A 56751-nucleotide genomic window follows, 5' to 3' on the forward strand; every position below is an offset into this window, starting at 1 on the left:
GCCCTCGCTCGTGCTTTCGGGCAGGCGGTGTTCGAAACTGGCCATGTTGGCAGCCAGGGTCGCCTTGCCCTTGCTGCCGACATAGACTTGGCTTGCCGGATCGTCGCCCACGAGCACGACGGCGAGGCCCGCCTTGCGGCCGGCCTTCGCCGCAAAGTCCGCCGCCAGCGCGCCGACTTTCTCGCGCAGTTGCGCCGCGAACGCTTTCCCGTCGATGATCTCGGCCGCCATTACTGGCCGTATGTCGCGTAAAGCAGAACCCGCATCAGGATCTGCAGGCCGATGATCAGGACCAGCGGCGAAAAGTCGATCGCCCCGGTCCGCGGAAGAATGCGCCGGATCGGCGCGAGCACCGGTTCGAGCAGCGAATTGATCGAATTGTATATCTGCCAGAGGAATTCGTTGCGCTGGTTGATTACATTGAACGCAAACAGCAGGCCGATGATGAACTGGATGATGACCAGCATCACCACGACATTGATCAGCATGCCGACGATATCGATGATGAGACCCACGAATTGTCCTTTCCTGACGCAGGGCGGGTGAGGCGCCTTCCTACGCGCTTCCGCCCCGCTGTATCAACCGCGCAATACGCCCCGCGTCGCTATCCCGCCCGGATCAAAGTGCCCGCGCCGCGGGCGGTGAAGAATTCGAGCAGCATGGCGTGCGGCACGCGCCCGTCGAGCACGACCGCCGCCTCGCACCCCGCCTCGACCGCGTGGACGCAGGTCTCCAGCTTGGGGATCATCCCGCCGCCGATCGTGCCGTCCTGGCGCAGCCGCTCGATATCGGCGGGGACGAGATCGCTCAGCAGCTTGCCCTGCTTGTCGAGAACCCCGGCCACGTCGGTCAGCAGGAACAGGCGCGCGGCGCCCAGCGCGGCGGCGATCGCGCCGGCCATCGTATCGGCGTTGATGTTGTAAGTGTGCCCGTCGGCACCCGCGCCGATCGGGGCGACGATCGGGATCATCCCCGCCGCCACCGCGGTATCGATGATTGTGGTGTCGACCGCGCACGGTTCCCCCACGAAGCCCAGGTCGATCGCCTGTTCGATATTGCTGCCCGGGTCCTTGGCCGTGCGCCGGACCTTGCTCGCCGTCACCAGCCCGCCGTCCTTGCCCGAGATGCCGATCGCCTTGCCGCCGGCCTGGCTGATCCAGCCGACCAGTTCCTTGTTGATCGCGCCCGACAGGACCATTTCGGCGATCTGCGCGGTTTCCTTGTCGGTCACGCGCAGCCCGTCGACGAACGTGCTTTCGACGCCCAGCTTTTTCAGCATCGCACCGATCTGCGGGCCGCCGCCGTGGACCACGACCGGGTTGATCCCCACGGCCTTGAGCAAGACGATATCTTCGGCAAAGTCGCGCGCCGCGGCCGGATCGCCCATGGCGTGGCCGCCGTACTTCACCACGAACGTGCGGCCGGCATAGCGCTGGAAATAGGGCAGCGCCTCGATCAGGACCTGGGCCTTGGCGATGGTCGCCGCTTCGTTGCTGCCGCTCATCGTGTCGAAACCTCCTGCGTCTGGCCGCGCCGGGGCGCTTAGCGGCTGCGGCTTCCCGTGGGAAGCGCCATCGGCTCGCCCGCCCCGCTAAATAAACCGCCGATTAACCGCTTCGGCCCGGCGACGGCAGGGGGCAGGATGCCGCATATCCGGGAGCCTTTGAGACGGCGGCGAGTCCCAGTTGTCCCGATCCAGCAACGAAGGATGGATGGACCATGAAGAAGATGCTTTCGCTTTCTCTCGCCCTTGCGATGGGCGCCACCAGCGCTTTCGCCCATGCCCAGGTCGTGGGTGAAACCACCGGCGCGGTCGGCGGGGCTGTCGGCCCGGTAACGGGCAACGTTGATGTCGATGCCGGCGCCGCTGTCGAACCCGTGGACGGCGCGATCACGCCCACCGCGGACCGGGTGCGCGATACGGTCGATCGGGCCCGCGACACGGCGCAGGACACCGTGGATGACGCTTACGACCGCGTCGACGAAGCGAGCGATGTCGAAACGGCAGCGGACGTCGGCGCAGAGGCCCATGCCGAAGCCGCCGACACCGCGGTTTCGGCCGAGGCGGATGCGGATACCGAAGTGGACACCGATCCCGAGGCCTGATCTCCCCGGCCTTGCCATGGCGGAAGGGCGGTGCTTCGGCATCGCCCTTTCGCTTGTGCCGGCGAGTGCGGGAACGGGCAGCGCCTGCCCTATCGGGTCGCGCTGGCTTCCACGATTTGCCGGCCATCCTCTGCGAAGGCGGCAAGCTCGATGCCCCCTTCGGCCTGCCGCATCGTCAGATGGAGCGGCTCGCCCGCGATGGCCGGGCTTGCCGCGCGAAAAGCGAAAGTTGCCAGTGCGTTGTCGCCCATCTCGCGCGCGGCGAGTTGCAGCAGGAGGCTGGCCATGAGCGGCCCGTGAACGACCAGCCCGCGATAGCGTTCGACCTCGCGGGCATAGGGCTCGTCGTAATGGATGCGGTGGGTGTTGAAGGTCAGCGCCGAATACCGGAACAGCAACCGCGGATCGGGCTGGACGGTTTGGTGCGCGTCCCAGGCGGCGGGATCGAAGACGCCGTCCCCCGGCGGCGGCGGCGAAAGCGGAGCGTCGGACGGCGCGGCTGCGCGATAGACCAGCGTCTGGCTCTCGCGCACCGCGCTGCGCCCGTCGGCCATTGTTTCGTGTTCGATTTCGACGAACGTCATCGGCCCGCTGCGGCCCTGCTTGGGCGCGATCGAGACGATCCGCGAAACGCGCTCCACCGCGGCGCCGACCATGATCGGGGCATGAAACGCGATCCTGCTTGCCGCCCACATTCGGCGCGGCAGTGGGATCGGGGGGAGGAAGCTGGCCGGGCTGTCGTCGCGCTGCGGGTGCCCGTCCTCGCCCAGGCGGGAGGTGGCCGCTTCGGGCGTGCAGAGGCAGAAATGGATGCCCTGCGGCATCGGCTGGCCTGCGGCCGGCAGGGGCAAGTCGAACGTCGCGCACCAGCGCGCGGCGTGCGCTCGGCCCAGGCGGTCCGCGCTGCGCTGCTCGCGCCCGATCCAGGCGTCCCAATCGCCCATCAGGCCGCGCGTTCGAACACCGCCGCCATGCCTTGCCCGCCGCCGATGCACATCGTTTCGAGCCCGTAGCGCACTTCGCGCCGATGCATTTCGTGCGCCATGTCGGCCAGGATGCGACCGCCGGTCGCGCCGATCGGGTGCCCCAGCGAAATGCCCGATCCGTTGACGTTCAGGATCTCGTGCCGCGAATCGTCGTCGCTCCACCCCCAGCCCCTGAGCACGGCGAGCACTTGCGGCGCGAACGCTTCGTTGAGTTCCACCAGCCCGATATCGTCCCACCCTATGCCGGTGCGGGCGAACAGCCGCTCCACCGCGGGGACCGGGCCGAAGCCCATCCGGCTGGGATCGCACCCGGCCGCTGCATAGCCCCCGAACCACAGCATCGGTTCCAGTCCCAGTTCGGACAGCTTGTCTTCGGCCACGACCAGGCAGGCGGCGGCGGCATCGTTCTGCTGGCTGGCATTGCCTGCTGTCACCACTCCGCCTTCCAACGGGCGCAGGCCGGCGAGCGTTTCCATGCTGGCATCGGCGCGAAAGCCTTCGTCGCGGGCGAACGTGATCGGATCGCCGCGCCGCTGGGGCACTTCCAGCGGGACGAGCTGCGCGTCGAACCGGCCCGCGTCCCACGCGGCGGCGGCGTTGCGGTGGCTGCGCACGGCAAACGCGTCGGCTTCCTCGCGGGTGATGCCGTAATCCTTCGCCAGGTTTTCCGCCGTTTCGATCATCCCGGTGATGACGCCAAAGCGCTCGACCGGCTGGCTCATCAATCGGCCGCGGGTCAGTCGGTCCCACAGCTCGACATTGCCCGCCTTTACGCCGCCGCGCAGCGCGGTGGTGTAATGTTCGACGTTCGACATCGACTCGCAGCCGCCGGCGACGACCACGTCGGCGTGCCCGGCCTCGATCATCATCGCCGCGCTCACCACCGCTTGAAGGCCCGATCCGCAGCGCCGGTCGAGCTGGTAGCCGGGCACTTCCATCGGAAGGCCGGCCGCAAGCCAGCTCCAGTGGCCGATCGCAGGCGCTTCCCCGTTGCCGTATCCCTGGCTGAACACCACGTCGTCGACCCGTGCGGGATCGATCCCGCTGCGTTCGATCAGCGCCTTGATAATCGCCGCGCCGAGTTCGCCCGCAGTGAGTGGTGCCAGCGTGCCGAGGAAGCGTCCCACAGGGGTCCGCAGGGGGCTGACGATAGCGGCGCGACGTTTGGTCATGGCGGGATCCTTCAGGCGGTGACGTTCCTCTCGACGCCGCCGCGGGCGGCATCGGAGCCAGCTTGTCAGGTGTTGGCGGCGAAGTCGCGCAACATGTGCTTGGCAATCTGCAACTGCAGGATCTGCGTGGTGCCTTCGTAAATGCGATAGATGCGCGCATCGCGGAAGAAGCGCTCGGCATCGTATTCGGCCAGATAGCCGGCCCCGCCGTATATCTGGACCACGCGGTCGACCACGCGCCCGCACATTTCGGAAGCGAAGACCTTGAACGCCGCGGCCTTGCGCAGGACGTTCTCGCCCGCATCGGCGCGCGCGGTGACATCGGCCATCATCGCTTCGGCGGCGTAGATCTCGGTCTCGCTTTCGGCCAGCATCTGCTGGATCAGCTGGAAGTTGGCGATCGGTTCGCCGAACGCCTTGCGCTCGGTGGCATAGCGCAGCGCCGAATCGAGCGCACGGCGGGCATAGCCGGTCGCCGCCGCGCCGACCGAAATGCGGCCGTTGTCGAGGCTCTTCATCGCGAAGACGAAACCCTTGCCGGTTTCGCCGCCCAGCAGCGCATCGTCGGGGACGTGCACGTCTTCCAGGATAATGTCGGCGATCTGCGCACCGGCCTGCCCCATTTTTTTGTCCGCGCTGCCAACCGAGACGCCCGGCGTATCCATCGGCACGATGAACGCGGAGACATGGGCGTTCTTGGGCAGGTTTTCCTTCTCGGTGCGGGCCATGATCAGGCCGACTTGCGCCTGCGGGGCATTGGTGATGTAGCGCTTGGTGCCGTTCAGTATCCACCCGGAGCCGGAGGGATCGCGCCGCGCGGTCGTCTGCATTGCCGCGCTGTCGCTGCCCGATCCCGGCTCGGTCAGGCCGAAACAGGCGATCTCCCCCGCCGCGATGCGCGGCCACCACTCGGCCTGCTGGGCCTCGGTCCCGCCGTTCTTGATCGCCGAATTGAACATGCCGACGTTGATCGAGAAGATCGAACGGAACGCCGGCGCGGCATAGGCCATCGTCCGCACGACCTGCGCATACTGGGCGGTATTGAGGCCGGCGCCGCCGAATTCTTCGGGCACGGTCAGGCCGAACAGGCCCATCTCGCGCATTTCCGACACGACGGGTTCCGGAATCGCATCGTTTTCGACGACTTCCCCCTCGGCCGGGATCAACCGCTCGCGCACGTAGCGTTCGAGCTGGTCGATGAACTGCTGGAAAAGTTCGGGGTCCATGCCGGATGCGGCCATCTTGTCTCGTCCTTTCGCTAAAGCGTGGCTAGTTCGCGGCCTGGGGAGGAGGCTGGATACTGGCGTCCTTCGGCGGTTCGGCGTTAGCGCCGGCCTCTTCGATGGAACGGCGGCGCTGTTCGAGCATTTCGGCCGCTTCGTCGAGGGCCTTGGCCTCGCCCACCGTCACCCCGCCGGGGCCGGGTTCGTTGTCGGCCGGTCCGCAGGACGCGAGCAGAAGGGGCGCTAGGAACAGGGCGAACCGTCTCATCGGCGGGCACCATAGCGAAGCGCGGGCAAAGGAAAAGCGGGCGAATCGCATCGCACGATTCGCCCGCCTTGCCCATGGCCCGGCCTGCCGGCGAACCGGCAGGCGCCGGGGGTTACTGCGCGGATTCCGAAGCCGCCGCGGCTTCGGCCGCGACGTCCGCCGCGGCAGCGGCTGCCGCTTCGGCCGCCTGATCGGCATCGGCAGCCGCCGCGTCGGCCGCTGCATCCGTCTCTTGCGCGACAGGTTCGGCGACCGGGGCGTCGACCGGTTCTTCGGTCACCGGTTCCAGCGCTTCGTCGGCCGGCATTTCGACAGTGTCGGCCTCGGCATCGGCCGATGCGTCTTCGGTGCTGCCGCAAGCGGCGAGCGCGAAAACGGCGGGAACGAAGGCAAGAGCGAATTTCTTCATCGATACTCTCCGTGGTACGGCGCCGGACGGCGCGGATCGTCCCACTCCTACCCCCGCCACATTTCAACCGCAATCTGCAAAAGTGGCGGCCGCGCCGTTCACGTCGCGGCCCGGCTATGCCATGGCGGTGCGCGATGGCTACGGCATGGCAGGGCGAACGGGGACTCGAACGCGCACGGGCGGAACTGCGCCGGCTGTTCGGTTTCGACGATTTTCGCGGGGTGCAGCCGCAGGTGCTGGCGCGTGTGCTGGCCGGGGAATCGACCCTGGCCGTGATGCCCACCGGCGCGGGAAAGTCGCTGACCTACCGGCTGCCGGCGACAATGCTGCCGGGCACATGCGTGGTCGTCAGCCCGCTGATCGCATTGATGCACGATCAGCTTCGCGCGGCGCGCGCCAACGGGATCGAGGCGGCGACGCTGACCAGCGTCGATTCGGACTGGCGCGAGACGATCGATCGCTTTCGCGCGGGCGCGCTGGACCTGCTCTACGTCGCGCCCGAACGCGCCAGCCAGCCGGGCTTCCGCGAACTGCTCGCGTCCGCCCCGCTGGCGCTGTTCGCGGTGGACGAGGCGCATTGCGTCTCCGAATGGGGGCACGATTTCCGTCCCGACTATCGCCAGTTGCGACCATTGATGGATGCGTTCCCGCAAGTGCCGCGCCTCGCGCTTACCGCGACCGCCGACGCCCATACCCGAACCGACATTCTCGACCAGCTCGGCATTCCGCCCGATGGACTGGTGCTCGCCGGTTTCGACCGGCCCAATATCCGCTATGCCATGCGCCATCGCGACAACCCGGTGCGACAGCTCGCCGCGCTGATGGCGGAAGAGGCGGGGCCGGGGATCGTCTACGCCCCCACGCGCCGCAAGGTGGAGGATCTGGCGGAAAAGCTCGCCGCCGCGACCGGGCGCCCGGTGCGGGCCTATCACGCGGGCCTCGACCCGGCGACCCGCGCGGAAAACCAGGCGGCCTTCGTGGCCAGCGAGGACATGGTGATCGTCGCCACGGTCGCGTTCGGGATGGGGATCGACAAGCCCGACGTGCGCTTCGTGGCCCACGCCGGCATCCCCAAGTCGATCGAAGGCTATTACCAGGAAACCGGCCGTGCCGGGCGTGACGGCGATCCGGCGCGCGCGGTCATGCTGTGGGGGGCCGGCGACTTCGCCACCGCGCGCCAGCGGCTGGCCGAGGTGGAGGAGAGGCGCCGCGCCGGCGAGCGTGCGCGGCTCGACGCCCTTGCCGGGCTGGTCGAAACCGCCGGATGCCGCCGCGCCGTCCTGCTCCGCCATTTCGGCGAGAACCCGCCGCCGTCGTGCGGAAATTGCGACAACTGCCTGTCTCCCCCGAAAGTGACCGACGCGACGGAGGCGGCGCGCAAGCTGCTCTCGGCCGTCTATCGCACCGGGCAGACATTCGGCTTCGGGCACCTGCAGAAAGTGCTCACCGGCGTCGAGGACGAACGGGTGCGCCAGCGCGGGCACGACAGGCTCAGCGTATTCGGCATTGTCGAGGGGGAGGAGGCGCGCCTGCTCCAGCCGCTGGCCCGCGCGCTGCAGGCGCGCGGGGCGCTGGTGGCGACCGAACACGGCGGGCTTGCGCTGGGCGGCGATGCCCGCGCGATCCTGAAAGGGGAGCAGGCGGTGGCCATCGTCGTCCCCCCGCGCGCGGAACGCCGCCGGCGGCGCGATGCCAGCCCCAACCCGGTCGGCGACCCGCTGTTCGACGCCTTGCGCGAGTTGCGCCGCGAACTTGCGCTGGAGGCGCAGGTGCCACCCTATGTCGTGTTCCACGACGCCACCTTGCGCGAGATGGCCGCGCGCAGGCCCGCGACGCTCTCCGAACTCGGCGAAATCGGCGGGGTGGGGGCGAAGAAGCTGGAAGCCTATGGCGCGCGCTTCCTCGATACGATCCGGCGACATTGACGCGTTCCCCGTTTCGATATAAATATGATATCATAATAATATCGATAAGGAGTCCGCCATGTCCGATCTTCTCAAGAAAATGAACATCAGCCGCGAAAGCGAGGCGCATTCGCATAGCGGCTATCTCATGCTGCTCGTCTTGCTGGCGCTGGCTGCGCTGGCGGCCTGGGCGATCGTCGCTGCGGCGCCGGGCTACGGCGCGGACCGGGCGGACAAGCTGCTGTTCGTCGGAACGATGGCGGGGTCGGCGATCCTGCTGCTGTTCGTCCTGGGCGGCTTCTTCATGATCCAGCCCAACCAGGCCGCGGTGATCACGCTGTTCGGCGAATATCGCGGGACCGAGCGGCGCGAGGGGTTGCGCTGGGTCTGGCCGTGGATGATGCGGCGCAAGATTTCCGTCCGGGCGCGCAATATCCATTCGGAACGGGTCAAGATCAACGACCTGCGCGGCAATCCGATCGAGATCGCCTGCAACGTCGTCTGGCGCGTCGCCGACACGGCGCAGGCCAGCTTCGACGTCGACGATTACAAGGAATTCGTGAACATCCAGATCGAAGCTGGGCTGCGCACGGTCGGTTCGCGCCATCCCTACGACGATTTCGAGGACGAGGAAGTGACGCTGCGTGGCAGCGCGGATGTGGTCAATCGCGAGCTGCTGGAAGAACTCAACGAACGATTGAGAGTTGCCGGCATTCTCGTCGACGAGGCCGGATTGACCCATCTCGCCTATGCTTCGGAAATCGCCAGCGCCATGCTGCGCCGCCAGCAGGCGGAGGCGGTGATCGCCGCGCGCGCGAAACTGGTGATGGGCGCGGTCGGCATGGTGGAGGATGCGCTGACCAAGCTCAGCGAGGACAATATCGTGAACCTCGACGACGAGCGCCGCGCGGCAATGGTTTCCAACCTCATGGTCGTGCTCTGCGGCGACCGAGAGGCGCATCCCGTTGTCAACGCGGGCTCGCTCTACCAGTAAAGCTGTTTCGGCCCGATCGATGCCTGCCAGAAAAGCCTTTGCCCTCCGTCTCGATCCCGCGGTTCACGCCGCGGTCGAGCGGCTGGCTGCCACCGAACTGCGCAGCGCCAATGCGCAGATCGAGGTGCTGCTGCGCGAGGCGTTGAAGGAACGCGGGATCGAGGTGCGCCCCACTGCCCCGCCACGCCGGGGCAGGCCGCCCGCCGATACGGCCGGCGACTGAACCGTGCGCGGCGTCGCGGGGTTTAGCCGGGCGTTAACCCCTTGCGCTTAACCCGGACGCCATGGATACCTGTGTCCGCACCATGCCCGCCCGCCACTCCGTCGCGCTTGCCGCTGCCATCGGCGCTCTGGCCGTTGCCGCGATTCCCGCTGCTGCGCTGTTTGCCCAACCCGGCCCGGCGCCGTTTACCGTGGTGGAGACCGGGGCTGGCTACGCCTCGCTTCAGCAGGCGGTCGACGCGATCGGAAACGGCGACGGCACGATTGCGATCGCCAGTGGAACCTATCGCCAGTGCGCGGTTCAGGAAGGCGGATCGATCGCCTATCTCGCCGCCGAACCGGGCAAGGCCATGTTCGAAGGGAAGACTTGCGAAGGCAAGGCCGCGCTCGTGCTGCGCGGGCGCGCGGCGGAAGTTTCCGGCCTCGTGTTCCGCCGCATGGCCGTGCCCGATCATAACGGGGCCGGCATCCGGCTGGAGCGGGGGAATCTCACCGTCGCGCAGTCGTGGTTCGCCGACAGCCAGCAGGGTATCCTGACGGCGGACGATCCTTCGGGCCGGATCGTGATCGACAAATCGACCTTTTCCGGTCTCGGCACCTGCGAAGGTTCGGGCGGTTGCGCCCATTCGATCTATGTGGGCGACTATGGCCACCTGCGCGTCACCCGCAGCCGCTTCGAACGGGGCACCGGGGGGCACTATGTCAAGGCGCGCGCGGGCCGGGTCGAGATTGCCGCTTCCAGTTTCGACGATTCGGCCGGGCGCGGGACCAATTACATGATCGACCTTCCCGCAGGCGCCACCGGCCAGATCACCAACAACTGGTTCGTCCAGGGCCGGGACAAGGAGAACTACTCCGCCTTCATCGCCGTGGGGGCGGAAGACATCAACCACAGCTCGGACGGGTTGCAGATCGCCGGCAACGACGCGCGTTTCGTGCCCGCGCTGAAACGCAGCTCGACTTTCGTTGCCGACTGGACCGGCGCCCGGCTGGCGATCGGCGACAATGCGCTCGGCCCCGGCATCCGGCGGTTCGAGCGGCGTTGACCGGAACCGCCGGCGCGCCATACCGGTTGTAGGCGCGAAAGGACATATTCCGATGGCAGGTGGCTGGGCCCGCGACGGGGCCGTTCAGGACCAGATCGACGATACCGTGAGCGACGCGGTGCAGGCGGTACGCACCCGAATGCCGCGCGGCGAGAGCGCCGAGTTCTGCGACCTGTGCGGCGAGGAAATTCCCGAGAAACGCCGTGAGGCCCTCCCTGGCGTCCGCACCTGCGTCGCCTGCCAGTCCGAGCGGGACGCGGCGATCAGGTCCACCGGCATCAACCGGCGCGGCAGCAAGGACAGCCAGCTGCGTTAGAGTCGTCTTGTTCTAAGCTGAAGCGGCACCGGCCTGGCCGCGCCTCAATGAAAACGACTCCAGACCGGTCCGTTCAGCCGAAAGCGGGGGCGTAAGTCACGATGCCGCGCGGTGCGCCACCCCCGATGACGAGGCGCTGGAAATACTCGGGCGGCGGGCCCGGATAAGCGAGCGCCGGGTCGTGCGCGAAGCCGAAGCGGTTGTAATAGGCCGGATCGCCCAGGACCACGCAGCCTGCCGCTCCGCGCTCGTGCAGCATGGCGATGCCCCGTTCTATCAGGGCGGCCCCGATTCCGCGCCGCTGGCGCTCGGGCGCGACCGCGACCGGGCCGAGGCCGTACCAGCCCGCGCTGCCATCGGCGATCGAGACCGGCGAGAAGGCGGCGTGGCCCACGATGTCCAGCCCCTCCTGCGCCACCAGCGAGATCGCCAGATCGCCGTCGGCGCGCAGGGCATCGACGATGTCCGGCTCGCTGCCGTCGCTGTGCGGCGTGCCGGCAAAGGCCGCGCTCACGAGATTGCGGATCGCGCTCTGGTCGCCGGCGCGTTCGGGGCGGATTGTGACGCTCATGTCAGCAAGTGGCCCGACCGGTCGCGCTTGGTCGCGAGATAGCGCGCGTTGTGCGGATTGTCCGGCAACTGATGCGGGATACGTTCGGCCACCGCGATGCCGCTGGCGGCGAGAGCGTCGACTTTGGCCGGGTTGTTGGTCATCAGCCGGATCTCGGGAACGCCCAGCAGCTCCAGCATTCGCGCCGCGACCGGGAAATCGCGCGCCTCGTCCGGCAGACCCAGCCGGCGATTGGCATCGACCGTATCGAAACCCTGGTCCTGCAGGCGATAGGCGCGCAGCTTGTTCACCAGGCCGATCCCTCGGCCTTCCTGCCGCAGATAGAGTAGGACGCCCCAGCCGCCGCGCTCCGCCTCGTGCGCCATCGCGTGGAGCGCGGCGTCGAGCTGCGGCCCGCAATCGCATTTGAGGCTGCCGAGGATATCGCCGGTCAGGCATTCGGAATGCAACCGCACCAGCGGCGCCGTGTCGGAGCGCTGCGTGCCGATAATCAGTGCGACGTGCTCGCGCATATCGTCGGCGCTGCGGAAGACGACGATCTCGGCATCTTCGCTCGCCGAAACCGGCAGCCGGGCGCGGGTCGATATCGTCAGCGCCGAGGCGTCGGCCCAGGCGGCGAGGTCGGATGGCGCGACCGGCTGCGCTTCGCCCGCCTGTTCTGGATCGACCAGAAAGGCCGGGAGAATGCCGGCGATCCGCGCGAGTTCGAGCGCGGCAACGGCGTGCTCGGTCCAGGCGATCTCCTCCGCGCGGAAAGGGCCCTTGAGCGGCGAGCGCAAGTCGAGCGCCGGGTCCGCCACCGGCAGGGCCGCCGCCAGGTCGAACGGTTCCGCGCCGTGGATCAGCACGGGAGCATGCGGTTCGGCGGCCTCGCGCTGGTTGGCGAGCTTGAGCGTTTCGGCGCGCGCGGCGGAGATCAGCATGCGGTCGGCCCGCGCCTGCCGCGCGATGGCCGTTTCGACCGGCAGCAGCAGCGGCCCGCCGTCCATCGCCAGCGGCCAGCCGTGGCGCAGGGCGTCGATCGCCTGCGCCACCCGCCGCGCGGGCGAGGGGCCGGATGCGGGCGGCAGGCTCAGAGATCGAACTCCGTGATGAGCGGAACGTGGTCGCTCGGGCTGTCCCAGCGCCGCGTTTCCTCCACGAACCGGTGGCCGGTTGCCTGCTTCGCGAGGTCGGGGCTGGCCCACATGTGGTCGAGCCGCCGCCCCTGATCCTTCTGGCGCCAGAAACTGCGATAGGACCACCAGGAATAGTTGCGCTCGGGCGCGGGGATAAATGTCCGGCCGAGATCGACCCAGCCATGCGCGTCACGGAAGCGGCCGAGCGTTTCCACCTCGATCGGCGTATGGCTGACGACCTTGAGCAGGGCCTTGTGATCGTAGACGTCGCATTCCAGCGGGGCGATATTGAAATCGCCCACGATCAGCGTCGGCCGGTCGATCGCATCGGCCCAGCGCGTCATCCGTTCGAGGAAGTCGAGCTTCTGCCCGAACTTGGGGTTGACCTCGCGGTCGGCGACATCGCCGCCGGCGGGAATGTAGACATTCTCCAGCACCATGCCCTGTCCCGGGCCGAGCAGCTCGACGCCGACGTGGCGCGCCTCGCCGTTGTCCTGCCAGTCGTGGCGGGAAAACTCGCGCAAGGGCACCCGGCTGACCGTGGCCACGCCGTGATAGCCCTTCTGCCCATGGACCGCCTGATGGACATAGCCCATGTCGGCCAGCGCCTGCGCCGGGAACTGGCTTTCCTGGCACTTGATTTCCTGCAGGCAGAGAACGTCGGGCGCCTGTTCCTCGATGACGCGCTTGACCTGCCCGATACGCAGGCGGACCGAATTGATATTCCAGGTGGCGATAGACAGCATGGCCCGGCCTTAGGTGCCCGGGCCGCTAGCGGCAAGCCAGCGAAGCGCGGCATCGCACCCGGTTGCCGGCGGCGCGGCAACAAAAAACCCTCGTGCCGGGGGCATTGGCACGAGGGTTCCATGTTAGCGTTCGTCACGCTGTGACAAGACGGCTTTTCTCTTGCGAGATCAGGGCAACAGGGGGGAAACCCGTCTCGCGCCGTCTTGCGAAGGCCAAGATAGGCATCGGTGGCTTTCTAACCCATGAACGGGGGCCGGCATCTCGTCGCAAACGGCGAACGCCGCGACGCGAAGGCGTTCAGCGCGGGCGGCGGGTGGATCGGCGCGGATCGCGATAGGTGAACGCGCTGTCGGGCACCGAAATGCCGTAACGATGATTGCGCAAGCGCACGGTCGTGCGATTGTTCTGCACGTCGAGCGCGACCCAGTTGGTCAGTTCCAGCCCGCCGGGGGCGGAGGCATTGCGCGTGAAGATCAGGGTGATCACCCCGAACTGCGGCTTGTCGGGATCGCGGACTTCGACGCTGACAACATTCGGGTGAGAGGTCGGCACGAGCCTGCCGTAGCGCTTTACGTCGCGCGCCGGGTCGAGCAGCGCGCCGAGCGGCGAATCGGAGATCGGCCAGCGCTCGACCTGGTTCACCTCGTAATCGATCATCGTGAACGACTTGCCGTTGGATACCAGCAGCAGCGGCACGCCGTCTTCGTACTGGAAGCGGATCTTGCCCGGCCGCTTGAGCGTCATCACGCCGGAGACCGTGCGACCCTTGCGGTCGGTCTGGGTGAAGTCGGCCTTCATCGTCGAAATACCGCGCAGGGCGGCAACCGCACGATCGAGATCGCCCTCGGCCGCAGCAACCGGCGCGGCGGGCGCCATCAGCGCGGCAGGCACGGCCAGCGCCAGTGCGGCTGCGAGCGCGGAGACGCGCGGCAGACCGGCGGCCCGGAAGGAAGCTAAGCGGTGCGCCAGGCGGCGCAGCGGGTCTACCGTGATCTTGTGCACTGTCATGCTCCGTCGATTAGGGCTGGAGCATTGAACCGCCGCTGAATTCATCCGGTTCCGATGGTTCAGCTTACTTGATCTTCGCTTCCTTGAACTCGACGTGCTTGCGCGCGACGGGATCGTACTTGCGGAAGGTCATCTTCTCGGTGATGTTCCGGGGATTCTTTTTCGTCACGTAGTAGAAGCCCGTGTCGGCAGTCGAGACGAGCTTGATCTTGACGGTTGCGGGCTTCGCCATGGCGTGTTCCTAAAGATCGACAGGGGCAATCCGGTGTCGCCGGACCTGCCCGAAAAAATACAGGCGGCGCGCACGGCACCGCCCTTCCGGCGCGGCCATTGCGCGATTCACCGGCGAAAGTCAAGCGCGCGTGCCTACCAATCGACCTTGCCGCGCCCGGCCTTGACCGCGCCGCGCGCCTTCTTGGCCTTGAGCCGCTTGACCTTGCCGACGCGGTTCACGCGGCTCTTGGCTCGCTTGCGCGGCGGGGTGAGCGCGTCGCGGAGCAGTGCCGCGAGCCGTTCGCGCGCCGCTTCGCGGTTCTGTTCCTGCGTGCGATATTCGCGCGCGGTCAGCACGATCTCGCCGCCCTGGGTCAGGCGGCTGCCGGCGATTTCCTTCAGCCGCTCGAACGCTTCGGGCGGCATGCCCAGGGCGAAGACGTCGACTCTCAACTGCACCGCGGTCGCCACTTTGTTGACGTTCTGCCCGCCCGGGCCGCTTGCGGCGATGAACTTCTCCTCCGCGATCTCGAGCGCGCGATCGAGGATTCTACCCATCGGCAAAACCCAGTGCTGCGAAATCGGGCGGGAGGGGAGCCGCGGCCTCTATCGCCGGTTTCGCCGCGCGCTGGACGATCAGACTCGCGGCATGAAGCATCGTGCGCGCCGCGCCCTTGCCGGTGCCGTAGACCGGATCGCCCAGCAGCGGAATGCCGATACCGCTGGCGGCATGAACGCGGATCTGGTGCGTGCGGCCGGTTTCGGGAGTGAACTCCACCAGAGTGCGTCCGCCATTGCGGGCGATCGCGCGCCAGTGGGTCAGCGAAGGTTTGCCCTTGCGCGCCGGGATCATCCGCCAGCCTTTTTCCGCGCTGCTGATCTTGCTCAGCGCGAGTTCGACCGTTCCCGCGTCGTCGGCCGGCTCGCCGTCGAGAATGCCGAGATACCGCTTGGTCACCAGGCGTTCTTCGAAAGCCCGCGCGAATCGTTTCAGCGCCTTCGGATTGCGCGCCAGCAGCAGGCAGCCCGAAGTGTCGGTATCGAGCCGGTGCACCGCAACCGGCGCGCGCTGGAAGCCGAGCTTCAGCCTGTCGAGGTGGTCTTCCAGCGATGCGCCGCCCTTGCGCGGGCGTTCGATCGGCAGCCCGCCGGGCTTGTCGATCACCAGCGCCTCGCCGTCTTCGAAGAGAATGTCGATTGTCATACAAGCTCAGCCCGTAGCAGGCCGCGCAGGGCGTTGCCGACCAGAAATCCGCTTTCGAGATCGCGCAGCGTCAGTTCGCGCTCGCGCGCCCGTCCTGCGGCGATCAGGGCGCCGCGCCCGATACCGGGCAGCAGCCCAAGGCTGGCCGGCGGGGTGTCGAGCCTGTCGCCGCGGCTGCAGAAAACGTTGGTGAAGCTGCCTTCGGTCACCAGCCCGTCGTCGCGGACGAAAACCGCCTCCTGCGCCCCGGCCTCGCGCGCGACGGCCAGGGCTTCTTCGTAGAAACCGCGGTCGGTGGTCTTGTGCCGCAACCGCCAGTCGCCCGGATCGACCGGTAGCGGCAGGGCGATGCAGCGGATCGGGGTTTCGGGCGCGGGTGGCATGTCGCTCGCTTCCAGCGCAATCGCGCCGCTGCGCGATGCCAGCAGCCGCACGCGCGATTCGCGCTCCAGCTCGAAACACAGGGCCTGGATGCGATTGCGCGCCGCGTGGCGGTCGAAAGCGAAGCCGAGCGCGGCCGCGCTGGCTTTCATCCGTTCGAGGTGCCCCTCGATCAGCGCGATCCCGTCCTCGGGCGTGAAGCGCATCGTTTCGATCAGGTCGAAGCCGGGCGCGCGCCGGGTGGCGGAACTGCGCCGTGCGAAATCGCCTTTCAGCATCGCCTCGCGCCATTCGGTCATCGGCTCGCTGTCGGCCACGATCGCCGAACCGACGCCGAGCACGGCGCTGCCCTGTCCGTTCTCGACCGGGGTCAGCCGCAGGGTGCGAATCGCGACGTTGAACGCGGCGTCGCCCCCGGTTCCAGCCTGGGCCGGGCCGATCCGGCCGATCGCCCCGCAATAGGGCCCGCGCGCGTCCCGCTCGACTTCGGCGATCAGTTCCATGGCGCGGATCTTGGGCGCGCCGGTGATCGAACCGCAGGGAAACATCGCGCGCACCAAGTCCGCCGCGCCGCGCCCTTCGGCCATCGTCGCGCGCACCGTGGTCACCATCTGATGCACGGTGGGATAGCTTTCGACCGCGAACGGCGCGTCGACCCGGACGCTGCCCGGCTCCGCCACGCGGCTGAGATCGTTGCGCAGAAGGTCGACGATCATCAGGTTCTCGGCCCGGTCCTTCGCCGATCCGGCGAGGTCTTCGGCCAGCGCGCGATCGCGGGCCGGATCGTCCGCCCGCGGGCGCGTGCCTTTCATCGGCTTGGCCCTGGCCTCGCGCCCTTTCAGCGAGACGAACAGTTCGGGCGACAGGCTGAGCAACCAGTGCTGCCCGTCGAACACCGCCCCGCCATAGCCTGCCTGCGCGGCCGGGCGCAGCGCGGCGTAGAGCGCAAGCGGGTCCCCCCGATAGGACCCGGCGAGCGGCAGGGTGAGGTTTGCCTGGTAGATGTCGCCCGCGCGGATCGCCTCCTGCAACCGGTCGAACGCCGCCAGATAGGCGCCTGTCGATATCTGCGGATCGAGCGGGCCGAGCGACGCCTCCCCTGCCGCGCGCCCGGCGATCCACGCCTCGACCTCGGCCGCGGGGATGACCGTCTCCTGCGCGAACAGGCCCAGCCAAACGAGCGGCCCGGCCGCGCCGCTGCGCGCTTCGGCGAGCGGCATCAGCTTCGGTTCGAGCGCCAGCCCCGCCTCGTAGGCGATAAAGCCCGCCAGCCATCCGCCGCGTTCCGCGCGCGCGGTGTCGGCGGCCTCAAGCACGGCTTCGACCTCGCCGGGACGGCGCGCGACGAAGATCTCGGCCGGATCTTCGTATAGATGCGCATCGGCGGCATTTTCGCGGCGCGCATCGTCCAGCAATACAAAGGGAACCCGGTCCGGCATTCGGCCAGCCTTAGGGCCAGCGGGAAAATAGGCCAAGCCGGGAACTTGACCGCCCCCGACGGGGTGGGCCATGCCATGGCGGCATCGAGGCGGGAGGTTCGCGCAGTGGGTGAAATATTTCTCGGTCTGGCCGACAATGGAGAGAAGCAGTTTCTCGACCTCTCGCGCGCCAACCGGCACGGGCTGATCGCCGGGGCGACCGGCACTGGCAAGACGGTGACCCTGCAGGGCCTGGCCGAGAGCTTTTCCGCCAATGGCGTGCCGGTCTTCGTCGCCGACGTGAAAGGCGACCTGTCGGGTATTGCCATGGCCGGCTCGCCCGATTTCAAGCACGCCGACAAGCTCGAGGCGCGCGCGCAGGAACTGGGCATGGCCGACTATGCCTATTCCGACAATCCGGCGGTGTTCTGGGATCTTTACGGAGAGCAGGGCCATCCGATCCGCACGACGATATCGGAAATGGGCCCGCTCCTGCTCGCGCGCCTGCTCGATCTCAACGACACGCAGGAAGGCGTTCTGCAGATCGCGTTCCGCTATGCCGACGACAACGGCCTGCTCCTGCTCGACCTCGGCGACCTTCAGGCGATGCTGGCGCACTGCGCAGAGAACGCGAAGGAACTGAGCGCGAAATACGGCAATGTCAGCCGCGCCAGCGTCGGCGCGATCCAGCGCCAGTTGCTGAGCTTCGAAAGCCAGGGGGCCGATCGCTTCTTCGGCGAGCCGGCGCTGGAGATCGACGATTTCCTGAAGTGCGACGAGCAGGGGCGCGGCTATATCAACGTGCTCGCCGCCGACAAGCTGATGCGCAGCCCCAAGCTCTATGCCACGTTCCTGCTGTGGCTGCTCGCCGAACTGTTCGAAAGCCTGCCCGAAGTGGGCGACCCGGACAAGCCGAAGCTGGTGTTCTTCTTCGACGAGGCGCACCTGCTGTTCGACGATGCGCCCAGGGCGCTGGAGGAGAAGATCGAACAGGTCGTGCGCCTGATCCGGTCGAAAGGGGTGGGCGTGTTCTTCGTCACCCAGAACCCGATCGACATTCCCGAAGACGTGGCGGGCCAGTTGGGCAACCGGGTCCAGCACGCCCTGCGCGCCTTCACCCCGCGCGACCAGCGCGCGATTCGCGCCGCGGCCGAGACGTTCCGCATCAACCCGGACCTGGACGTCGAGCAAGCGATCACCGAGCTGAAAGTGGGCGAGGCGCTGGTCTCCACCCTGCTCGAAGACGGTGCGCCATCGGTGGTCCAGCGCACGCTGATCAAGCCGCCGCGCAGCCGGCTGGGGCCGGTGAGTGCGAAAGAGCGTGCCATCGTGCAATCGGTCAGCCCGTTCGCGGGGAAATACGACACCGCGATCGACCGCGAGAGTGCGGAGGAGGTTCTGGCACAGAAAGCCGCCGATGCCGCCGCCACGGCCGAGGAAGTGGAGGAAAAGGGCCGCGAAGAGGTCGAGAAACGCCCGCGCAGGAGCCCGTCGATCTGGAGCAAGGCGATGAAGCGCGCGATCGGCGCCGCCACCGGATCGGGCGCGGCGATCGCGGCCAGCACGATCACCGGCAAGCGGTCGCGGGCCAATCCGATCAAGACCGCCGCCACTTCGGGCCTGGGGTCGATTGCGACCGATCTTGCCGGGCCGCTCGCGGGCCGGTTCGTGCGCAATCTGATCGGCGGCCTGATGCGCTAGCGCCCCGGCTGCGTCAGCCTGCAGGCAGCCGGATTTCCGCGCGCAACCCGCCTTGCTCGCGGTTTGCCAGAACCAGTTCGCCGCCGTGCTGTTCGGCGATCGCCCGGGCGAGCGTGAGGCCGAGGCCGGCGCCGCCGGTCGCGCGGTTGCGCGAGGCTTCGCCGCGGGTGAACGGTTCCAGCATGTCGGCGATCCGGTCGGGCGGGATGCCGGGGCCGCGGTCCTCGACGCGCAGCACCACATGGCCGCCCTCGCGCAATAGCGACACTTCGGCCCCGCCGCCGTAGCGCACGGCGTTGGCGATCAGGTTGCGCAGCGCCCGGCGCAACCAGGTGATATGGACCGGCAGCGCGGCGCGCACCGTGGTCCCCAGCGCGACCGGATCGCCCATGTCCTCGAACTCCTCGACGACGGCGGCGGTCAGGGCGGCGAGATCGACCCGCTCGGGCGGATCGCTCGCGCGGCCGACGCGGGCGAGCGAGAGAATGTCGTCGAGCGAGCGGGTAATATCCTCGATCCCCGCGGCCATCTTCGCGCGCTCGCCTTCGTCTTCCACCGATTCGATGCGCACGCGCAGCGCGGCGAGCGGCGTCTTGAGATCGTGCCCGATCGCGCCGAGCATGACGTCCTTTTCATCGAGCAGCGCCGCGATGCGCGCTTCCATCGCGTTGTGCGCGGCGATCAGCCGGCGCACGTCGTGTGGGCCGCGCGGGGCGAGCTGGCCGTCGGCATTCTGCGTGCGGGCGAAGTTCTCCGTGCGCGCGGTGAGCGCCGCGAGCGGCCGGGTGATCCGCCGCAGCAGGAGGAAATGCAGCCCGACGAGCAGGATGTAGATCACCAGCGTCTGGACGACGATCGAGCTGAGCACCCCGCGCTGGGGCGAAGGGATGGGCACGCGCGCGACGATCCAGTCGCCCTCGTCCGGTTGCCGGAGGGCGGCGACGACCATTCGCCGGTCGGGCCCGTCCCGGCGCAGCAGCCGGGCGCGCAGGCGGGGACGGTCTTCGATGAACGGATCGCGCGCCAGCGGGCGTTCGACCACGATCAGGTCGCCCACCGCCATTCCGTGGCTTTCGATCAGCGAACGCAGCGTGGCGGTTCGATCGTCGTCGCGGACATCGCCCGGCAGGGGCGCAAACGCGGGCATCCGCTCGATCCGCAGCGCGCGGACGACCCGCCCGGAGGCATCGCGCCGGATCCTGCGCGGCTGCTCTGCGTCGCCTTCGGCGCGCGGCTGGCCGCGAACGACCAGCGAAAAGGCCGCGGCGTTCATCACCGCCGCCTCCCGCCGCGCCTCGGCCGCGCGCCACAGCAAGCCCGCCGAAATGGCCTGGGCGAGCAGCAGGACGGCGGCCACGGCCAGCAGCATCTGGCCCATCAGGCTGCGCGGCCACAGGCGCATGGCCTAGCCCCGATCCTGCGCGACGCGGCGCACGTCCGCCGCGAAGCGATAACCGCCCCCGCGCACGGTCAGGATAAAGTGAGGGTCGCGGCTGTCTTGCTCGATCTTGCGGCGCAGGCGGCTGACCTGGTTGTCGACCGCTCGGTCGAACAGATGCGCTTCCCGCCCCTGAACCATGTCGAGCAGCTTGTCGCGGTCCAGAACCGCCCGCGGGTGATCGAGGAACGCGCGCAGCAAGCGGAATTCGGCAGTGGAAATCGGCACCACCGCGCCTTCGGGATCGGTCAGCTTGCGCTTGAGCGGGTCGAGCCGCCAGTCTTCGAAGACGTAGTGCGCATCGTCGTCGGCCGGCGCGGCCGGCCGGCTTGCGCGGCGCAGGACCGAACGGATGCGGGCGACCAGCTCGCGCGGTTCGAACGGTTTGACGACATAGTCGTCAGCGCCAATTTCCAGCCCGACGATACGGTCGGTCGCTTCGCCCTTCGCGGTCAGGAATATGACCGGGATCTCGCGCGTTTCGACCAGGTGGCGGCACAGCGACAGTCCGTCTTCGCCCGGCATCATGATGTCGAGCAGGACAAGGTCGGGCGTTTCGGCCAGCATGGCGCTGCGCGCCGCGGCAGCGCCGGCTGCCTGCTGCACGGCGAACCCCTGGCGGGCAAGATAGTCCGCCAGGGGTTCGCGCAGGCTTGCCTCGTCGTCGACGAGCAGCAAGCGAATGGGGGCGGGGTCGCTCATCGCCGGGGCCTAGACCCGCGCCATGGTGTGGATCAAGCGCATGGCTTCAGCCCGGCTGGCGCGCTGCCCGATGCTGCTTCATCCGTTCGCGCATGGCGTCGCGCGCGGCCTTGCGCTCGGCCCGGGTGATCGCGCCATCGCCGTCGCTGTCGGCACGGGCGAAGCGCTGTTCGACCGCCGCGTCGAATTCGGCGCGGCTCACGGCCTTGTCGCCATCGGTGTCGGCCCGGCGCAGCATGGCCATGCCGGTCATCCTGCCGCCGTGGCGGCCCGCCTTGCGGCCGTGGCCGCGGCGCCCTTCGCGGGCCTTGTCGCCGCGCGCTTCGTGTGCGGCCTGCATCTCGGCCTGCGAGATCCCGCCGCTTCCGTCGGCATCGAGCCGCGCAAACCGTTCGGCGCGGCGCTCGGCCCGGCGCTCTTCGCGCGCTTCGCGGCGCTCGGCGCGCTTTTCGCGCCTTTCGGCCCGCGCCGCATCCATTTCGGCCCGGGTCACCTCGCCGTTACCGTCCGCGTCGAGCCGCGCGAAGCGTTGCGCCTGGCGCGCGGCGCGGTCGTCGGCATCGATTCTGCCGTCGGCGTTGGCATCGAGGCGGGCGAAGAACCGGTCGGCATGGGCGCGCATTTCGGCGCGGGTGATCGCGCCGTTGCCGTCGGCATCGGGGCCGCGCGGCGCGCTGTCGTTCCGAGCCATCAGGGCGGACCCGCCGGCCAGCGCGAGCGCGGCGGCGGCGGAAAGGGAAAGGGCGATCGTTCTCATGGTCAATGCTCCGCTCGGGAAGAAGAGGGTTGAGCTGCGAGGTCGCCGGAGGGGGAGGGAGGTCGACCCGGCGACGCTCGCAACTCAGAGTGCCTGTTCTAGCGGCGCAGTGTCGCACGATTATCCCGGATCGGGGCGATATTGTCGCGGATTGTCGCACCGCTGCCCGCGCGTTCACGCACGGGCAAGGCAGTCAGCGCGCCCGGTGCTCGGTGCCTTCGCCGGCGGTGATGAAGAGCGCCGTGGCCTCCGCCTCGACATCCGCGGTGTGCCAGGTGCCGGGGGGATTGATCGCATATTCGCCCGCACCCAGGGTCACGGTGTCGGCCGAACCGTCGGCATGTTCCTGATGCAGCGTCATCTCCCCTTCCAGGCACAGGACGACTTCGTCGCCCGCCGGGTGCATTTCCCAGGAATCCCAGGATTCGGCGAAATGGAACAGGCTCACCAGCCGCCCTTCCGCCCCGTCTTCGGCATGGCGTGCGACATAATCGCCATACCACGCCATGCCGGTGAATTCCGGCTGGGCGACGGCGGTGCCGCCCCGGCCCAGATGGATCGGAAAGCGGGCGATCGGCTGGCCCGCCATCAGGCTTGCACCATGCAGAAGGCGTTGAGCTTGTTGCCGTCGCGATCGCGGAAATAGGCGGCGTAGAATGTGCTTCCGTCGCCATCGGGTTCGCCCCGCGGACCCGGAGCGCCTTCGTCGCTGCCGCCGTTCGCCAGCGCGATTTCGTAAAGCCGCTTCACTTGCGCTTCGTCCTTCGCCTCCAGCGCGACCATCGTGCCGTTGCCGACGCTCGCCGCCTTCCCGTCGTACGGCTTCGTCAGGGCCACGCCCGCGCCGCCGCCGGGCCGGCCCCAGGCGATGTAGCTGTCGAAATCCATCATCCGCCCCACGCCCATCTCTTCCGCGATGGCATCGTAGAACGGCGCGTTGCCCTGCAGGTCGTTGGTGCCCAGCGTTACGTAACCGATCATCGTCCCTCTCCTCGACAGCGAATCGCCAGTGAGGAGAACATTAGCAGAACATCGGGGTATAGGAAATGCCTTTTTGCGGCGGTGGGCCGGACGGGGCTAGAGCGGCCGGCACGCCTCCTCCAGCCAGGCCAGCGCCTCGCCTTCGAGCTGCGGGGCGAGGATCGCGCGGGTCTTCGCGTGATAGTCGTTCCACCAGGCGATCTCGTCCTCGGTCAGCAGCGAACGGTCGACCAGGGTGCGGTCGATCGGCACGAACGTCAGCGGTTCGAAGCCGAGCCAGTCGCCCTCGGCCCCGTCGATCTCGCGCTTCACGGTCAGCACGAGGTTCTCGATCCGAATGCCGTATTCGCCGCCCTTGTAATAACCGGGCTCGTTCGAGAGGATCATCCCGGCGAACAGCTCCTGCCCCGTGCCGGCCTGGCCGCCGCTCGACTTGGCGATCCGCTGCGGCCCCTCGTGCACGCCGAGGTAGCTGCCGACGCCGTGGCCGGTGCCGTGGCCGTAGTCGACCCCGGCCTGCCACAGGAACTGACGGGCGAAGGCGTCGAGCTGGCTGCCGTTGGTGCCTTGCGGGAAGACCGCGCGGTCGATCGCGATATGGCCCTTGAGCACGCGGGTGAAGCGGTCCTTCTGCTCGGCCGAGGGTTCGCGCGAGCCGTCGGGCGCGGCGATCCACACGGTGCGGGTGATATCGGTCGTCCCGTCGAGATATTGCCCGCCCGAATCGCACAGGAAAATGCTGCCCGGCTCGATCGGCAGGTTCGATTCCTCGTCGACCCGGTAATGCGGGATCGCCGCGTGCGGCCCGGCGGCGGAAATCGTGTCGAAGCTGTTGTCCTTCAGCAGACCGGTTGCCTGGCGGAATTCCTGCAGCTTGGCGGCGGCCGACAGCTCGGTCTCGCCGCCCTCGGGCGCCGCGACCGACAGCCAGTGGAGGAAGCGCGCCACCGCCGCGCCGTCCCGCTCCTGCGCCTTGCGGTGCCCTTGCTGCTCGACCGGGTTTTTGATCGCCTTGGGCAGGATCGCCGGATCGCGCTCGGCCACAGGCGTCGCGCCGGCGCCTTCCAGCAGGCGGAAGATCGCGGCCACGCCGTAGTCGGGATCGACCGAAACGGTCTTGCCCTTCATCGCGCCGAGCGCGCCGTCGAAGGCATCGCGCGGGCGGATCGTCACCGCGTTGCCGAGATGCTGTTCCAGCTCGGGCGTCACTTTCTCGGGCGCGATGAACAGTTCGGCCGTGCCGTCGCTGTGCACGATGAGGTAGGAGAGCGCGACCGGCGTGCGCTCGACATCGGTGCCGCGGATGTTGAGCAGCCAGGCGATCGAATCGAGCGCCGAGATCACCGCCGCGTCGTAGCCTTCCTCCTTCAGCCAGTCGGCCACTTCGGCGCGCTTTTCCGCGCTCGGGCGGCCGGCGTGTTCGTCCGCGTGGACCAGCGCAGGGGCGGCCGAGGGGGCGGGCCGATCGTCCCACACGGCATCGACCGGATTGCTGTCGACCGCGACCAGTTCGCTGCCCTTCTTCGCCAGCGCCTGGCCCACCTGATCGGCCCAGCCCTTCGTATGGAGCCAGGGATCGAAACCGATCTTCGCCCCGGCGGGCGCATTGTCGGCGATCCACTTGCCCATCGAGACCTGCGGGACGAGGCAATAGTCGTAAAGCTTGCCGTCGACCTGTTCGCGCACCTGGATCGTGTAGCGTCCGTCGACGAACATCGCCGCCTTGTCCGCCAGCACGACCGCGCTCCCGGCCGAACCGCCGAAGCCGGTCAGCCAGGCGAGGCGCTGGGCATAGCCGCCGATGTACTCGCTCATGTGTTCGTCGGAGATCGGAACGACGAAACCGTCGAGCCCCCGTCGCTTCAGTTCCTCGCGCAGGGCGGTGAGACGGGCTTCGTGGGTTTGCATCAGCATGGTTGCGGTCCTTTCGTGGCCCACATAGAGGCGCGGGATGGATCATGCCACCGAACAATCCGTATCCGGGCCGCCGATCGCGGCAAAGCGGCCCGTGAAAGCAACGCATCACGGGCACGAGATTTCCGACGATTACGCCTGGCTGCGCGACCCCGGCTATCCGGTGGTGGACGACGCGGAGGTGATCGCCCACCTGGAGGCGGAGAACGCCTGGTTCGAAGCGCGGATGAAGCCCCACCGCCCGCTGGTCGACACGCTGTTCACGGAAATGCGCGCCCGGATCAAGGAGGCGGACAAGTCGGTCCCGCAGAAGGACGGCGACTGGCTCTACTGGATCGAGTTCGAGGAAGGCGCCGAATACAAGAAATGGTGGCGTCGCCCGGTCGGCGCGCCCGACGACGGCAGCGCGGATCAGCTGATTCTCGACGAGCCGGCGCTGGCCGAAGGAAAGCCCTATTTCCGCGTCGGCGCGCTGTCGGTCAGCCAGGATGGCAGCAAGCTGGCCTATTCGGTCGACGACAACGGGTCCGAACGATTCACCGTGCGAATCAAGGACCTCGCGACCGGCGCGCTGCTGCCCGACGAGATTCCCGGCACGCTCTCCGCACTGGTCTGGGTCGCGGGCGACACCGGGCTGGTCTACTCGCTCGCCAACGAACAGTGGCGGACCGACAACGCGCGGCTCCACTGGCTGGGCAAGCCTGTCGAAGAGGATGTCGAACTCTACCACGAGGACGACGAGGGCTTCCGCGTCGGCTCGACGCTTTCGGCGGACGAGAAATGGATCGTGATCGGCACCAGCGATCACGAAACGAGCGAGGTCAGACTGGCCCCCGCCGACGATCCGCTGGCCGAACCGCTGCTGGTCCGCCCGCGGCGCAAGGGCGTCGAGTACGACGTCGATACGAATGGTGAGACGCTGTTCGTCCACGCCAACGACACGCACGAGAACTTCCGCCTCGCGACCGCGCCGCTCGCCGATCCGTCCGACTGGACGACGGCGATCGAGGGGTCGGACGACTTCTACCTCACCGGCTTCGCGCTGTTCCGCGACTTCTACGTGGTCGAGGGGCGGCAGGCGGGCCTCGATACGATCGCGGTCCGCTATTACGGCGATCCCGGGCGGGTCGAACCGATCGCCTTCCCCGAAGAAAGCTACAGCGCCGGCCTCGCCAACAATCCCGAATTCGCGACCGACCGGCTGCGCCTCTCCTACGAAAGCATGGTCAGCCCCTCGACCGTCTACGACTATCACGTCGCCGAGCGGCGGCTCGAAACGCTGAAAGTGCAGGAGATCCCCACGGGCTACGACGCCTCGCTCTATCGTACGGAGCGGATCGCGGTCCCGGCGCGCGACGGCACGCCGGTTCCGGTGTCGATCCTCTATCGCGCCGACCGCGAAAGCCCCGGGCCGCTGCACCTTTACGGCTATGGCGCTTACGGAATCGCCGTTCCGCCCGGCTTTTCGACCACCCGGCTGAGCCTGGTCGATCGCGGGTTCGCCTATGCCATCGCCCATATCCGCGGCGGCGACGATCTGGGCCGCGCCTGGTACAAGGCGGGCAAGCTGGAGCGGCGCACCAATGCCTTCAACGATTTCGTCGACGTGGCGAAAGGCCTGATCGCGCGCGGCTATACCGAAGCGGGCAAAGTCACGATCTCGGGCGGGTCGGCCGGCGGCGAGCTGATGGGGGCAGTGGTCAATTCCGATCCCGCGCTGTGGGGCGCGGTCGTGGCGCATGTGCCGTTCGTCGACGTGCTCAACACGATGCTCGACGCCAGCCTGCCGCTGACGCCGGGCGAGTGGCCCGAATGGGGCAATCCGATCGAGGACAGGGCCGCGTTCGAGCTGATCCGCAGCTACAGCCCCTACGACAACGTCCGCGCGCAGGCCTATCCGCCGATGCTGGTGACCGCCGGATTGAACGATCCGCGCGTGACCTATTGGGAGCCGGCCAAGTGGGTCGCCCGGCTGCGCGCGTTGAAGACCGACAGCAACGAGCTGCTGCTCAAGACCAACATGGGCGCCGGGCACGGCGGCAAGTCGGGCCGGTTCGAAAGCCTGGAGGAAGCGGCCGAGGAATTCGCCTTCATCCTGTGGCAGATGGGGCTGGCGCCGCCGGCCGGTACCGGCGGCGAAAACCCCGGCGGCGCCCCGGAGGCCGGGGAATGAGTGGGCCGTTCCGCCTGACGTTTGCCGCGCGGCCCGGGCACATCGACGTGATGGGCCACGTCAACAACACCGTGTGGGTCCAGTGGGTGCAGGATATCGCGACTGCACACTGGGATGCAGCGGCGCAGCCCGGTCACGCGCAGGCCTATGTCTGGGTCGTGACCCGGCACGAGATCGATTATCGCGGCAATGTGGCCGAGGGCGAGCAGGTGGTCGGCGAGACCTGGATCGAAGGCGAACCGCGCGGCGCGACGTCGATGCGGCGGGTCGATTTCCGCAATGCGGCGGGCAAGGTCATCGTCTCGGCCGCGACCACCTGGGCCATGCTCGATCGCGAAACCGGCCGGCCGGTCCGCGTCCGCCCGGACGTACTGGCGCCGTTCCGCGCGGGGTGAGGTCGCCCCCGGGCGGCGCGGCCCGTCAGGCGGCCGCCGTGCCCGACGCCCGGCCGCCGCCGAACAGGATCAGCCGTTCGTGCATGGAGCGGTTGCGGCCGGCTTCCTTCGCCTCGTAAAGCAGCTTGTCCGCGCGGGCGTAGAGTTCGTCGAACCCGATCGCGGCGGACAGGCCCTCGGGAATTTCGATCATGCCCATGCTCGCGGTGACGACCCGGTCGATCTGCGTCACCTCGCGGGCGACGCGCAGGCTGATCGCGCGGCGGATGCGTTCGGCGCGCTCCGCCTGATTCGCGCCGCGCAGCAGCAGCAGGAATTCCTCCCCGCCCATTCGCACGGCGACCGAACGCCGCCGCTTCTCGCTCGCGAGCACTGCGGCGACGGTGCGCAGAACCTCGTCGCCGACGCAGTGGCCGAACGTGTCGTTGATTTCCTTGAATCGGTCGAGGTCGAGCAGGGCGAAAGTGGAGAATCCCTGGGCGCGCAAGCGGGCGAAACGCCCGTCGAGCCCGCGCCGGTTCATCAATCCGGTCAGGGGGTCGCGCTCGGCCAGGTTGCCCAGCGCCGCCGCTATCCTGCGCGCCTTGTCGCGTTCGCGCCGCAGCGTCAGGAAACGGTCGGTCACGCCCAGGGCGGTCACCGTCGCTTCGCAGACCAGGCCGAAATAGAACAAGTCGAGCGTGCGGACCGCCGGCACGCCGGGCACCAGTTCGCTGGCGAGGTCGGTCAGGAATACGATCGTGAGCGGAATCCAGCCCACGAGCTGGAACCTGACCGCCCGGCTGCTGCGCGCCAGCGCCCGGCCGACGATCCGAAACCACAGGATCAGCACCGGGATGAGCGCGATGCCGTGGAGCGGCAGGCCGGCGAGCATCATCCACTCCGGCTTCACAGTCTGCATCGCCGAGACGATCAGGGCCCATACGGCGGCCCATTCCATCGCCCGCGCCTGCCGCGCGCCCAGCTTGTCGTGTTCGATGAAATAGCGGGTGAAGAGCAGGCAAGCGGCGATCGCCGCGCCGAATGTCATGATCGTCGCCGCACGCCAGACGAGCGGATCGAGCACGACGATTTCGTTCGCGATCCCGCTTCGCAGGGCGACCAGCGGGATAAAGCACGCGACCATGATCGCGTGCCAGACGATGAAGCGATCGCGCAGCACGCGCCAGAACAGCGCGTCGAACACGATCGGCATTGCCAGCATTCCGATCAGCAGCGCGATCAGCACCAGCCGGCCGATATGACCGGCCCGCCGGTCGGGCCGCTCGGCCGCCAGGTGGAGGCTTTCGAGGCTGGCCTGGTGCGAAAGCCCTTCGATGCGCACCGCGACGCGCGCGGGCGGCGCACCGGCTTGCGGCAGGGGGACGGCGAGCGTCGGGCCGGCGCTGGTCCCGATCGCCTGCGCCATCGGCGTGGTCGCCTGCGCGCGGGAGCCGTCGCGCCCCTCGACCGCGATCGCCACCCGGTCGAACTTGCCCATGTCCATCAGCAGATATCGCGGCGGTGCGACCGCCGGGTCGGGTTCGAACTCCAGCGCGACCGCCGCCGCCGGAAGCCGGGGCGGGTCGACGGTGCAGGGCAGAACCGCGTCCTCGGGCAGATCGGCAAGGACGCCGGCGGTCGCGGGCGCCGGTGCGCAGGAATGCGCCGCCGCCGGAGCGCCCAGCGCCGCGATCGTTGCCAGGATCGCCAGGATGGCTGCCCGGAAGGTGGGTTGCCCGCCCATGCCGAAGGGTTAGGGCCATCCGGTTATCGCCGCGTTAAGCCGGCGGCATCATCCCAGAATGTCGGCGACCGGGCGATATTCGTATCCCAGTTCCTCCGCCACGGCGGCATAGGTCACTTGCCCCGCATGGACGTTCAGCCCTTCGGCAAGGTGCGGATCGCGGCGCATCGCCTCCTTCCATCCCAGGCCGGCGATTCGCAGGGCATGGGGCAGGGTGACGTTGTTGAGCGCATAGGTGCTCGTGCGCGCGACCGCGCCCGGCATGTTGGCAACGCAATAATGGACCACGTCGTCGATCACATATGTCGGGTCGTCGTGAGTCGTCGCGCGGCTCGTTTCGAAACAGCCGCCCTGGTCGATCGCGACGTCCACCAGGACCGCGCCCGGCTGCATGCATTTCAGCAGCTCGCGGCTCACCAGCTTGGGGGCCGCGGCGCCGGGGATCAGAACGGCGCCGATCACCAGATCGGCCTCGCACACCGCCTCTTCGAGATTGGCCTTGTTCGAAAACCGCGTCTTGGCCCGGCTTTCGAAATGGATTCCCACGCGTTCCAGCACCGCCGGATCGCGGTCGAGAATGGTCGTGTCGGCGCCCAGCCCGACCGCCATCTGCGCGGCGTTGAAGCCGACCACGCCGCCGCCGATCACCAGCACTTTGCCCGGCAGCACGCCCGGCACCCCGCCCAGCAGGACGCCGCGGCCGCCATGCGCCTTCTCCAGCGCGGTGGCGCCGGCCTGCACGCTCATGCGCCCGGCCACCTGGCTCATCGGCTTGAGCAGGGGCAGCGAGCCACCGGGACCGGTCACCGTTTCGTAAGCGATCGCGGTGACGCCGTTCCTGACCAGGTCCGCGGTCTGCGGGGCGTCCGGCGCGAGGTGGAGGTAAGTGTAGAGGATCTGCCCGTCGCGCAGGCGGGCGCGTTCTTCCGCCTGCGGTTCCTTGACCTTAACCACCATCTCGCATTCGGCGAAGATCTCGTCCGGCCCGTCCTTGATGACTGCGCCGGCCTGGAGATACTCGGCGTCGTCGGCGCCGATTCCGTTGCCCGCGCCGCTCTGAATCCAGACTTCGTGACCGTGCGTCACCAGTTCGCGCGTGCTTTCCGGGGTCAGGCCGACGCGATATTCGTGGTTCTTGATTTCCGTGGGGCAACCGATGCGCATAGGTCCTATCTCCTCGCTGCGTGCGCCCGTTACAAGTGAAACTATGGCGTCGCAACCTGCGTCGTTCGCCGGCCCGAAGCAGGCGCGGATAGGGCCATAGCGGCAAAGTTCGGAGCCGGGCAGTGCGATGGCCGTCATCGAACTGTCACAAAATCGGCATAGTGGCGCCGCGATCCGGTCAGAAACCGGTCATCAAAAGGTAACCGAAGTGAAAAATTCGCTGACCCTATCGCCTATCGCCATTGCCGCCGGCGCGCTGCTGGCCGCCCCCCTTGCAGCGCAGGAGGGCAGCGCGGAGGCGGCGGCCTCCGACCGGCTCGAGGCCCTGCGTGCCGAAATGGCGCGCCTGGCCGACCGGATCGAGACGCTCGAAGCCGAGCTGGCGGCCGCGAAAGGCACGGCCGACGCCGCGCGGTCGGAGCCTGCGCCCGAGCCTCGAAACGCCACGTCGATCGTCTGGAAAGGCGCGCCGAAGATCGAGGGGGAAGGGGGCTGGAGCTTCAAGCCGCGCGGCCGGTTGCAGATCGACGCCGGGACCTTTTCCGCTCCCGCCGCCACCGGCGTCGCGGACGGCTTCGGCAGCGAAATCCGCCGCGCCCGTCTGGGCGCCGAAGGCGATATCCCGGGCGGGTTCGGTTACAAGTTCGAACTCGATTTCGCCGGCGGCGAGGTCGAAATCGCCGATGCGATCGCGACCTATGCCGATGGCGGCCTGACGATTTCCGCCGGGCACCACAACACGTTCCAGGGGCTGGAGGAGCTGACCAGCAGCCGGTTCATCTCGACGATGGAGCGGGCGGCCTTCACAGACGCTTTCGGCTTCGAGCGCCGCCTCGGCCTTTCCGCGCAATATGCCGCCGATGCGTGGCTGGTTCAGGCGGGCGTGTTCAGCGACAATGCCGACGACCTGTCGAACCGCAACTGGAGCGTCGACGGGCGCGTCGTGGCGATGCCCGAACTGGGGAACGCGCGGCTCCATCTGGGCGGATCGGTCCACTACGCCGATTACGAGGAAGGGACCGCGCTGCGATACCGCCAGCGCCCCTTCGTCCACTTCACCGACGTGCGCTTCGTCGACACCGGGTGGTTCGATGCCGCGAGCGAACTGGGCATGGGGCTGGAAGCGGCGGCGATCGCCGGCCCGTTCCATGCGGCGGCAGAAGGTTTCTGGCAGAACGTCGATCGCCCGGGCGCGCTGCCCGATCCGACGTTCTTCGGCGGCTATGCCGAAGTCGGCATGTTCCTCACCCCCGGCGACAGCCGCGGCTACAAGCGCGGCGTCTTCGACCGGGTGAAGCCCGCGAACCCGGTGGGCGAAGGCGGTTTCGGCGCGGTCCAGGTCAATCTGCGCTACGACCGGCTCGACCTGGTCGATGCGGGGATCGTCGGGGGCACGCAGGATGGATATGCGGTCTCGCTCGTCTGGACGCCGACCGCCTACACGCGCTTCATGGCCAATTACGGCCGCATGGCGTATCGCAATGCCGTGATCCCCGCCGGGGGAGACGGGTCCTACGGTGTCGACGCCTTCGCCGTGCGCGCCCAGATCGATTTTTGATCCACACCGATTCCCGACCGGGGGGAACGATGTCATGTCTTTGTCACAGATCGCTCATACCCGGGAGCCGATCCTAACCTTGCTGGGGTAAGAAAAATGCATCTCACGAAATCCATCTGCTTTGCCGCGGTTGCGGCGCTTTCGCTTGCCGCGTGCGGCGATGCGCCGGGCACCGGCGGCACGCGCGATTCGATCCGCGCGGTCGGTTCCTCGACCGTCTATCCCTTTGCCAAGGTGGTGGCGGAAAACTTCGCCCGCGCGCATCCCGATTTCAAGTCGCCGCTGATCGAATCGACCGGCACCGGCGGCGGCATTGCGCTGTTCTGCGAAGGCGAGGGGCCGAACACGCCCGATATCGCCAACGCCTCGCGGCGGATGAAGAAGAGCGAGTTCGAAACCTGCCAGACCAACGGCGTGGATGAAATTATCGAGCTTCAGGTCGGCCTCGACGGGATCGCTTTCGCATCGGCGAAAGACGGGATCATGATGAACCTGACGCCCGAGATCGTCTACAAGGCGATCGCCGCGCAGCCTTATGGCGAAGAGCAGACGGCCAAGACCTGGGCCGATGTCGATCCCTCGCTGCCGAACGAGCCGATCCTGGTGTACGGCCCGCCCTCCACCTCGGGCACGCGCGACGCGCTGAAGGAACTGGTGCTCGAGGTCGGCTGCGATGCCAATCCGGCGATGGAGCAGCTCAAGGAAAGCGACGAGGATCGCCACGCGCAGATCTGCACCGAAGTCCGCTCCGACGGCGCCTATGTCGACCAGGGCGAGCAGGACAACCTGATCGTGCAGAAGATCGGCAACAATCCCAAGGCCGTCGGCGTGTTCGGCTATTCCTATCTCGAAGAGAATTCGGGCAAGGTCCAGGGCCTGCCGATGAACGGGGTGGAGCCGACTTACGAGAACATCTCCAGCTTCCGCTATCCGGGCGCCCGCCCGCTTTACATCTACGTCAAGAAGGCGCACCTCGACGCGATCCCGGGGCTGAAGGAATTCCTGGCCGAATGGGCGAAGAGCTGGGGCAAGGACGGCCCGCTCGCAGCGATCGGCCTCGTCCCTTCGCCGGACGAGACCCTGGCGGCCAACACCGCCGCCGCGACCACGCAGTACACCACGATGACCGGCGAAGAGCTTTGATTACGCGCGCCGCCTAGTCAGCGCGCCACGCTTGTGCAAAGGGCGCCGTCTCCCGGAAGACGGCGCCCTTTTTGCGTGGTCGGAAACGATTCGTCCGCCTAAACGCTGAATCGGCGCGAAAGGGGATACGAACGATGGCGGCACGGGCCTATTGGCAGGGACAGATCAGGCTGGCGCTGGTTTCGATACCGGTCGAAGTCTACCCCGCGACGAAAAGCGGCGCCTCGATATCGTTCCGCCAGATTCACGAACCGAGCGGGAAGCCGATCAATTACGAGAAAGTGGTCCGGGGGATCGGCCCGATCGACCGCGACGACATCGTCAAGGGATACGAGATATCCAAGGGCAACTACGTCCTGCTGGAAGACGAGGAGATCGAGGCGGTCAAGATCGAAAGCCGCAAGACGCTGGAGCTGGTGCAGTTAGTCGACGTGCACGAGATCGACGTGTTCTATTTCGAAAAGCCCTATTACGTCGTTCCGCAGGACGAACTGGCGGAGGAAGCCTTCGTCGTCCTGCGCGAGGCGCTGCGCGAGAAGAAGAAGGTCGCGCTCGGCCAGCTTTCGGTGCGCGGGCGCGAAACGCTGGTCAGCCTCAAGCCCTGCGGCAAGGGGATCGTGCTGGAAACGCTGCGTTACGAGGACGAGGTGCGCAAGGCGCAGACCTATTTCGAGGATATCCCCGATACCAAGCCCGACAAGGAAATGCTCGACCTGGCCGGGACGCTGATCGACAAGAAAAGCGCACCCTTCGACGCCGGCGAGTTCGAGGATCGCTATGTCGAGGCGATCCGCAAGCTGATCGACAAGAAGGCCAAGGCCAAGGGCGAGACGATCCTCGAGGATGTCGACGAGCCGGCGGCTTCGGGCACGTCCAACGTCATCGACCTGATGTCGGCGCTCAAGAAGTCGGTGAAGGAGGAGAAGCCGGCGAAGAAGCGGTCTTCGAAGACGGCGTCGTCGGGCGGCAAGTCGCGAAAGAGCGCCTGATGGAACTCAACGATCCCGTCCTGGTGCACTGGATCGACTGGGATCTGCTCGCGCGGCTGGGGGTGGCCGCGATCCTCGGGCTGGCGCTGGGGCTCGACCGCGAGGTGCGCGGCCACGCCGCGGGAATGCGCACACACGGCCTCATCTGCTTCGCCGCTGCGGCCATGACCGTTTCGATCATCTCGCTGTTCGGCCAGCTCGAAGGCGGGCGTTTGGACCCGCTGCGCATCTACGAGGCGACGGGCACGTTCATCGGCATTATCGGCGCCGGCCTGATCGTTTTCAGCAAGGGGCAGGTGAAGAACCTGACAACGGCCGCGCACTTGTGGCTCGCGGCGGTGATCGGCATTGCCTGCGGCGCGGCGCAATGGCCGCTGGTCGCGATCGCCGCGGCCATATCGGTCGTCATGCTCACGCTGCTGCGGATCGTCGAGCGGCGCTGGTTTGCCGACGAGGACTATACCCCGTGAGCAAGCGCGATCCCCTAGCCGAATACAACCGCCGGCGCGATTTCGCGAAGACCGCCGAACCGGCAGGCACGCGAGAAAGCAGCGAAGGCGGCAACCGCTTCATCGTCCAGAAGCACGCGGCCACCCGCCTCCACTGGGATCTCCGGCTGGAGGCGGACGGGGTGCTCAAGTCGTGGGCCGTGACCAGGGGGCCGAGCCCCGATCCCGACGTCAAGCGTCTGGCCGTGCGGACCGAGGATCATCCGATGTCCTATGCCGATTTCGAAGGGACGATCCCCAGGGGCGAATACGGCGGCGGCACGGTCATGTTGTGGGATCGCGGAACCTGGGCGCCGGTCGAAGGGAAAAGCTGGAAGGATATCGAGAAAGGCCACCTGCACTTCACGCTCGACGGCGAGCGGATGAAGGGCGAATGGCTGCTGGTCCGCATGAAGAAGAAGCCGGGCGAAAAGCGCGAGAACTGGCTGCTGCGCAAGATTGACGACGCGTTCGCGCAGACCGGCGATGCCCTGGTCGAGCATGAGCTGACCAGCGTGCTGACCGGCCGCGCAATGGCCGAGATCGCGGCCGACAAGGGCGGCGAGCGCTCGCTGGAAGGCAAGAAGGGCAAGGCCTTCGCCAGGGAAATGGCAAAGGCCGGCGCGCACAATGCGAAAAAGGCGAAAGGGCGGCGCAAGGCCGGCACCGGCAAGCCGCCTGCCTTCCGCAAGCCGCAGCTGGCAACGCTGGTCGACGCGGTCCCTGCCGGAAACGGCTGGATGCACGAGATCAAGTTCGACGGCTACCGCGCGCTCGTCGCGGCCGCGGGCGACAAAGTGCGCGTCTATACCCGCAGCGGGAAGGACTGGAGCGACAAGTTCGTTCCGCTGGCGCAAGCCTTCGCCGCGCTCGACCTCCCGCCCTGCCTGATCGATGGCGAGATCGTGGCCTACGATGACGACGGCAATCCCGACTTCTCCTCGCTGCAGAAGGTGCTCAAGCGCGGGCACGGATCGCAAGGGCAAGGCGACAAGCTGGCCTTTCATGCCTTCGACCTGCTCGAGGTAGACGGAGAGACTCTCGCCGGCCGGCCCAATATCGAGCGCAAGGAACGGCTGGAGGCGCTGCTGGAAGACGCCGGACCGCCGATCCACGTCGCCGACCATGTGATCGGCGCGGGCGAGAAACTCTACCGCGCGATGTGCGATGCCGCGCAGGAAGGGATCATCTCCAAGGCCGTGGACGCCCCCTATCGCGGCAGCCGCACGCGCAACTGGGTGAAAGTCAAATGCACGCTGCGGCAGGAATTCGTGGTGGTCGGGTGGAAGGCCTCCAGCGCCAAAGGGCGCCCGTTCGCCTCGTTGCTGCTGGCCCAGCACGAAGGGGCGAAGGGGAAAGAGGCGCTGGTTTACAAGGGCAATGTCGGGACCGGGTTTTCGCACGATGCGATGCAGGATCTCGCCGCGAAGATGAAGCGGCTGGAACGCAAGACGCCGCCGGTCGAGGTCGATCGCGCATCGTCGCGCGGGGTCACCTGGCTGACGCCGAAGCTGGTGGCGGAAGTCGCCTTCAGCGAGTTCACCGCCGAAGGCAGCGTCCGCCACGGCAGCTTTCTCGGCCTGCGAAGCGACAAGGAGGCGGCAGAGGTGACACCCGAAACCCCCGGCGAACCCCCGGCCGGCGAGGCCGCGCAGGCAGTGAAGATCTCCAGCCGCGATCGCGTGATCTTCCCCGACGCCGAATGCACGAAAGGCGACCTTGCGGATTATTACGCGGCGATCGCGCCGCTGATGCTGCCGTTCGCCGCCCAGCGCCCGATTAGCCTGGTGCGCTGCCCCCAGGGGCGGGCGAAGAAATGCTTCTTCCAGAAGCACGACAGCGGCTCGTTCGGCCCCCATGTCAAACACGTGCCGATCGCGGAGAAGAGCGGCGGCACCGAGGATTATCTCTACATCGAGGATGCGCCGGGCCTGCTCGCCTGCGTGCAGATGGGCACGATCGAATTCCACGGCTGGGGCGCGCGCAGCGGCGATGTCGAACGGCCCGACCGGATGATCTTCGATCTCGACCCCGACGAGGGGCTCGATTTCGGCGATGTCAAACAGGCGGCGAAGGACCTCCGCCGCAAGCTGGCCGATATCGGCCTGGCGAGCCATGCCATGCTGACCGGCGGCAAGGGCGTCCATCTCGTCGTCCCCCTCGCGCCCGGCCACTCCTGGGCCGAACACAAGGACTTCGCCCGCCGCTTCGCCGAAGCGCTGAGCATGGCCGAGCCGGATCGCTTCACGGCGACGATGAGCAAGGCGAAGCGCAAGGGGAAGGTCTTCATCGACTGGCTGCGCAACCAGCGCGGCAGCACTGCCGTCGTCCCCTATTCGGCGCGCGCGCGGGCGGGCGCGCCGGTCGCCGTGCCGATCGCCTGGGACGAGCTGGACAGGTTCGACGATGCCAAGCCGTTCTCGATCGCCGATGCGGCGAAGCTGCACACGCGCGCGGAGGCGAAGGCGCTCGCCGGCTGGGGCTTCGCCGAACAGCGCTTGCCCGATATCTAGCGCCGTTTTCAGCAAGGCCGAGGCGGTACCGTCGCGCTTGCCCCCGATGCCGGACGCGGATACCCTCGCCCCCGGATGATCGGCCGCAAACTTTCCGCCTGGCAGCGCGCCGGGCTGCTCGACGAGCAGACGGCGGCGGCGATCCGCGCCTACGAGGCGGACCATGCGCGGCCGCTGGCGCTGTGGGCCGTGATCGGCATCGGCGCGCTTGCCATCGGCCTGGGCCTGGTATCGGTCGTTGCCGCGAACTGGGAGGATATTCCCGGCCGCTTGCGCCTGGCGGTGCACTTCGCCTCGCTCGCGGCGCTGGCCGTCCTGCTCTGGCGCGGGCCGGGCGAGCGGCCGTGGGCGCAGGAAGCCGCGCTGTTCGTGTTCGGCGCGCTCGGCCTCGCGTTCTTCGGACACCTCGGCCAAGTCTATCAGACCAGCGCGCCGCTGTGGCAGCCGCTGTCGCTGTGGCTGGTGCTGTTCGGGCCTGCGATCCTGCTGCGCGGGGCGAGCTGGCTCACCGCGATCCTGCTTGCCGGCGTTGCCGTCTGGGCGAGCTGGGCATTTGCCGACACGGCGGGGCCGCTGTTCGGCGCCGAACAGCGCGCCGGCGCGGCGATCGGGCTGGCGACCGCCCTGCCGGTCCTGCTGGCCCCGCTCGGCGCCGCGATGCGGGGGCGCGACGGACGCGGGGATTTCTGGCGGCGGTTCGAACAACTCGGCTTCGCCTACGCGATCGGCTGTGCCTCGCTGGTCGCAGTGGCAAGCGGTTTCGGCGAACCGGACGGCGATGGGCTGTTCTCTTTCGGTGCCCGGATGGCCCAGGTCGTGGTCGGGCTCGCCGCGGCGGCCCTGCTGGTCGGCGCCCGGCGCGACAGATCGGGGCAGGCGCTGGGCGGGGCCGTTGCCGGAGCGGCCTTGACGATCCTTCTCAGCCGCATGGTCGACGGCAGCCAGCTGGGCGCGGCGCTCCTGTTCATGGCGCTGTGGATCGGCGTCGCGCTGGCCGCGCTGCACGGCGGCTGGCGGGACGTGTTCCAGCTGGCGGTCGCGGCCGTGGCGGCGCGGCTGGTGATCCTCAGTTTCGAGCTTGCGAGCGACTTGCTGACCAGCGGGTTCGGCCTGATCGTTGCCGGCGTGTTGATCCTCGGCGTCGCGTGGGCCGCGGTGCGGCTGTCGCGCCATTTTGCGCCGCCGCGGGAAGAAACGGCATGACGCGGCGTTTCGCCCTGGCGGCGGCACTCGCGCTCCCGCTCGCGGGGCTTGCGGCGAGCTGGGCCGCGGCGGAATATTCGTCGCGGCAGGGGACCGTCTGGCACGTGCCCATCGCGGGGTACGACCCGCGCGATATCCTGCGCGGACACTACGTGATTTACACGTATGAATGGCCCGGCCTCGAAACCGCGCCGCGCGGCGCGGGGGCCGGGGACACGTTGTGCCTGGAAGGCGATGCGCCGCATCTGACGCGCGCATTCCCGCGGCGAGGGCAGGCCTGCGAGGCATTCGTGACGGCGCGCGGGGGATGGAACGATCCCGAAGGCGGGCTGGCGACCGGGCGGCTCTATGTCCCGCAGGACCGCGCGGCCGCGCTGGAACGCCGGCTGGCCGATCCCGCGTTGCAGGGCATGGTGCATATCCGGGTGCGCGAGGATGGCCACCTCACCCCGCTCGACATCGCATTCCGCCCGCGAACGCCAGACTAACGCGCCGCCGACAACCACCCGAGCCCCAGCGCAGGCTGGGGCCTCAGGCCGCTGGCGCTGCGCCCGATAACCCTCCGCGCACCCAGCGCAGGCGGGGACCTCAGGCCGCCGACACACCGCCCGATACCTTCCCGAGCCCCAGCGCAGGCTGGGGCCTCAGGCCGCTGGCGTGTCGCCCGATAGCACGAGGTCCCAGCCTGCGCTGGGACTCGGAAAGGGGGTCGGGTTATGGCAAAAATGACTTGACAATTGTAACCTATTGGGTTATAGGAGCCCCGCCAGTCCACTCTGGCACACAGCGACGGGGGCGGAGCGTGTACGCGTCACGCAGGCCGCTTCGTCCAGACGGCCGGTGCCTCGGGGGGCTAGTGACCTTTTAGAGAAAGCCCCCTTTGCCGGTTTGCGAGGAGTTTTCGGGGGACCTGTCCCTTTCGGCCCTGCGGTGGGCCTCAACGCCGCAGAGCCCAGGGATGCCCCCGACGGATACGGTGCCGGCGAGCCCTGGCCGTATCTCGCCTCGCAGCCCTTAAGGGCCGAGCGAAAGGTTGCCGTAACCCCTTTCGCCGTTCGCAACGATGTTACCAAGGCAACCCTGTGACGCCCAGGTGGCAATCCTGTGATGCCCAGGCGGCACCGGCCGATTCCGTCCGCTTGCCTTCATGCCCCGGCGTAAGGTCCGCACTCGCCAGCGGATGGTGGGGTGTGCCTGCTTGCCTGCTTTCCCGCTTCTCTCTCCCCCTTTCCTCTCCCCCCTCTCCGATCCCCAGCGCAGGCTGGGGTCTCGTGCTATCGGGCATAGCGCCAGCGGCTTGAGGCCCCTGCCTTCGCAGGGGCTCGGGACGGTATCGGGCATAGCGCCAGTGGCCTGAGACCCCAGCCTGCGCTGGGGCTCGGGAAGGTATCGGACGACGCGCCGGTGGCCTGCCATTCCGGCTTGCTGTGGGTCGGACTTGCCGAGCGCTAGATCGGGTTGCCGTCCTGGTCGCGGAAGATCTCGCGGCGGCCGACGTGGTTGGCGGGGCCGACCAGCCCTTCCTCCTCCATCCGTTCGATCCACTTGGCGGCGGTGTTGTAGCCCACGCCCATCTGGCGCTGGAGCCACGATCCGCTGGCCTTCTGGTTTTCGAACACGATCTGGCATGCCTGGCGGTACTTGCGCTCTTCGGGGTTGTCGCTCGCGGTCAGTTCGTCGTCGAAGCTGAAGCCGCCGTCCTCCGGCTCCTCGGTCACGGCGTCGACATATTCGGGCTTGCCCTGCCCGCGCCAGTGCTCGGCGACCGCTTCCACTTCCTCGTCGGAGACGAAAGGGCCGTGGACGCGGACCATGGCGCCCGAACTCGGCTTGTAGAGCATGTCGCCCTTGCCCAGCAGCTGTTCGGCGCCCTGTTCGCCCAGGATCGTGCGGCTGTCGATCCGGCTGGTGACGTTGAAGCTGATCCGCGTCGGCAGGTTCGCCTTGATCACCCCGGTGATGACGTCGACCGAGGGGCGCTGCGTCGCCATGATCAGGTGAATGCCCGCCGCGCGCGATTTCTGGCTCAGCCGCTGGATCAGGACCTCGATCTCCTTGCCGACGGTGACCATCAGGTCGGCCAGCTCGTCGACGATCAGCACGATCTGCGGCAGGGGCTGATAATCGAGCTGCTCTTCCTCGAACAGTTCCTCGCCCGTTTCGGGGTCGAAGCCGGTCTGCACCCGCCGGCCGAGCGGCTTGCCCTTGGCGATCGCGGCTTTCACCCGCTCGTTGAACGAATGGATGTTGCGCGAATTGATCGAGCTCATCATCCGGTAACGCCGCTCCATCTCCTCGACCGCCCATTTCAGCGCGCGGACCGACTTGTGCGGCTCGGTCACGACTTGCGACAGCAGGTGCGGAATGTCGTCGTAGCTCTTGAGTTCGAGCACTTTGGGATCGATCAGGATCAGGCGGCATTCGTCGGGCGTAAAGCGATAGAGCAGGCTGAGCAGAATGCAGTTGAGCCCGACCGACTTGCCCGACCCGGTCGTGCCGGCGACCAGCAGGTGGGGCATCGCGGCGAGATCGGCGATGATCGGCTCGCCGGCGATGTCCTTGCCCAGGATGATCGGCAGGCTGCCCTTGGCATTGGCAAAAGCCTCGCATGCGACCAGTTCCTTGAACGCGACCATCTGGCGGTGCGCATTGGGCAGTTCGATCCCCATCACCGTCTTGCCCGGAATGGGCGAGACGCGGGCGCTGATCGCGCTCATGTTCCGCGCGATGTCTTCGGCCAGGCCGACCACGCGGCTGGCCTTGATCCCCGGGGCAGGCTCCAGCTCGTACATCGTCACCACCGGGCCGGTGCGCACGGCGGTGATTTCGCCCTTCACGTTGAAATCGTCGAGCACGGTTTCGAGCAGGCGGGCATTGCGTTCCAGCGCCAGGCGGTCGAGCTTGGGGCCGGTATCGGCCGGCGGCTCGGCCAGCAGGTCGAGGCTCGGCAACTCGAAGGCGGCGAACATGTCGCGCTGCTTCGCCTTGTCGAGCCGGGCGGGCCGCGGCGGCGCGCTGCGTTCGGCGATTTCGGGCGCGCGGCGCGGGGCCGCCCGTTCCTCGCGCTCGTCCGGCGCCTCCCCCGCAGTATCCTCGGCCCCGGTTTTCGCGGGCCGTTTCCGGCGCGGCAGGAAGGGCGCATCGCCGGCCGGCAACCCGGGCGCGCGGCGCAGAAACCCGGGCAAGGTCAAGAGCGCGCGCCAGTCGATCGCGAAAACGCGCGTGATCAGTGCGATGCCGCCGGCAAGGCAGGCCAGCGCCATTGCCAGGATCGCCCAGCCGCGCCCGCTTTCGGGCAGGCGGCCGGCCAATGCCTCGATCGCGCCCGCGCCCAGCAGCCCGGCGATCCCCCCGGTCGATGCGGGCAGCGATCCGCCCGGGCCGTCGAAGGCCAGCGAAAGGACGCTGGACAGCAGCACCATGGCGAGCACGAGCATCCCGACCGGCCGCAGCCAGTGCGTGTCGGTATCGCGGTCTTCCTCCTCCACGTCGCGCCACAGCTTGCGCGCGCCGACGTAGAGCAGGGGCAGCAGGAAGATGGCGGAGAGGCCGAACGCGAACAGCACCCGTTCGGCCGCCCAGGCGCCGCTCGGCCCCATCCAGTTGGCCACGTCGTCGCCCGCCGCGGCGGTCGAGGGGCTGGGGTCGGTCTGGGTATAGCTGACCAGCGCGAGCGTGAGAAACACCGCGCAGGCGAACAGCACGCCGGCCCCGGCCATCTGTGCGGCACGCCGCAGGCTGCGCCGGAAAGTGGCGCGCCAGTCGGTGGTCGGCGATTTGGCGGCCGCGCGAGTGGCCATGGCGATTCCCCTGATGCGAGCGGGCAGTATGAATCCTCGGCGAGTCCGCCGTCAAGCGCCCGTCGGGCGGCCGTGCGTCACACCAGCCCGTCGATCGCCGCCCAGCGCGGCCAGTCCAGCTCCTCCGCCCGGGCCGCGGTCATTCCGCCGAGCGCGATCACCGGCATCCGCGCCCGCGCCGCGAGCGCGCGAAAGCGCATCGGGCCCAGCGTCGGCGCATCGGGGTGCGAGCGTGTCGGGAAGACCGGCGACAGCGTGACGGCATCGGCGCCGATCGCGTTCGCCGCCTCGATCCCGCGGGCATCGTGCGCGGTGGCGATTCGCAGCCGACCGTCGCCCGGGCCGATCCGCCGTGCCGGCCCGTAAAGCCCGTGCGCGCCCCAGGCGCGCGCTTCGCCGGCGCTGCCCGACAGGACCACGCGGTGGCCGCATTCGCGGGCGATCTGGGCGAGAACCGCATACCGTTCGCGGCGCGGCTCCGGCGCCAGATGGTAATGGCGATAGACGAAGCCCGACCCTGCAGGCAGCGATCGCAGCGCCTGTTCCAGCCGCGCGTCGTTGCGCGCATCGGAAAGCAGCCAGAGGTTGGGAAGGGTATGATTTCGCTGCACGGTGCCGCTATAGCGCCCTGCGATGAAAAACACAGACACTCCCCTGCAGCAGGTTCGCGAGCGCATCGCCCGGGCATGCAAGGTCGCCCGCCGCGATCCGGCCGAGGTGACGCTGGTGGCGGTGAGCAAGACGCACCCCGCCGCCGCGATCGAGCCGCTCCTGCACGAAGGGCAGCGGGTCTTCGGCGAAAACCGGGTGCAGGAAGCGCAAGCCAAGTGGCCGGCGCTGCGCGAAGCCTGGCCCGATGTCCGGCTGCACCTGATCGGGCAGCTCCAGTCGAACAAGGCGGACGATGCGGTGGCCCTGTTCGACTGCATCCATTCGCTCGACCGGCCCAGCCTGCTCAAGGCCCTGGTCAGGGCGATGGACAAGGCGGGCAGCCGGGTCCCGTGCTTCATCCAGGTCAATGTCGGCGAGGAAGAGCAGAAGGGCGGGTGCGCGCCGGGCGATCTGGCCGGCTTCGTCGCGCGCGCGCGCGATGCGGATATTCCGCTCGCCGGCCTGATGTGCATTCCCCCGCTGGCGATCGAGCCGGCGCCGTTTTTCGCGTTCCTCGACAAGCTCGCCCGTGACAACGGCCTCGACGGCCGGAGCATGGGCATGAGCGGCGATTACGAAACCGCCGTCATGCAGGGCGCGACCCATGTGCGCGTGGGCACCGCGCTGTTCGGCGAGCGGGCCTGACGGGCGACCCCGCGAAAAAGAAAGGGGCGCTCGCCGGCGCCCCTTTCCGATCCGATCCGGTCCGATACGATCCGGTCCGATACGATCCGGCGGCAGCGATCAGAACTCGCCGCGCACCGTGATGCCGTACGTCCGCGGCTCGGCCAGGAAGGCCGAATAGGTCTGCTGCGATGCGACGAACGGCGTGTTGAACGCGACCTGGGTGTAGTTCTTGTCGAACAGGTTCTGCACCCAGCCTTCGATCGAGAACCGGTCGGCGATATTGGTCAGGCCGACACGGCCGTTCACGATGACGTAGCCGTCCTGCTCCTTGCCGTAGAGCAGGTCGGAGCCGGTGTTGTAGTCGCCGGTCAGGCGCGCGTTGAAGAACACCAGCCCACGCATCCCGCTCGAGCCGATTTCGGGCGTCCACGACATCGAAGTCGTGGTGACCCATTCCGGCGCGTTCGACAGGTTGTCGCCCGGCAGCAGGCGCAGCGCCGGGTCGAGCGGAACGCCGCTGTCGGTGCCGATCAGATCGTTCTCGTAACTCGTGTCGGAATAGGTCAGCCCCACGGTGAAGCCGAGATCCGGGGTCGGGTTGAGCGTGGCCTCCATTTCCACGCCTTGCGCGACCACGCCCGGTTGCACGTTCTCCGGTTCGCAGGACCCCGTCGTGGGGTCGCCGTCCCGGTCCGCCCCGCCGAGGTCGGTCGAACACGAATTGATGTTCTGCACCAGGAAGACCGAGCCGTTGAACGTGTTGAGCTGGAAGTTGGAGAACTCCTGACGGAACGCGGCGACGCTCAATCCGAATTCGCGCGTGGAGTATTTCGCGCCGATTTCGAACGCATCCACCGTTTCCTCGTCGAACTGAAGCGCGCTGACGTCGATGTTGTCCGCATCGAACAGCAGCGGGTTCGACAGCGCCGAACGGTCGAGGTTGAAGCCGCCCGCCTTGTAGCCGCGCGAGTAGGAGCCGTAGACGAGGAGATCGGGCGTCGGCTTCCAGCTCAGCACGGCCGTGCCGGTGAACTCGTCCTCGTCGCGCGAATCGCTCAGGGAGACGCCATCGATTTCCGAAGTCGAGTTGCCCTGGCAGGACAACGAAATGATGCCGCCCGCGAGCGCGCCGACACCGGTGGGCAGCAGCGGCGAAAGCAGCGCGCGGTTCGTCGGGCAGATCGTATTGTCGTTGCCGAAGGTCGCATCGAAATCCTTGGTTTCGTTGGTGTAGCGAAGGCCGAGGGTCAGATCGACAGTGTCGGTGATGTGGAAGATGTTGTGCGTGAAGAGCGCGAAGTTCTCGCTCTTCTGGTTGTAGACATCGCCCGTGCCGCCGAGGTCGTTGATCTGCGCCAGATTGTCGAGGCCGGCGAAGATAAGGGGCGTGGCGGGTCCGAAGGCGCCTGCGCCACCGTTGGCCGCAAGCAGCGCCGCACGGCCGCCGGCGGAGAGACAGCCGCTGCTGGTCGGCGAAGCCAAAGCAGGGTTGATCGCATTGACCACCCGGCACGGCGCGAATGCGCCGTAATCCTCGCCGAAGCGGAGATTGTCGCGCACTTTCAGCTTCTCGTTGGCATAGAAGCCGCCGACCAGCCAGTCGAGCCGGTCGTCGAATGCACTGCCCTGAAGCCGCAGTTCCTGCGTGAAGGTCTTGAACGCGCGCGCTCCGGCAAATTTGCCCGGCTCGCGGTACAGGATATCGACCTGGGTATAGTCGGTGTCCGAACCCTGCGTGTTGGAGTATTCGCGATAGGCCGTGATCGAGGTCAGCTCGACATTGCCCAGTTCCCAGTTGAGCTCGCCCGAGATGCCGTAATCCTCGGTTTCGCCGGCGTAGCTCCGCCCGGGCGTGATGTAGATGTCGCGATCGAACGTGCTCTGGCTAAGGGCCCGCGGATCCTGGCCCAGGGCAAGGAGGATCGGTATGATCGGGTTCTCGGTGCTGGTCAGCGCCGGCCCGCCTTCGGGACGGGTGAACGGATCGAGCCCCGGGCTGACCCGCGCGAGCGGCGCGAATTCGGGCTGCACGAACGTGGCGGCGCAGCAGGCTTCGTCCTTCTTCGAATAGTCGCCGACCAGGCGGAAGCTCAGCGTATCGCTCGGCTCGAACAGCAACTGGCCGCGAACGAGGTAGCGGTCGCGGTTGTTGACCGAGGTGTCGTTGACGACGTCGTTGTAGAACCCGTTGCGCTTGAAATAGACGCCGTCGAGCCGCGCGGCGACCGTCTGGCCGATCGGAGCATTGACCCCGCCCTCGACCCGGATCGCGTCGTAGTTGCCGTAGGTGAAGGCGCCGTAGCCCGAAAATTCGAACTCGGGCGGGGCGGTATAGATGCTGATCAGGCCGGCCGAAGCGTTGCGCCCGCCCAGCGTGCCCTGCGGCCCGCGCAGGATTTCGATCCGGTCGATCGGGCCGAGTTCGCTGAGCGCATTGCCCGAGCGGGAGCGATAGACGCCGTCGACGAAGACCGCGACCGAGCTTTCGAGGCCGGGGTTGTCGCCGACCGTGCCGATCCCGCGGATACGGGCCGAACCGTTGGCTTCGTTGCCGGTCGAGGAAACGAGCAGCGACGGGGCCACCTGGTTGAGTTCGCGGATATCGCTGGTGCCCGATTTTTCGAGCAGTTCGCCCGACACCGCCGAAACGGCCACGGGCACGTCGGCCAGCGATTGCGCGCGGCCCTGCGCGGTCACGACGATGATCGGCCCGCTCTGCGCCGGCGGCGCCTCGGCCGCCGGTTCCGCCTGGCCTTCGGTCTGCGCGAAAGCCGCCTGCGGCAGAAGCGCGATGCTGGCTCCGGCAAGTGCGAGCGCCCGGAATGATACCATTCGAGTCATTATTTTCTCCTCCACCAAAACTTGACGTAGACGTAACCCGGCTCGCCCCCTGTGGGAAACAAAGTTTCCACCAGCAGGGCAATTTTGTCGATTAGTGTTGCATTCAGGCGTCTTCGAGCTCGGCCTGGCGCCTGTCGCTGGCCGCATCGAGCAGGGCGGTCTCGATCGCCGCCACCCGCTCGCCGGAGTTGATTTTCTCTCCCAGCAGGTCGGTGACGTAGAAAGTGTCCGCCGCGCGCTCGCCGTATGCGGTGACATGCGCCGAATGGACCATCAGCTGGCATTCGAACAGCGCCCGCGCCAGCCGATTGAGCAGCGCGGGCCGGTCGCGGGCATTGACTTCGATCACGGTAAACCGGTTCGATGCCTGGTTGTCGACGATCACGCGCGGGCGCACGTCGAACGCCTTCGCCCGGCTGCGCGGCAGGGGCCGCTTGGCCAGCCGCGGGACCAGCTCGATCCGGTTGGCGAGGGCGTCGTCGATCGCCGCCTCGATCCGTTCGAGCTGCTCGCGCTCGTGGAACGGCTGCCCCAGCGGGTCCTGGACCAGGAAATTGTCGACCGCCCAGCCGGCGCGCGTCGTATGGATGCGCGCATCGATGATATTGGCGCCCGCGAGATGGATTCCGCCGGCGATGCGGTAGAACAGGCCGGGATGGTCGGCCGCGATCACGCTGACCAGCGTGGCCCCGCGCGAGGGGTAGACTTCGCAATGGATCGACAGATCGTGGTCGAGCCGGCGCGCGGCGGCGAACTGGCGCAGGTTGAGCGCGGCGATATCCTCCGGCTCGGCGATCCAGTAGGCTTCGCCGAATTCGTCGGCGTGCTCCTGCACCAGCGCCTCGTCCTCGCCCAGCAATTCGCGCGTCGCATCCTTCTTGGCCGCAATCCGTTCCTTGCGGCCGTGGCGCATGTGGCCGAGCCGGAGCCGCTCGTGCGCGACATCGTACAGCTCGCCCAGCAACTGGCGCTTCCAGCTGTTCCAGGTGCCGGGGCCGACCGCGCGAATGTCCACCGCCGTCAGAATCAGCAGGTGCCGCAAGCGCTCGACGCTCTGCACCTGGGCGACGAAATCCTCGACCGTCTTGGGATCGGTCAGGTCGCGCTTGAAGGCGGTCGCGCTCATCAGCAGGTGATAGCGCACCAGCCAGGCGACGAGATCGGTCTCGTCCTCGCTCAGGCCGAAGCGCGGGCAGAGTTCCTGAGCGACTTCGGCGCCCAGCACCGAATGGTCGCCGCCGCGCCCCTTGGCAATGTCGTGCAGCAGCACCGCGACATAGGCGGCCCGGCGCGAGCCGATCTTGTGGATCAGCCGCGTGGCGCGCGGATGATCTTCGGCCAGTTCGCCCTTCTCGATCCGGTTGAGCAGGCCGATCGCGCGAATGGTGTGCTCGTCGACGGTGTAGTGGTGGTACATGTCGAACTGCATCTGCGCGTTGACTTTCCCGAAATCGGGCACGAAGCGGCCGAAGACCCCCGCCTCGTTCATCCAGCGCAGCACGGTCTCGGGGTCGTTGCGGCCGGCGAGCAGCTCCAGGAACAGGGCATTGGCGCGCGGGTCGTTGCGCACTTTCGCGGTGATGAGGCGCGAATCGCGGTCGGCCTGGCGCATCGTCGCCGGTTCGATCTCCAGCCCTTCCGCCTCCGCCACGCGGAAGATCTCGATCAGGCGCACCGGGTCGTTGCGGAACCAGTCGTCGCCCGGCGCGCCGATCCGCCCGCCGAACACGCGATAGCCCTTGATGCTGCGCGGGCGCGCGCGAAAGCCCGCCAGCAGGCCCTGCCGCGTGCGCTTCTGCGCGAACTGCTCGTCGATATGGGCCAGGAACACGCCGGTCAGGCTGCCGACCCGTTTCGCCTGGAGGAAATAGAACTGCATGAAGCGTTCGACTTCGCTCTTGCCCGGCCGGTCGGTGAAATTCATCCGCTCGGCCACCTGGCGCTGCAGATCGAAAGTCAGCCGGTCTTCCGCCCGCCCGGTGATCATGTGCAGGTGGCAGCGGACCGCCAGCATGAACCCTTCGGCCCGGCGGAAGCTGCGATATTCCTGCTCGGTCAGGAGGTCGACGTCGACCAGTTCGGCCGCGCTGCGCACTTTGTGGATGTATTTCCCGATCCAGTAGAGCGTCTGCAGGTCGCGCAGCCCGCCCTTGCCGTCCTTGATATTGGGTTCGACGACATAGCGGCTGTCGCCCATCCGTTTGTGCCGCGTGTTGCGCTCGGCCAGCTTCTCGGCGACGAACTGGCGTTCGGTTCCGGTGACGACATCGGCCCAGAAACGCCGGCGCGTCTCCTCGTACAGCGCCTCGTCCCCCCAGACGTAGCGCCCTTCCAGCAGGGCGGTGCGGATCGTAACGTCGGCCTGGGCCATGCGGACCATGTCGTCGGGCGTGCGGCTCGAATGGCCGACCTTGAGGCCCAGATCCCACAGGTAATAGAGCATCGCCTCGATCACCTGCTCGCACCAGGGCGCGCGGCGGGTGGGGGTGAGGAAGGCGATGTCGACGTCCGAATGGGGCGCCATCTCCGCCCGGCCGTAGCCCCCGACCGCCAGGATCGCGAGCCGTTCCCCCTGCGAACGGTTGGCGGCGGGGTAGTCGTATCCCACGACATGATCGTGGATCAGCCGCACCAGCTGGTCGATCAGGAAGGCATGGCCGGCAACGCACTCGTGCCCGGCATGGGGCTTGTCCAGCAGGCGCCGGCGCAGCTCCTCGCGCCCGGCGTCGAGCGCCTCGCGCAATGCCGCGATCACCGCTCCGCGCGCGTCGGCGCCGCCCTCCTTCGCAATTCCGTCCAGCGTTTCGGCCAATGCGCGGCGGTCGACGATGGCGCGCTGCCTGGGGATGCGGACCTGGTTCAAGCCCCGATCAGCTCCTCGCCGAAGCGGGCGCGAACCGCGCGCTTGTCGATCTTCTGCGTTCCCAGGCGGGGCAGGGGTTCGTCGGACTGCCGGATGGTCTGCGGAATCTTGAACGGCGCCAGCCGCCCGTCGAGAAAGTCGCGCAGTTCGTCGGGCGTCAGCGAATGCCCTTCCTTGCAGTAATAGACCGCGGCCGGGACTTCGCCCAGGCGCTCGTCGGGCAGGCCGAAGACCGAGCATTCGGCGACGGCATCGTGCGCGTAGATGCCCTGTTCGACTTCGATGCACGAGATATTCTCGCCGCCCCGGATGATGATGTCCTTCTTGCGGTCGACGATGAACAGGTACTCGTCCTCGTCCAGGTATCCCAGGTCGCCGGTGCGAAAGTAACCGTTGTCGAAGAAGGCGGCGGCGGTCGCCTCGTCGTTCTGCCAGTAGCCGCGGAAATTGGCGATCGAGCGGATGCAGACTTCGCCCACTGCGCCCTGCGGCACGGGCTTCCCGTCGTCGTCGAGAATGGCGAGGTCCACCAGCGGCTTGCTCGCGCGGCCGGTCGATCCCGGCTTGGCCATGTAGTTTTCGTTGAAATTGCCGCAGCCCACACCGTTGGTTTCGGTCAGGCCATACCCCAGCAGCGGGAAACCGCCGGGGAAGGCTTTCTTGATCTTGGTCACATGATCGACCGGGCGCGGCGCGCCGCCGGCGGCGAAGCTCTTGCAGGCGCTGAGGTCGAACTTGTCGCGCTCCGGGTGGGTCGCGATCTCGTAGCTCATCAGCGGCACGCCGACGAAGTAGCTGACCTTTTCCGCCTCCATCAGCCGCATGGCCTCGCGCGCGTCCCACTTGGGCATGAGCACGAGCTTGCGCGCGATGGCGTAGCTTTGCAGGTAGAGCGGCACTTCGCCGGTGACGTGGAACAGCGGCACCGCGATCAGCGCGCAGGCCTGCCCCGCGGGCGCGTCGCCGCGTTCGGTCAGGAGCTGCGCGGCCATCGCGCTTTGCGAAACATAGCTCATCGTGCCCTGGACCACGCCGCGATGGTCGGACCATGCGCCCTTGGCATCGCCGGTGGAGCCCGAGGTGAAGAGGATGGTCGCGAGGTCGTCGGGGCCGAGTTCGCCCAGCATGCGCATGGCGACGTCGCCCTCGCCCCAGATCGGGGCAAGACCGTCGGAGGGAGGCAGGTCGTGCGCGATCTCGACGATCCGGGCGCCGTGATCGGTCCCTTCCAGCCGCTCCGCGCGCTGGCGGTCGGCGAGGACGAGCGAGCATTCGGCCAGGCGAACGCCGTGCGCCAGTTCCTCGCCGGTCCAGAAACCGTTGAGCAGGGTGGCGCAGCCGCCGCCCATGATCACGCCCATGTAGGCAATGATCCAGTTGGCCGAATTGCGCGCCGCGATGCCGACGCGGTCGCCCTTCTTCATCCCGTGGTCCTGCACCAGGCCGGCGGCGACGTGGCTCGCCGCCACCCAGCATTCGCCGAACGTCAGGCGGACGTCGCCGTCGACCAGGAAGACGAGATCCTTATGCTCGTTGCAGAAATGGGCAAAATAGTGCGCCAGGCTGGGCGGAGCGTTCTTGAATGCCGGCAGGGACTGCCCCTGGCGATCCACTGATTCGGTCTCGAACGGCATCCCCGGGCCGGTCAGGGCCGCGATGATCCGCTCCAGATCGTTGTCCAGTTCACTCGGCATTCGTTTCCTCTCCTCTCGCCATTCCCCTACGTCGCGGCGCGATCGAATCGTGCCCGACGCGCGAACGCAGGGTTTCGCCCCGTCGCTCTCTATGCCAAAAGCCGCGCGAAAATCCCGCGTGCCGGGCAGGGTCTTCGACCCGATTTGATAAGGGGTTCGCCTGTTGCTGTCACTACTTGCCGCCGCCGCTGCGGATGCTTCGGGGCCGATTCAGTGGGCCGAGCTGGGGCTGACGCCCGGCATCGACCTGGGGTTCTTCACCCTGCGCTGGTATTCGCTGGCCTATCTCGCCGGGATCGTTCTCGGCTACTGGCATCTGTCGCGCATGATCAAGGCGCCCGGCGCGCCGATGGCGCAGCGCCACGCCGACGACCTGTTCTTCTATTGCACGCTGGGGATCATCATCGGCGGCAGGCTCGGCTACGCGACGTTCTACGAACCGTCGCTGTGGACCAGCCTCAAGCTGTTCCAGCTCTGGACCGGGGGGATGAGCTTCCACGGCGGGGTCGCCGGCGTCCTGGTGGCGATCGCCTTCGTTTCGTGGCGTGGCGGGCTGCCGTTCATTCGCGTGGCCGACTACATTGCGGTCAACGTTCCCTTCGGGATGCTGTTCGGGCGCCTCGCCAACTTCGTGAACGGCGAACTGTGGGGACGGCCGAGCGACGTGCCCTGGGCCATGGTCTTTCCCCAGGCGGGGCCGCTCGCGCGCCATCCCTCGCAGCTTTACGAGGCGGCGCTGGAAGGCGCGCTGCTGGTGATCGTCCTGCTGCTGCTGTTCTGGAAAACGCGCGCGCGCTATCGCCCCGGGTTCCTGGTCGGCGTCTTCACGGCCGGGATTGCGCTGGGCCGTTTCACGGTCGAGTTCTTCCGCGAGCCGGACGCGCAGCTGGCCGAGTTCGCCGCCGAAACCGGCCTGTCGATGGGGCAATGGCTGACGATTCCGCTGATCGTGCTGGGCGTGGCGATCACCGCATGGTCGCTGACCCGCCCGGCGCTTGCGAGCGGCAGGGCCGCGCCCGGAGCTGCATGACCGGCCAGGCCGACGACGGCCTGCCGGGCGATCTGGGCGGGATATTTCGCCGGCTGATCCGCACCGCGGGGCCGATCTCGCTCGCGCAGTTCATGGGGGAGAGCAACGCGCGCTATTACGCCGGTCGCGACCCCCTGGGCACGGCGGGCGATTTCGTCACCGCGCCCGAGATCAGCCAGATGTTCGGCGAACTGATCGGCCTGTGGCTGGCCGACATGTGGCTCCGCGCGGGGCGCCGGGAGCCTGTGCTCTATGTCGAGCTGGGGCCGGGTCGCGGGACGCTGGCCAAGGATGCGCTGCGCGCGGCGCAACGGCACGGGCTGGAACCCGAAGTGCACTTCGTCGAAGGGTCGGCCGCGCTGCGCGAGGTGCAGGAACGGGCCGTGCCCGGGGCGCGCTGGCATTCCGATCTCGCGGGCGTTCCCGAAGATGCGCCGCTGCTGCTGGTGGCCAACGAGTTTCTCGACGCGCTGCCGGTGCGCCAGCTGGTCCGCACCGGCGACGGCTGGCGCGAGCGCATGGTGGGGCTGGAAGGGGACGATTTCGTATTCGTCGCCGGGCGGCAACCGATGGACGAGGCCGTCCCGGCCGCCTGGCGGGACGCGCCGCCGGGCACTCTGCTCGAAACCAGTCCCGCCTCGGCGGCTATCGCGCATGAACTGGCCGGCCGTCTGGCGAAACAGGGCGGGGCGGCGCTGGTGATCGATTACGGGCATGGCGAAATGCGTGCAGGCTCGACGCTCCAGGCGGTGCGCGCCCATGCGAAAGTCGATCCTTTCGCGGCGCCGGGCGAGGCTGACCTGACCGCGCATGTCGACTTCGCCACGCTCGCGCGCGTTATCGAAGCGGGCGGGGCCCGGCACCTGGGCACCGTCGCGCAAGGCCGCTGGTTGCGCAGCCTGGGGATCGACGCCCGCGCCCGGGCCCTCGCCGCGCGCGCGCCGCACTATGCCGAAGAGATCGAGCGTGCCCGCCGCCGGCTGGTCGACGATGCGCAGATGGGCCGGCTGTTCAAGGTCATGGGCGTTGCCGCGCCGGACTGGCCCGACGGCGCCGGCTTCGACGCGGAGTGATCCGCGCTAGAGGTCGAGCTTCGCCGCCAGTTCGCGCGCGGCTTCTGCCGGGGTTTTCTTGCCGGCATCGGTGCGATCGACCGACAGGTTCGCCTCGCGCATCGTCGCGACGTCGATCGCGCCGACCAGCGGCCGCAGCGCAGCCACGAGCTGGGCGTCGTCGGCGCGGTCCGGCGCGATCAGGACCAGCGCGTCGTAGGCCGGGAAGGCATCCTGCGGATCGTCCAGCACGACCAGGCGGTCGGCGGCGATCCGGCCATCCGAGGTATAGGCGCTGATGACATCGGCCTCCCCCGATTGCAGCGCGTTGTACATGAACGTCGGCTGGAACGTGCGCTGTTGCCCGAAGCGCAGGGCATAGGCGTCGCGCACGGCCGACCATTCGGGGCGGCGAAAGAATTCCGGATCCGCGCCGATGGTCAGGCGGCGCGCCTGCGGGGCAAGATCGGCGATCGAGCGCACGCCCAGCGCCTCGGCGCGGTCCGCGCGCATTGCCAGAGCATAGGCGTTCTCGAAACCGAGCCGGCCGAGGACCAGCGTGCCGCTGGTCTCCCGCTCCCACTCCACGATCGCGCGATAGATCGCCTCGCGGCCGGGATTCCCCTCGCGCTCCATCTCGTTGGTCCACAGCGTGCCGGTGTAGTCGATCGAAATGTCGATCGCGCCGCTCGTCAGCGCGTCGTGGACCACCGCGGAGCCCAGGCCGTCGCGGTACTCGACGCGATAGCCCGCCTCGCGCAGGCGCTGGCCGATCAGGCGGGCGAGAATATACTGTTCCGAAAAGCTTTTCGCGCCGATCACCACCGTATCGTCCCGATCGCCGGGCGCGAACTGCGCGAAGGCCGCCGCAGCAATGCCGGCGAGGGCGAGCGCGGCGCCCGTCCACACCGGCAAGCGCCGCCGGGTGGCGAAGCCGCGCTCGATCGCGCCCAGCAGGGCGTCGGCCACCAGCGCCAGCCCGGCGCTGGCGATGCAGCCTGCCAGCACGAGCGCCCAGTTCTGCGTCTGGAGACCGGCGAAGATCGGATCGCCCAGGCTCGGCTGGCCGACGGTCGTGGCGAGCGTCGCCGCGCCGATCGTCCAGACCGAGGCGGTGCGGATCCCGGCCATGATATAGGGCGCGGCCAGCGGCGCCTCGACCAGGCGCAGCTTCTGCCAGCCGGTCATGCCCACGCCGTCGGCCGCTTCGAGCACGCCGGGCGCCATGTGCTCGCGCGCGGTCACCGCGTTTCTGAGGATCGGCAGCAGCGCATAGAGCGCGAGCGCGAGCAGCGCGGGCAGGAAGCCGAGCGTGGGCAACCCTTCGCCGAACACCGCGCGCAGCGACAGCAGGATCGGGAAGAACAGCGCCAGCAGCGCGAGGGCCGGAATCGTCTGCACGAGGCTTGCGAAGCCGAGCGCCACGCGCGCCACCGGGGGCGACCGGCTCGCCCAGACCGCGAGCGGCAGTGCGACCACGACGCCCAGCGCGATTGCCGCTGCCGCGAGCAGGACGTGGGCGGCGAGCTTGTCGCCCAGACCCAGCAGGATCGTCCCGATCCCGCTCACTTTTCCAGCTCGGCGATGGCGTCGGCCTGGTCGCGCGGGACGGCGACCAGCGCCTGCGCCTCCGCGCCCCCCGCGCCGGCCAGCAGGGAATGCGGGGTTTCGTCGGCCACGATCCGGCCACTCGCCATGACCAGCACGCGCTCGGCCAGCAGCAGCGCCTCCGTCATGTCATGAGTGACCATGAGCGTGGTCAGCCCCAGCCGGCCGTGCAGCTCGCGCACTTTGCGTCCAAGAGCGTCGCGGGTGACAGGATCGAGCGCGCCGAACGGTTCGTCCATCAGCAGCAGCCGCGGATCGCCGGCCAGCGCGCGCGCCACGCCGACGCGCTGGCGTTGCCCGCCGGAAAGCTCGTCCGGCATGCGCCGGGCGTGACCGGCTTCGAGTTCGACGAGCGCCAGCAGCTCCGCCACGCGCGCTGCGCCGATCGGCTGCCGGGCAAGGCGCGGCCCGATCGCGATGTTTTCCGCCACGGTCATATGCGGGAACAGGCCGACCGACTGGAAGACGTAACCGATCCGCCGCCGCAGCGCGGGCGCGGGCAGGGTGCGCACGTCCTCCCCGGCGAAGAGAACCGCGCCTTCGTCCGGCACGATCAGCCGATTGACCGTCTTGAGCAGGGTCGACTTGCCCGAACCGGAAGCGCCGACCAGTGCGACGAAGCTTCCGCGGGCGATCTCCAGATCGACCCCGTCGATCGCCCGCGTCGCGCCAAAGCGTTTGACGAGACCGCTGAAGCCAAGCTCGATCGGGGACACCGCATCCATCCGCGGACCTTAGGCGGGAAGCGCGCCGAAACGAAAGCCTGGAGTCGTTTTCCTTGAGACGGCCCCGGCCCGCGCCCCGTCCACCCAACGGCAGGGTATTCCATGGGCGGCCGGGTGGGGGTGCGGCGTGCCGGCGCGCCCCGGCCTTGCCGAAACGCCTTCAGGTCGCCAGTCTCGCCAGCGGCAGGCGCAGTCGCGCTGCAAGCCCCTGCTTGCGCCAGTCGCGCTCCGCCGTGCCGCTCAGCTGCCCCACGGTCATGTCGATCAGCCGGGTGCCGAAACCTTGTCCGCCGCCGCCCGGCGTGGGTTCCGGCCCGCCGGTCTCGGTCCACGCGACGACGATATCCGGCCCCTCGATATCGAGATCGATGGTCAGCTTGCCGTTGTCGGCCGACAGCGCGCCGTACTTGATGGAATTCGTTGCCATCTCGTGCACGACAAGGGCGATCGACGTTGCCGCGCGCGGGCCGACCGGCGCGGTCTCGCCGTCGATCGCGATGCGCCCGGTGGCCGCATCGCCGGCAAAAGGTTCCAGCAAGGCCGCGATCAGGCCGCGCAAATCGCCCGAACCGTTGTCGCCCGTCGGCAGCACGAAGTCCTGCGCCTTGCCGAGCGAGGCGATCGTGCTCACGAGATCCTCCCCGAACGCGCGCAGTTCGTCGCGGCCGCGCGTGCGCAACGAGACGAGCCCGGAAATCAGCGCGAACACGTTCTTGATCCGATGGGCCAGTTCGTGCGCCAGCGTCCCGCTGGAATCGGCCTGGCGCCGCCGCTCGTCGATATCGGTCAGCGTGCCGTACCAGCGCGCCACGCCGCCATCGTCGTCGGCCACGGGGATCGCGCGGGCGATGGTCCATCGCCAGCTGCCGTCGGCCTGACGCAGGCGGTATTCGGTTTCGTAGCTTTCCTTTCGCGCAAGGCATTCGGCCCAGGCGTCGAACACCCTGTCCCGGTCTTCGGGATGGACGAAGGGGCGCCAGCTTTCGATATCGGCCGGCGGAGTGCCCCCGGTCACCTGTTCCCACCGGGCGTTGAAGTAATCCAGCCGCCCCTCGCCGTCGGCCGACCAGATGATATCCGGCAGCCAGTCCCCCAGCGTGCGAAACTGCGCGCTCTGGCGCGAAAAGGCGACCCGGTGCTGGCGGGATTCCCGCCGGGCCTGGAACCGTCGCTTGACCGACCGGCCGAGGACCGCCAGCCCCTGACGCTGCAACGCGGTCAGCCCCGCGGGCCGCGGCACGGTGTCGATCACGCACAAGGCGCCGATCGGCGCGCCTTCGCTGGAAGTGATCGGCACGCCGGCGTAGAAGCGCAGGCCGAAATCGCCGGTCACCAGCTCGAAATCGGCAAAGCGCGGGTCCTGCGTCGCGTCGGGCACGATCAGAAGGCCGCCCTTCATCATCGCATAGGCGCAGAAACTGGTCGATCGCGGCGTGCTGTCGATGTCGACGCCCGTCCGCGCGAGGAACCTCTGCCGTTCGGATTCGACCAGAGTGACGAGCGCGACCGGGGTGTCGCACAGGCTGGCGGCGAAGCGGACGATCTCGGTCAGTTCGGGATCGTCGACCAGCGAATCGAAACCGTGCGCGGCCACGACTTTCGCGCGCTCGTTGTCGCCGCAGAGCGCGGGGGTCGGTGCCGCATCGTTTGGCCAGAGTGTCGATTCGCGCAGTTTCATCCCGTCCGCCCCCATAGTACCGAAATTTGCC

At 68.2% G+C, this 56751-nt stretch carries 51 protein-coding genes (1 of these 51 cut by a window edge); 19 read left to right on the top strand and 32 right to left on the bottom strand.

The features are described from left to right. From folD to argB, 3 genes are all read right to left on the bottom strand, one after another. Window positions 1-231, bottom strand: the start of a protein-coding gene (gene folD, locus V5F89_RS04270) for a bifunctional methylenetetrahydrofolate dehydrogenase/methenyltetrahydrofolate cyclohydrolase FolD (protein WP_338447013.1). The gene continues 666 nt to the left of window position 1, outside the view; 231 of the gene's 897 nt are visible here — the first part of the coding sequence; the start codon lies at window positions 229-231; its stop codon lies off the left edge, out of view. Continuing rightward, window positions 231-488 carry a YggT family protein gene (locus tag V5F89_RS04275; RefSeq protein ID WP_338447512.1) on the bottom strand — a complete coding sequence of 86 codons (258 nt, stop codon included), beginning with the start codon at window positions 486-488 and terminating at the stop codon, window positions 231-233. The genes folD and V5F89_RS04275 overlap by 1 nt, the downstream gene beginning before the upstream one ends. Before the next feature lie 116 nt (window positions 489-604). Beyond that, entirely contained in the window at window positions 605-1504 is a 900-nt protein-coding gene (argB, locus tag V5F89_RS04280) for an acetylglutamate kinase (protein ID WP_338447014.1), read from the bottom strand. A gap of 215 nt (window positions 1505-1719) precedes the next feature. Between argB and V5F89_RS04285 the strand changes: the two genes are divergently transcribed. Further along, complete coding sequence (locus V5F89_RS04285) at window positions 1720-2106, top strand: hypothetical protein (RefSeq protein ID WP_338447015.1); 387 nt, start codon at window positions 1720-1722, stop codon at window positions 2104-2106. A gap of 89 nt (window positions 2107-2195) precedes the next feature. Here V5F89_RS04285 and V5F89_RS04290 read toward each other — a convergent pair whose 3' ends face one another. The 5 genes from V5F89_RS04290 to V5F89_RS04310 all read right to left on the bottom strand — a co-directional run bounded on the left by V5F89_RS04290 (window position 2196) and on the right by V5F89_RS04310 (window position 6164). Continuing rightward, a complete protein-coding gene (locus tag V5F89_RS04290) occupies window positions 2196-3050 on the bottom strand; it encodes an FAS1-like dehydratase domain-containing protein (RefSeq protein WP_338447016.1) in 855 nt (284 codons plus the stop codon). Then, window positions 3050-4264, bottom strand: a complete 1215-nt coding sequence (locus V5F89_RS04295; RefSeq protein ID WP_338447017.1) for an acetyl-CoA C-acetyltransferase — start codon at window positions 4262-4264, stop codon at window positions 3050-3052. The genes V5F89_RS04290 and V5F89_RS04295 overlap by 1 nt, the downstream gene beginning before the upstream one ends. 65 nt (window positions 4265-4329) lie before the next feature. Next, complete coding sequence (locus tag V5F89_RS04300) at window positions 4330-5505, bottom strand: acyl-CoA dehydrogenase family protein (RefSeq protein WP_338447018.1); 1176 nt, start codon at window positions 5503-5505, stop codon at window positions 4330-4332. A gap of 28 nt (window positions 5506-5533) precedes the next feature. Beyond that, on the bottom strand, window positions 5534-5755 hold the full coding sequence (locus tag V5F89_RS04305; RefSeq protein ID WP_338447019.1) for a hypothetical protein: 222 nt from the start codon (window positions 5753-5755) through the stop codon (window positions 5534-5536). 112 nt (window positions 5756-5867) lie between these two features. Further along, a complete protein-coding gene (locus V5F89_RS04310) occupies window positions 5868-6164 on the bottom strand; it encodes a hypothetical protein (RefSeq protein WP_338447020.1) in 297 nt (98 codons plus the stop codon). Window positions 6165-6298: 134 nt separating this feature from the next. On the opposite strand from V5F89_RS04310, the gene recQ reads away from it, so the two are divergent. The 5 genes from recQ to V5F89_RS04335 all read left to right on the top strand — a co-directional run bounded on the left by recQ (window position 6299) and on the right by V5F89_RS04335 (window position 10646). Continuing rightward, a complete protein-coding gene (recQ, locus tag V5F89_RS04315) occupies window positions 6299-8089 on the top strand; it encodes a DNA helicase RecQ (RefSeq protein WP_338447021.1) in 1791 nt (596 codons plus the stop codon). A gap of 58 nt (window positions 8090-8147) precedes the next feature. Next, window positions 8148-9062, top strand: coding sequence for an SPFH domain-containing protein (locus tag V5F89_RS04320; protein WP_338447022.1), 915 nt, complete (start codon window positions 8148-8150; stop codon window positions 9060-9062). 19 nt (window positions 9063-9081) lie between these two features. Further along, the gene (locus tag V5F89_RS04325) at window positions 9082-9285 is read left to right on the top strand and encodes a toxin-antitoxin system HicB family antitoxin (protein ID WP_338447023.1); all 204 of its coding nucleotides are present in this window, start codon (window positions 9082-9084) and stop codon (window positions 9283-9285) included. 61 nt (window positions 9286-9346) lie between these two features. After that, on the top strand, window positions 9347-10330 hold the full coding sequence (locus V5F89_RS04330; RefSeq protein ID WP_425334371.1) for a right-handed parallel beta-helix repeat-containing protein: 984 nt from the start codon (window positions 9347-9349) through the stop codon (window positions 10328-10330). A 52-nt stretch (window positions 10331-10382) separates the two neighbouring features. Further along, window positions 10383-10646, top strand: a complete 264-nt coding sequence (locus V5F89_RS04335) for a DksA/TraR family C4-type zinc finger protein (RefSeq protein ID WP_338447024.1) — start codon at window positions 10383-10385, stop codon at window positions 10644-10646. Between the two features lie 73 nt (window positions 10647-10719). Here V5F89_RS04335 and V5F89_RS04340 read toward each other — a convergent pair whose 3' ends face one another. The 8 genes from V5F89_RS04340 to pabB form a co-directional block, all read right to left on the bottom strand. Continuing rightward, complete coding sequence (locus V5F89_RS04340; RefSeq protein ID WP_338447025.1) at window positions 10720-11217, bottom strand: N-acetyltransferase; 498 nt, start codon at window positions 11215-11217, stop codon at window positions 10720-10722. After that, complete coding sequence (gene ribA / locus V5F89_RS04345) at window positions 11214-12251, bottom strand: GTP cyclohydrolase II (RefSeq protein ID WP_338447026.1); 1038 nt, start codon at window positions 12249-12251, stop codon at window positions 11214-11216. Before ribA ends, V5F89_RS04340 begins: the two co-directional genes overlap by 4 nt. 38 nt (window positions 12252-12289) lie before the next feature. Beyond that, entirely contained in the window at window positions 12290-13081 is a 792-nt protein-coding gene (locus V5F89_RS04350; RefSeq protein WP_338447027.1) for an exodeoxyribonuclease III, read from the bottom strand. A gap of 298 nt (window positions 13082-13379) precedes the next feature. Continuing rightward, window positions 13380-13958, bottom strand: coding sequence for an outer membrane lipoprotein carrier protein LolA (locus tag V5F89_RS04355; RefSeq protein WP_338447514.1), 579 nt, complete (start codon window positions 13956-13958; stop codon window positions 13380-13382). Between the two features lie 196 nt (window positions 13959-14154). After that, window positions 14155-14322: a 50S ribosomal protein L33 gene (gene rpmG / locus V5F89_RS04360; protein ID WP_067682697.1), complete on the bottom strand. Its 168-nt coding sequence runs from the start codon at window positions 14320-14322 to the stop codon at window positions 14155-14157. 134 nt (window positions 14323-14456) lie between these two features. Then, a complete protein-coding gene (gene arfB / locus V5F89_RS04365; protein WP_338447028.1) occupies window positions 14457-14861 on the bottom strand; it encodes an alternative ribosome rescue aminoacyl-tRNA hydrolase ArfB in 405 nt (134 codons plus the stop codon). Beyond that, window positions 14854-15507, bottom strand: a complete 654-nt coding sequence (locus tag V5F89_RS04370) for an RNA pseudouridine synthase (protein WP_338447029.1) — start codon at window positions 15505-15507, stop codon at window positions 14854-14856. Before V5F89_RS04370 ends, arfB begins: the two co-directional genes overlap by 8 nt. Then, window positions 15504-17327, bottom strand: coding sequence for an aminodeoxychorismate synthase component I (pabB, locus tag V5F89_RS04375; RefSeq protein ID WP_338447030.1), 1824 nt, complete (start codon window positions 17325-17327; stop codon window positions 15504-15506). The genes V5F89_RS04370 and pabB overlap by 4 nt, the downstream gene beginning before the upstream one ends. Window positions 17328-17432: 105 nt before the next feature. Here pabB and V5F89_RS04380 point away from each other — a divergent pair, with 105 nt between their 5' ends. Continuing rightward, window positions 17433-19007 (top strand): helicase HerA-like domain-containing protein, encoded by a 1575-nt coding sequence (locus tag V5F89_RS04380; RefSeq protein WP_338447515.1) that lies wholly within the window; start codon window positions 17433-17435, stop codon window positions 19005-19007. Window positions 19008-19020: 13 nt separating this feature from the next. Here the strand turns inward: V5F89_RS04380 and V5F89_RS04385 are convergent, their stop codons facing one another. The 6 genes from V5F89_RS04385 to V5F89_RS04410 form a co-directional block, all read right to left on the bottom strand. Continuing rightward, complete coding sequence (locus V5F89_RS04385) at window positions 19021-20409, bottom strand: sensor histidine kinase (protein ID WP_338447031.1); 1389 nt, start codon at window positions 20407-20409, stop codon at window positions 19021-19023. A gap of 3 nt (window positions 20410-20412) precedes the next feature. Beyond that, window positions 20413-21147, bottom strand: coding sequence for a response regulator (locus V5F89_RS04390; protein ID WP_338447032.1), 735 nt, complete (start codon window positions 21145-21147; stop codon window positions 20413-20415). Between the two features lie 46 nt (window positions 21148-21193). Then, on the bottom strand, window positions 21194-21904 hold the full coding sequence (locus V5F89_RS04395; RefSeq protein WP_338447033.1) for a hypothetical protein: 711 nt from the start codon (window positions 21902-21904) through the stop codon (window positions 21194-21196). Between the two features lie 193 nt (window positions 21905-22097). Then, a complete protein-coding gene (locus V5F89_RS04400; RefSeq protein ID WP_338447034.1) occupies window positions 22098-22493 on the bottom strand; it encodes a cupin domain-containing protein in 396 nt (131 codons plus the stop codon). Further along, the gene (locus tag V5F89_RS04405) at window positions 22493-22885 is read right to left on the bottom strand and encodes a VOC family protein (RefSeq protein WP_338447035.1); all 393 of its coding nucleotides are present in this window, start codon (window positions 22883-22885) and stop codon (window positions 22493-22495) included. Before V5F89_RS04405 ends, V5F89_RS04400 begins: the two co-directional genes overlap by 1 nt. A 96-nt stretch (window positions 22886-22981) precedes the next feature. Further along, window positions 22982-24799 carry an aminopeptidase P family protein gene (locus V5F89_RS04410; RefSeq protein ID WP_338447036.1) on the bottom strand — a complete coding sequence of 606 codons (1818 nt, stop codon included), beginning with the start codon at window positions 24797-24799 and terminating at the stop codon, window positions 22982-22984. Window positions 24800-24836: 37 nt separating this feature from the next. Between V5F89_RS04410 and V5F89_RS04415 the strand changes: the two genes are divergently transcribed. Further along, window positions 24837-26972 (top strand): S9 family peptidase, encoded by a 2136-nt coding sequence (locus V5F89_RS04415; protein ID WP_338447037.1) that lies wholly within the window; start codon window positions 24837-24839, stop codon window positions 26970-26972. Continuing rightward, window positions 26969-27367: an acyl-CoA thioesterase gene (locus V5F89_RS04420; RefSeq protein ID WP_338447038.1), complete on the top strand. Its 399-nt coding sequence runs from the start codon at window positions 26969-26971 to the stop codon at window positions 27365-27367. The genes V5F89_RS04415 and V5F89_RS04420 overlap by 4 nt, the downstream gene beginning before the upstream one ends. Window positions 27368-27392: 25 nt before the next feature. Here V5F89_RS04420 and V5F89_RS04425 read toward each other — a convergent pair whose 3' ends face one another. Both V5F89_RS04425 and ald read right to left on the bottom strand, forming a co-directional pair. Continuing rightward, window positions 27393-29093 carry a diguanylate cyclase gene (locus V5F89_RS04425; RefSeq protein ID WP_338447039.1) on the bottom strand — a complete coding sequence of 567 codons (1701 nt, stop codon included), beginning with the start codon at window positions 29091-29093 and terminating at the stop codon, window positions 27393-27395. Window positions 29094-29141: 48 nt separating this feature from the next. Continuing rightward, the gene (ald, locus tag V5F89_RS04430) at window positions 29142-30257 is read right to left on the bottom strand and encodes an alanine dehydrogenase (protein WP_338447040.1); all 1116 of its coding nucleotides are present in this window, start codon (window positions 30255-30257) and stop codon (window positions 29142-29144) included. 208 nt (window positions 30258-30465) lie between these two features. Between ald and V5F89_RS04435 the strand changes: the two genes are divergently transcribed. From V5F89_RS04435 to V5F89_RS04465, 7 genes are all read left to right on the top strand, one after another. After that, window positions 30466-31815 (top strand): OprO/OprP family phosphate-selective porin, encoded by a 1350-nt coding sequence (locus tag V5F89_RS04435; RefSeq protein ID WP_338447041.1) that lies wholly within the window; start codon window positions 30466-30468, stop codon window positions 31813-31815. Window positions 31816-31911: 96 nt separating this feature from the next. Beyond that, window positions 31912-32958 carry a substrate-binding domain-containing protein gene (locus V5F89_RS04440; protein WP_338447042.1) on the top strand — a complete coding sequence of 349 codons (1047 nt, stop codon included), beginning with the start codon at window positions 31912-31914 and terminating at the stop codon, window positions 32956-32958. Window positions 32959-33092: 134 nt separating this feature from the next. Next, window positions 33093-33947, top strand: coding sequence for a Ku protein (locus V5F89_RS04445; RefSeq protein ID WP_338447043.1), 855 nt, complete (start codon window positions 33093-33095; stop codon window positions 33945-33947). Next, a complete protein-coding gene (locus V5F89_RS04450; protein WP_338447044.1) occupies window positions 33947-34417 on the top strand; it encodes an MgtC/SapB family protein in 471 nt (156 codons plus the stop codon). Before V5F89_RS04445 ends, V5F89_RS04450 begins: the two co-directional genes overlap by 1 nt. Next, window positions 34414-36948 (top strand): DNA ligase D, encoded by a 2535-nt coding sequence (gene ligD / locus V5F89_RS04455; RefSeq protein ID WP_338447045.1) that lies wholly within the window; start codon window positions 34414-34416, stop codon window positions 36946-36948. The genes V5F89_RS04450 and ligD overlap by 4 nt, the downstream gene beginning before the upstream one ends. 75 nt (window positions 36949-37023) lie before the next feature. Next, window positions 37024-38151: a DUF2157 domain-containing protein gene (locus V5F89_RS04460; protein WP_338447046.1), complete on the top strand. Its 1128-nt coding sequence runs from the start codon at window positions 37024-37026 to the stop codon at window positions 38149-38151. Beyond that, window positions 38148-38639, top strand: coding sequence for a GDYXXLXY domain-containing protein (locus tag V5F89_RS04465; protein ID WP_338447047.1), 492 nt, complete (start codon window positions 38148-38150; stop codon window positions 38637-38639). Before V5F89_RS04460 ends, V5F89_RS04465 begins: the two co-directional genes overlap by 4 nt. A 960-nt stretch (window positions 38640-39599) precedes the next feature. Here the strand turns inward: V5F89_RS04465 and V5F89_RS04470 are convergent. Together V5F89_RS04470 and V5F89_RS04475 are read right to left on the bottom strand one after the other, a co-directional pair. Further along, the gene (locus V5F89_RS04470) at window positions 39600-41951 is read right to left on the bottom strand and encodes an FtsK/SpoIIIE family DNA translocase (protein WP_338447048.1); all 2352 of its coding nucleotides are present in this window, start codon (window positions 41949-41951) and stop codon (window positions 39600-39602) included. Window positions 41952-42028: 77 nt separating this feature from the next. Then, window positions 42029-42595 carry a thiamine phosphate synthase gene (locus tag V5F89_RS04475; protein ID WP_338447049.1) on the bottom strand — a complete coding sequence of 189 codons (567 nt, stop codon included), beginning with the start codon at window positions 42593-42595 and terminating at the stop codon, window positions 42029-42031. Here V5F89_RS04475 and V5F89_RS04480 point away from each other — a divergent pair. Then, window positions 42585-43247, top strand: a complete 663-nt coding sequence (locus V5F89_RS04480) for a YggS family pyridoxal phosphate-dependent enzyme (protein ID WP_338447050.1) — start codon at window positions 42585-42587, stop codon at window positions 43245-43247. The genes V5F89_RS04475 and V5F89_RS04480 overlap by 11 nt on opposite strands. A 99-nt stretch (window positions 43248-43346) precedes the next feature. Here V5F89_RS04480 and V5F89_RS04485 read toward each other — a convergent pair whose 3' ends face one another. From V5F89_RS04485 to V5F89_RS04495, 3 genes are all read right to left on the bottom strand, one after another. After that, window positions 43347-46070: a TonB-dependent receptor gene (locus V5F89_RS04485; RefSeq protein ID WP_425334372.1), complete on the bottom strand. Its 2724-nt coding sequence runs from the start codon at window positions 46068-46070 to the stop codon at window positions 43347-43349. A 103-nt stretch (window positions 46071-46173) separates the two neighbouring features. Further along, entirely contained in the window at window positions 46174-48933 is a 2760-nt protein-coding gene (locus V5F89_RS04490) for a [protein-PII] uridylyltransferase (protein ID WP_338447052.1), read from the bottom strand. After that, window positions 48930-50627, bottom strand: a complete 1698-nt coding sequence (locus V5F89_RS04495) for a class I adenylate-forming enzyme family protein (RefSeq protein WP_338447053.1) — start codon at window positions 50625-50627, stop codon at window positions 48930-48932. Before V5F89_RS04495 ends, V5F89_RS04490 begins: the two co-directional genes overlap by 4 nt. A gap of 160 nt (window positions 50628-50787) precedes the next feature. Between V5F89_RS04495 and lgt the strand changes: the two genes are divergently transcribed. Both lgt and V5F89_RS04505 read left to right on the top strand, forming a co-directional pair. Next, window positions 50788-51657 (top strand): prolipoprotein diacylglyceryl transferase, encoded by an 870-nt coding sequence (gene lgt / locus V5F89_RS04500; protein ID WP_338447516.1) that lies wholly within the window; start codon window positions 50788-50790, stop codon window positions 51655-51657. Next, window positions 51654-52730 carry a class I SAM-dependent methyltransferase gene (locus tag V5F89_RS04505; protein ID WP_338447054.1) on the top strand — a complete coding sequence of 359 codons (1077 nt, stop codon included), beginning with the start codon at window positions 51654-51656 and terminating at the stop codon, window positions 52728-52730. The genes lgt and V5F89_RS04505 overlap by 4 nt, the downstream gene beginning before the upstream one ends. Window positions 52731-52736: 6 nt before the next feature. Here V5F89_RS04505 and V5F89_RS04510 read toward each other — a convergent pair whose 3' ends face one another. From V5F89_RS04510 to V5F89_RS04520, 3 genes are all read right to left on the bottom strand, one after another. Further along, window positions 52737-54278 (bottom strand): glycine betaine ABC transporter substrate-binding protein, encoded by a 1542-nt coding sequence (locus V5F89_RS04510; protein ID WP_338447055.1) that lies wholly within the window; start codon window positions 54276-54278, stop codon window positions 52737-52739. Continuing rightward, window positions 54275-55042, bottom strand: coding sequence for an ATP-binding cassette domain-containing protein (locus V5F89_RS04515; RefSeq protein ID WP_338447056.1), 768 nt, complete (start codon window positions 55040-55042; stop codon window positions 54275-54277). The genes V5F89_RS04510 and V5F89_RS04515 overlap by 4 nt, the downstream gene beginning before the upstream one ends. Before the next feature lie 160 nt (window positions 55043-55202). Then, window positions 55203-56720, bottom strand: coding sequence for a PAS domain-containing protein (locus V5F89_RS04520; protein ID WP_338447057.1), 1518 nt, complete (start codon window positions 56718-56720; stop codon window positions 55203-55205). Window positions 56721-56751: the final 31 nt, after the last annotated feature.

This window comes from Pelagerythrobacter marensis, from assembly GCF_036700095.1.
GTDB lineage: Bacteria > Pseudomonadota > Alphaproteobacteria > Sphingomonadales > Sphingomonadaceae > Pelagerythrobacter > Pelagerythrobacter marensis_A.

Coding starts and splice junctions, on each gene's coding strand:
- V5F89_RS04300 (WP_338447018.1), bottom strand. CDS start 5,505: ATGGCCGCATCCGGCATGGACCCCGAACTTTTCCAGCAGTTCATCGAC.
- V5F89_RS04290 (WP_338447016.1), bottom strand. CDS start 3,050: ATGGGCGATTGGGACGCCTGGATCGGGCGCGAGCAGCGCAGCGCGGAC.
- V5F89_RS04495 (WP_338447053.1), bottom strand. CDS start 50,627: ATGCCGAGTGAACTGGACAACGATCTGGAGCGGATCATCGCGGCCCTG.
- V5F89_RS04320 (WP_338447022.1), top strand. CDS start 8,148: ATGTCCGATCTTCTCAAGAAAATGAACATCAGCCGCGAAAGCGAGGCG.
- V5F89_RS04470 (WP_338447048.1), bottom strand. CDS start 41,951: ATGGCCACTCGCGCGGCCGCCAAATCGCCGACCACCGACTGGCGCGCC.
- ald (WP_338447040.1), bottom strand. CDS start 30,257: ATGCGCATCGGTTGCCCCACGGAAATCAAGAACCACGAATATCGCGTC.
- V5F89_RS04440 (WP_338447042.1), top strand. CDS start 31,912: ATGCATCTCACGAAATCCATCTGCTTTGCCGCGGTTGCGGCGCTTTCG.
- V5F89_RS04355 (WP_338447514.1), bottom strand. CDS start 13,958: ATGGCGCCCGCCGCGCCGGTTGCTGCGGCCGAGGGCGATCTCGATCGT.
- V5F89_RS04400 (WP_338447034.1), bottom strand. CDS start 22,493: ATGGCGGGCCAGCCGATCGCCCGCTTTCCGATCCATCTGGGCCGGGGC.
- pabB (WP_338447030.1), bottom strand. CDS start 17,327: ATGCCGGACCGGGTTCCCTTTGTATTGCTGGACGATGCGCGCCGCGAA.
- V5F89_RS04340 (WP_338447025.1), bottom strand. CDS start 11,217: ATGAGCGTCACAATCCGCCCCGAACGCGCCGGCGACCAGAGCGCGATC.
- V5F89_RS04460 (WP_338447046.1), top strand. CDS start 37,024: ATGATCGGCCGCAAACTTTCCGCCTGGCAGCGCGCCGGGCTGCTCGAC.
- V5F89_RS04370 (WP_338447029.1), bottom strand. CDS start 15,507: ATGACAATCGACATTCTCTTCGAAGACGGCGAGGCGCTGGTGATCGAC.
- V5F89_RS04420 (WP_338447038.1), top strand. CDS start 26,969: ATGAGTGGGCCGTTCCGCCTGACGTTTGCCGCGCGGCCCGGGCACATC.
- V5F89_RS04385 (WP_338447031.1), bottom strand. CDS start 20,409: ATGCGCCTGTGGCCGCGCAGCCTGATGGGCCAGATGCTGCTGGCCGTG.
- rpmG (WP_067682697.1), bottom strand. CDS start 14,322: ATGGCGAAGCCCGCAACCGTCAAGATCAAGCTCGTCTCGACTGCCGAC.
- V5F89_RS04515 (WP_338447056.1), bottom strand. CDS start 55,042: ATGGATGCGGTGTCCCCGATCGAGCTTGGCTTCAGCGGTCTCGTCAAA.
- V5F89_RS04330 (WP_425334371.1), top strand. CDS start 9,347: ATGGATACCTGTGTCCGCACCATGCCCGCCCGCCACTCCGTCGCGCTT.
- V5F89_RS04395 (WP_338447033.1), bottom strand. CDS start 21,904: ATGAGAACGATCGCCCTTTCCCTTTCCGCCGCCGCCGCGCTCGCGCTG.
- argB (WP_338447014.1), bottom strand. CDS start 1,504: ATGAGCGGCAGCAACGAAGCGGCGACCATCGCCAAGGCCCAGGTCCTG.
- V5F89_RS04405 (WP_338447035.1), bottom strand. CDS start 22,885: ATGATCGGTTACGTAACGCTGGGCACCAACGACCTGCAGGGCAACGCG.
- V5F89_RS04425 (WP_338447039.1), bottom strand. CDS start 29,093: ATGGGCGGGCAACCCACCTTCCGGGCAGCCATCCTGGCGATCCTGGCA.
- V5F89_RS04480 (WP_338447050.1), top strand. CDS start 42,585: ATGAAAAACACAGACACTCCCCTGCAGCAGGTTCGCGAGCGCATCGCC.
- V5F89_RS04485 (WP_425334372.1), bottom strand. CDS start 46,070: ATGACTCGAATGGTATCATTCCGGGCGCTCGCACTTGCCGGAGCCAGC.
- V5F89_RS04350 (WP_338447027.1), bottom strand. CDS start 13,081: ATGCTGTCTATCGCCACCTGGAATATCAATTCGGTCCGCCTGCGTATC.
- recQ (WP_338447021.1), top strand. CDS start 6,299: ATGGCTACGGCATGGCAGGGCGAACGGGGACTCGAACGCGCACGGGCG.
- V5F89_RS04450 (WP_338447044.1), top strand. CDS start 33,947: ATGGAACTCAACGATCCCGTCCTGGTGCACTGGATCGACTGGGATCTG.
- V5F89_RS04310 (WP_338447020.1), bottom strand. CDS start 6,164: ATGAAGAAATTCGCTCTTGCCTTCGTTCCCGCCGTTTTCGCGCTCGCC.
- V5F89_RS04415 (WP_338447037.1), top strand. CDS start 24,837: ATGGATCATGCCACCGAACAATCCGTATCCGGGCCGCCGATCGCGGCA.
- V5F89_RS04285 (WP_338447015.1), top strand. CDS start 1,720: ATGAAGAAGATGCTTTCGCTTTCTCTCGCCCTTGCGATGGGCGCCACC.
- V5F89_RS04445 (WP_338447043.1), top strand. CDS start 33,093: ATGGCGGCACGGGCCTATTGGCAGGGACAGATCAGGCTGGCGCTGGTT.
- V5F89_RS04295 (WP_338447017.1), bottom strand. CDS start 4,264: ATGACCAAACGTCGCGCCGCTATCGTCAGCCCCCTGCGGACCCCTGTG.
- V5F89_RS04325 (WP_338447023.1), top strand. CDS start 9,082: ATGCCTGCCAGAAAAGCCTTTGCCCTCCGTCTCGATCCCGCGGTTCAC.
- V5F89_RS04275 (WP_338447512.1), bottom strand. CDS start 488: ATGCTGATCAATGTCGTGGTGATGCTGGTCATCATCCAGTTCATCATC.
- V5F89_RS04520 (WP_338447057.1), bottom strand. CDS start 56,720: ATGAAACTGCGCGAATCGACACTCTGGCCAAACGATGCGGCACCGACC.
- arfB (WP_338447028.1), bottom strand. CDS start 14,861: ATGGGTAGAATCCTCGATCGCGCGCTCGAGATCGCGGAGGAGAAGTTC.
- V5F89_RS04305 (WP_338447019.1), bottom strand. CDS start 5,755: ATGAGACGGTTCGCCCTGTTCCTAGCGCCCCTTCTGCTCGCGTCCTGC.
- V5F89_RS04390 (WP_338447032.1), bottom strand. CDS start 21,147: ATGAGCGACCCCGCCCCCATTCGCTTGCTGCTCGTCGACGACGAGGCA.
- V5F89_RS04335 (WP_338447024.1), top strand. CDS start 10,383: ATGGCAGGTGGCTGGGCCCGCGACGGGGCCGTTCAGGACCAGATCGAC.
- V5F89_RS04410 (WP_338447036.1), bottom strand. CDS start 24,799: ATGCTGATGCAAACCCACGAAGCCCGTCTCACCGCCCTGCGCGAGGAA.
- V5F89_RS04465 (WP_338447047.1), top strand. CDS start 38,148: ATGACGCGGCGTTTCGCCCTGGCGGCGGCACTCGCGCTCCCGCTCGCG.
- V5F89_RS04505 (WP_338447054.1), top strand. CDS start 51,654: ATGACCGGCCAGGCCGACGACGGCCTGCCGGGCGATCTGGGCGGGATA.